Origin of the sequence: Sphingomonas sp. CFBP 13733, assembly GCF_014841795.1 — a bacterium.
Classification (GTDB): domain Bacteria; phylum Pseudomonadota; class Alphaproteobacteria; order Sphingomonadales; family Sphingomonadaceae; genus Sphingomonas; species Sphingomonas aerolata.
The window spans coordinates 1-56,662 of sequence record NZ_JACYUP010000002.1 but is presented as its reverse complement, the minus strand read 5'-3'; the positions used below and the strand labels follow the sequence as shown (position 1 = coordinate 56,662).

Sequence of the window (56,662 nt, the reverse complement as noted above, 5' to 3'; positions counted from 1 at the left end):
TCTCCAGCACCTGCTCGACAATGCGGCCGAGCGTGTCGAGATCGCTGCGCAGCGTCGCCCGCAACGTAGCATCCTCGACCTCCTCGACCCGAAGCCTGGCCACCGCGATCGGCGTGCGCAGTTCGTGCGCCGCATCGGCGATGAAGTCGCGCTGCATGCGGTAGCTCGACGTCAGGCGCTCCAGCAGCGCATTGACCGCGCGCGCGAGCGGACGCACCTCGGCCGGAAGCCGGTCGTCATGCAGACGCAGATCGAGCGGCAGCGCATCGTCCGTCCGCAGCGATGCGGAGGCTCGCCGTACCGGCGAGACCGCACGCCGGATGATCAGCACGTCGATCGCCAGCAGAACCAGCAGGACCGGCGTCACGATCGCCAGACCGTAGAGCAGGAACTGCGCGAGCAGGTCGTCGAGGATATAGTCCGGGTGGGTCAGATTCTGCAGGACGACGATCCAGACACGTGCGCTTCCGACGCGCGCCGGACTGCTGGCGCCGGCATAGAAGGCGTGCCGCGACTGCCGGCGGAAGAAGCGCTCCTCGTCCCTCAGCGGGATAGCCGCGAGCGGCACCAGGATCGGCGAGTCCGACCGGAACAGCACCGTTCCACGCGGATCAACGATGCGGAATGCAAAGCCCGCACCCGGCGCGAACACCGCGGCGCTGGTCCCGTCCTGGGTCAGGTGCAACCTTCCGGTCGCGTCCTGCGACAGCGCCTGGCGCAGGGCCTGGGCATGGACGTGGACCGTCTGATGCTGGATCCGCGCCGCCGTCGTGTCGAGAAACAGATAGACCCCGCCGGCCACCGCCACGGCGGTGATCAGCACCGCGATCGCGTGCCAGCGCAGGATCTGCGCCATCAGCGACCGTGGCGGCCGCGTCACGCGTCCCGCTCCAGCATCATGTAGCCGACTCCTCGGACCGTAACGATATCCGCGGTCGCCTGCGACTCCGCCAGGCGACGCCGCAGCCGGTGGACATAGACCTCGACCGCATTCGACCCGAGATCGTCGGCGAGCCCGAACAGCAATTGTTCGAGATGCTGCTTAGTCACCACCCGGCTCGTGCGGCGGATCAGCCCGGCGAGCACCTCCAGTTCGCGCGCGGACAAAACGGTCGGCCGGCTGGCAACGGTGACCTCGCGCGTTGCCGGATCGAACCGGACATTGCCGCAATCGATCGTCCGGTCGACAATCGTGCCGCTGCGCCGGAGCAGCGCCTGGATGCGCGCGAGCAGTTCCTCGGGCGCGAACGGCTTGGCGAGATAGTCGTCGGCCCCCGCCTCAAGCCCGGTCACGCGGTGTGCGACGCTCGCCCGCGCGGTCAGCGCGATGACCGGCGTGGGATCGTCGCGGTCACGCAATTCGCGCACGACCGACAGGCCATCGCCGTCCGGCAGCCCGAGATCGAGGATGACCGCGGCATAGCGCGTATAGGACAGGATCAGCCGTGCATCGGCGGCCGTCGCGGTCGCGTCCGCGGCATAGCCCGCCTCGCCGAGCAGCCGGATCAGCATCGTGACCAGATCGGCATGGTCCTCGACGATCAGGATCCGCATCGACGCTCCCCGGTCGGGCTGCCCGGAGCGCACCGCCCGCGCCGATGGCCGCCTGTAAGGCTGGCGTAAGCCGGACGGGATAGGCCGACCGATCCTCGATCCCGATCGATGTCGCGCGATGCGCCGTCAGCAAAAATCAGAGTGTCTCCATGTCCGATATCCTTGGCCCGTTCGAACGGCTTGCAGCGACCCGCGCCGCCGTGTCCCGCGTCCGTGCGGCGCCCGACCAGCCGCGCCGGGTCGCCCTGTTCTCGGGCAACTACAACTATCTGCGCGACGGCGCCAACCAGGCGCTCAACCGCCTTGTTGGGTATCTTGAGCGCGACGGCGTCGACGTCCGGGTCTATTCACCGACATCGCCCCGCCCCGCCTTTGCTCCCAGAGGCACATTGGTGTCGGTCCCGTCGGTCCGGATTCCAGGTCGCGGCGAGTATCGGCTGGGGCTCGGATTGCCGGCGAGCGTGCGGCGCGATGTCGAACGCTTCCGCCCCGACATCGTCCACCTGTCCGCCCCCGACTGGACCGGCGTTGCCGCGCAGCGGCTGGCGCGGACGATGGGCGTCCCGGTCGTCGCCAGCTTGCACACGCGGTTCGAGACCTATGCGCAATTCTATGGTGCGGGATTGATCCGGCCAATGGTGGAACGGCATCTCGACCGGTTCTACACCGGCAGCGACGCGATCCTCGTGCCCACCCCTCCCATCGCCGCCGAGTTTTCCGCCAAGGGGCTTGGCGAGCGAACACGTCTCTGGGGTCGCGGAGTCGATCGCGACGCCTTCTCCCCGCGCCACCGCGATCTGGCCTGGCGTCGGCACATGGGCATCGCCGACACCGACATCGTCCTGCTCTTCTTCGGCCGGCTGGTCCGCGAGAAGGGACCGGCGCTGTTCGCCGACATCGTCGACGCGGTTCGCAAGGGTACCGAAGAATCGTGCGGAACTGCCGCCACGATCCGGGCGGTGGTCGTCGGCGACGGGCCCGAACGGGACTGGCTAACGCAGCGCCTGCCGGACGCGATCCTCCTCGGCAGCCTGTCGGGCGACAGGCTGGCCCGCGCAGTCGCCAGCGCGGATATTTTCGTCAATCCGAGCATTACCGAAGCCTTTGGCAACGTAACGTTGGAAGCGATGGCATCGGGATTGCCGAGCGTGTGCGTCGACATCCCCAGTGGACGCAACCTGCTGCGCAAGGAAACGGGCATGTTCTTCGCCGCGAACGATCTCGATGCGGCGGTCGCCGCGGTTCGCCGTCTCGCACTGTTCTCGGATTTGCGTGCGTCGATGGGCCGGGCAGCACGCGCGGCAAGCGCGGCCTATGACTGGGACACGGCGTCGGCGATGGTCCTCGACGCCTATCGTGCGCTGTCGGGCACGGATACGGCGTCGGCAACCGCCGATCCGGGTGCCGCGCCGGCACTCCGGCGGAACCGGTTGGCCGCGGGCTGAGCGACGTGACAGAACAGTGCAGCGCCCGGACGCCGTCAGGGTGGCGACGTCTCCTGTCATCGTCGTCGGTGCGAACGGCAGCCGCTGCTGCCGCGATGCTCGCCGTCGTCGCGATCGCCCTGTCGGCACTCGCAAGCCTGCTCGACGGGGTCGACTGGTCCGACGTCCGCGACGCGCTGACGCGGATCGGCTGGGTCCGGCTGCTGCTCGCGGCCGGGATCACCGCAACCAGCTACGGCGTGCTGACCGGCTATGACGTGATAGCGCTGCGGGTCATCGGGCGACGGGTGGCCTATCCCCGTGCGGCGCTCGCCTCGTTCACCAGCTATGTCTTCAGTCACAATTTCGGGTTCGCGCTGCTGACTGGCGGAACCGCACGGTTGCGGATCTACCGGCCCGCAGGGCTGACGATCGGCGAAGTCGGCCATGTCATGGTGCTGACCGGACTGACCTTCTGGTCCGGGGTGCTCCTGCTGCTCGGGATCGGGCTTGTCACCAGTCCCGACAAGCTGGCGATTGCCGGCCTTGCGATGTCCTACCCGGTCCACGCCGCGATCGGCGCGGCGAGCCTTGCCCTGCTGGGCGTGGTGCTGATCCTGCTCCACCGGCGTGGCGGTCGGATGATCGTCGCGTTCGGCCGCTCGATCCCCGTGCCTCGCACGCGGCAGGCGCTGATCCAGATGATGCTGGCGAGCATCGACCTCGTCCTTGCGGCGCTGGTGCTGGTCGTCCTGCTGCCCGGCGCGTCGCTTGCCCTGCTTCCCGGCCTGTTGCTCGGGTACCTAGTGGCGATCACGACGGGACTGATTACCCATGCCCCGGGCGGCGTGGGCGTGTTCGAAGCGGTGATGCTGGCGAGCCTTCCCGAGATCGACCGCGCGACGCTGTTCGCGGCCTTGCTCGCCTATCGGATGGTCTATTTCCTGATCCCGCTCGCCATCGGGATGGTGCTGTTCGCGCTTCATGAAGTCGACCTGCGGGCCCGCGTAAGGTCGGCGTAAGTCGGCGCGGCGATGAGCGCATGTCCTCATGCTCCAGCCACCGGAACCCGTCACCATGATCATCCGCGCGCGGCCCTGCGCCCCGTTCTCCCTCGCAGCGTTCTGCGCCCCCGCCCTCCTCGCCGCCAGCACCGGCGCTGCCGCGCAGACGCGATCGGCAGAGGCCCAGCCGGTACCGGGCGCGACCGCGATCGCGGGGGCGACATCCGCAGCGATCCCCGCCATCCCCGAACCGATGATCTTCGACATGGTCCGGCCACTCGGCGCGCGGCGCGGCGAGCTCGAGACCAACACGCTCGCCCAGGTCAATCTCAGCGGACCGTCGCGCCATGTCGAATGGGCGCCCGAGGTCGAATATGCGGTCGCCGACGGCTTTGCAGTCGAACTCGAGCTGCCGTTCACCAATGGCCGGCTGACCGATCTTAAGATGGGGCTGCAGGGGACGTTCGGCACGTTTCGCGGCGGACGCAGCATCCACGGCGTCCAGTATCTCGGGCTCCACAATCGCCGCGACGGGGGGTGGTCGAGCAGCCTGGTCTATCTGCTCGGCAACCGCTTCGGCGAACGGTTGAGCACGATGACAATGATCGGCGCGGGCGACGTGACGCTCAGGAGCACGAAGGGCACCGGGCTGATCGTCAATCACTCGACATTCTGGGATGTCGATGACGGCACCGTGCTCGGGTTCGAGGTGAACCGGCAGACGGGGGCGAGCGGCCATTGGCTCTTGATGCCACAGCTGCACCGCGCGATCGGGCGGAAGGTCTCGGCGCAGATCGGTGCGGGCGCCGAACGGGCCGTGTCGGGTCCATTTCGACCGCGCATCGGCCTGCGCATCATCCGCGAATTCTGAGGTCCCAGCTGCCACGCAGGCCGGGCCCGCTGGTGCCGGCACGCCCGACATGCCACACCCCTGACATATCAGAACAAGGGGTTATGAATGCGCGCCAGTGCCTGTTTGATCGCTCTCCTCCTCGTCACGACCAGCGAGGTCGTCTCCGGCGCCAGCGCGCAGACGCCGGGCACGCCCTATCACCGAGCGCCCGATGGGATCGCACGGGCATTGGAGACGCCGCCCACCCCAGGCGTTTCGGTCAGCCCCGACCACCGGACGCTCGCGATCCTCGGTCGCGAGAATCTTCCGTCGATCGCCAATCTGTCCAAACCGATCCTGCGGCTTGGTGGCTATCGCATCGATCCCGCGACCAATGGTCAGGCCGAGGTCCGCGTGCAGTGGTTGAACGCGCTGCAGTTCAAGGATCTGGCGAGCGGCAAGACCATTAATGTCGCGCTGCCTGCCGGACTGCGCTTTGCCGCACCCGACTGGTCGCCCGACGGCACCCGCCTCGCCTTCTATGCACAGCAGCCCGACGGCCTCTCGCTGTGGATCGCCGAGCGTGACGGCAACGCGCGCATGGTGGCCAAGGGCCTGAACGGCACGTTCGGCACGCCGTTCACCTGGATGCCCGACAGCACGGCGCTGATCGCCTACACCGTCCCCGCGAACCGCGGCCCCGCGCCCGTCGCCGGCGACACGCCGAAGGGGCCCGTCGTCCAGGAAAGCGCGGGCCGATCGTCGGCGGCGCGAACCTATGAAGATTTGCTCGGCGATGCGCAGGACGAGGCCCTGTTCGATCATTATTTCACGGGCCAGCTCGTCCGGATCGCGCTGTCGGGCGCCACCCGGCCGATCGGGGCGCCCGGGCTCATCACCGAGTTCAGCGTCTCGCCCGACGGCCGGTATCTGCTGACCGAACGGCTCAAGCGCCCCTATTCCTATCTGCTGCCCGCGCGCTATTTCCCGACCGAGATCGCCGTCGCGACGATCGATGGCCAGCCGGTACGGACGCTGGTCGATCGCCCGCTTGCCGACGATCTTCCGGTCGACTTTGACGCCACCGTCAAGGGTCCGCGCGAGGCGATGTGGCGATCCGACGCCCCCGCCACGCTCGTCTGGGCCGAGGCGCTCGACGGCGGCAATCCGCGTGCGAAGGTCGCCTTCCACGACGTGGTCAAGATGCAGGCGGCACCGTTCGAAGCGGTGCCGGTCGATCTGGCGATGACCCCGGCGCGCTATGCGACGACCTTCTGGGGCGATGACGGCTTCGCGCTGGTCGTCGACCGTAAATGGCGGTCGCGGACCGAACACCGGCTTGCGGTCGCACCGGCGCGACCGGGCCAAGCGCGGACGCTGCTGACCCGCAATTACCAGGACCAATATGGCGACCCGGGTCGGCCGGTCGTCGAATCGAACGCCGCGGGCAAACCGGTGATGCGCTTCACCCCGGACCATAAGGCCGTCTACGTCACCGGCGACGGTGCTTCCAAGGCGGGCGCCTTCCCCTTCCTTGCGACGCTGCCGCTTACAGGCGGCGAACAGACGCGGCTATGGTCCGCCAAGCCGCCCTATTACGAAACCGTCGTCGCGATGCTCGACGATACCGGGCAGCGCATCCTCACGCGCCGCGAAAGCGCAAAGCTCGCCCCCAATTACGTCGTGCGCAGCGTCAGGGGCGGCAGCGCCAAGCCGGTCACCGCGTTCGCGGATCCTGCCCCGGTGTTCGCCGGCGTGACGCAGCGCACGATCACCTATCCCCGCGCCGACGGGCTTGCACTGTCCGGGTCGCTCTACCTGCCCGCGGGCTATGATGCGAAGCGCGACGGGCCGCTGCCGACCTTGCTCTGGGCGTACCCCGCCGAATTCACCGATGCGAAGGTCGCCGGGCAGACCGTCGATCAGGGCAATCGCTTCGTGCGCCCACGCGGCATCAGCCATCTGTTCCTGCTGACCCAGGGCTATGCGATCCTCGACAATCCGGCGATGCCGATCATAGGCGAAGGCGGCACGGAGGCGAACGACACCTACGTCAAGCAGCTCCAGCAGGATGCGCAGGCGGCGGTCGATGCCGTCGTCAAGCTCGGGGTCGCCGACCGGACCCGCATGGCGGTCGGCGGGCACAGCTATGGCGCGTTCATGACCGCCAATCTGCTGGCGCATACCGATCTCTTCCGCGCAGGCATCGCCCGGTCGGGCGCGTATAACCGCACGCTGACGCCGTTCGGGTTCCAGGCGGAACAGCGGACCTATTGGCAGGCGACGCCGACCTATACCGAGATGAGCCCGTTCACCTATGCCGACCGGATCAAGGCGCCGATCCTGCTGATCCACGGCGGCGCGGACGACAATAGCGGGACCTTCCCGATCCAGTCCGAACGCATGTACGCTGCGCTCAAGGGCAATGGTGCGACCGTGCGCTACGTCGTCCTGCCGAACGAGCCGCACGGCTATCGCGCGCTGGAGTCGACCGAAGAGACGCTGTGGCAGATGACGGACTGGCTGGACCGCTACGTGAAGCCGAAGCCAGCGCCGGAGACGGCGGAGCGCCGGCCATGACCGGCCGTTGCTCCTTTCCGCGGGCTTGCGCGACGGCCGGTCCCATCGCATCGGCACCCCATGTGTAATCGCGCGCGGTTCGAGGGCGAGCCCGAAACCCTGACCCAAGTCTTTGGCGCGGGCTGGCTGACGCCAAGGCCGATGGATAACCGGTTCAATCCGACCGAGCTCTATCCCAAAAGCCGCGCCTATGTGATCCGCGAACAGGACGGGGCCCGCGGGCTCGATGTCATGCAGTGGGACGTGACCGCCGGGCAGGCGCCATGGCCGATGACCAACGTCCGCAACCTCGCGCTGCCGCAGTGGAAAGCGCTTGCGGCGAACCCCGAAAACCGGTGCCTGATCCCGCTCACCGAATTCTGCGAATGGACGCCCGACCCCGTTGATCGCGGCGACGGGAAAAAGCCGATCAAGGGCGAGATGTGGTTCGACGTCATCGACCAGGACGTGTTTGCGATCGCCGGATTCTGGCGCCAGATCGGCGAGCAGCGCTATTTCGCGATGGTCACCTGCGACGCGAACGAACTGGTCGCGCCGATCCACCCCAAGGCGATGATCACCATCCTGCATCCGGACGATCACGCGCTCTGGCTCGCCGGTCGCTACGACGACGTCGTCGCACTGCAGCGCCCCTATCCGGCCAGCCGGATGACGGTGCGCGGCCCCGTCTTTCCGACCCGCACCGCCGCACCTACGGGCCGCACCCTGCTATAAGCGTCGAACCACCCAGCGCGGCATCGGGCCGCGCGCCGAGGCCAAACGGTAATCACCCCCAACCATGGTCAGGCGGGCGGCGTGCCGCCCGCCTGACCGATCGTCACTTGGGGGCGGACGGCGCGGCGGGCGCGACCGTGGTGGCGACAGGCGTCGCGGCGATCGGCGCACCCGGCGACGCCACCGTCGCGGCCGGGGATTTCATCGTCTGGCGGATGAACACGGTCTGGTTGATCTGCTCGAACGCCGTCTGATAAACGGACACGTCGTAGATCGGCTCTTCGTCCTGCGCCCCCGAGCCATAGACGGTCGATTTGACTTTCCCCATGACGAAGCTCAGCCGCACATGCGTCGTCGACGGGCTGGTCTGCTCGATAAAGGCCGAGACGATCGGCGTCTTCTTCGATTTACCGAAACCGGTCCACAAGCTGTACGACATCTTGCCCTTGGTCGACGCGATACCGGTGATCAGTCCGGTGTCCTTGTCGGCGGCCTGGATACGATATCCCGAATCCTGCAGCACCGACATGACGGCGCCGAACACCTGATCCTTGCTCGCCTCGATATCCCGACCCTGCAGTTGCTGGAGTTCGAGCGACGACATGACGACCGGCTTTTTTGCAAGGACGACAGACGCGTCGAGGCATGCACCCGCCATGGCGAGCGCTACGAAAAACTTCTTCATTGATATTCCCCCTTAGAACGAACTGCTGCGACTTTGAAAATCGCTGACGACCTTGTTCGCGTCGAACTTGATCACGAGTGTCATGGCGCGCGACGACTGGCTCGACCGCGACTTCTTGTTGCTGAACCCCAGCCCGCCAAGCCCCGCGGCGCCGCCGCCACCACCGCCGCCGAACAGGCCGATCGAAAACCCCGATGTCTTGTCGTAAGACACCGTGGCATGGCGGTCATAGACCCACATTTCCTGTCCGGAACCATCGATGGTGGTAATATTGGGCCCGCCAAACGCCTCGATGATCTGTGCCTGCGTCGTGGTGCCGACCTTCAGGTTCATCTGCACCATGCCGTGCGTCAGCGTGTTCGGATCATCCTTCGCCGAAGCCCCTGCTGGAACCGTCGCCGCAAATGCCGCAGCCAGAATGATTGCTCGAATCATAGATCCCCCCGTAATATCCCGCGCTTATCACTGTTGTTAGTGCGCGAGAAGGTGGAGCCGGAGGCAATAGATCGATATCTGATGTATTGTGACGAAGCGAAGTATTAGAATAGCCAGATCTAGTCGGAGATCGTGCCGTCAGCGGAGGCGTGGCGGCCGCCGCTGACGGCGATCCGGCGTCAGGCGTGCGCCGGCCTGGCGTGAACGATCGCGGTCGCCGCGGACATCAGGATCGCGTCCTCGACGAACCCGGTGCTCGTCTGCCCCCAGCGTTCCATCGCCCATTTGCGGGCGGCGAGGCCACCATAGGACGACAGGATCGCCGCACCGATCCCGAGCGCTGCGCCCGTCAGCTGACGCCTTGGCGGGGCGAGCGCCGCACCGGCGAAGCCGCCCGTGATCGTGCGCGCGAGCAGGCCGAGGAATACCGTACGATCGGGCGCGGTCTTCATCTTGTCACCGGCCATTTCGGCCGCAGCCATCGCCACGCCCCCGGCGGTGATCAGCGGCACCGCCATCAGACGCGCCCCGGCGGTGTCCTCGGGGAGTGTGCCGCGCTGTGCGGCGCCGGCCAGTGCAGCAAGCGGCGTCATCGCACGCTGGCCGGCCACCAGGCCTATCAGAAGGGAACGAAGCATAAGGGATCCTGTCGGTTGGAGCGATCGTCTGATCGGCTTCGTCAACGGATGACACCGTCAATGCGCTCCATTCCTGCGCGCCGCTCGATCCTGCACCGACCCGGGCATCACCCCGTTACGCAGAGCGGCGCCCGCAAACGCGCTTGAACGCCCCCGATTTGCGCATATGCCGGAAAGCATTGGAGCGAACGATGAATGATCCGGCGAATACCAAAAGCGCGGCGTGGGACGGGACCCTGGTCAAAACCTGGCTCGAGCGACGGCTTGCCGCGGCGAAGCTTGACCAGGCAATGGCGGACCGGCGCGGCTACGAGGCGCAGGACGATTATGACAAGGCGGCTGCCGAGGAATGGGCCTGCCGGGCGCTGCAGTTGCCGGACTGCACCGCGGATCAGACCGGTTTTGCAAAACGGCTCAAGGACCTGATCGCGCAGGACGATTATACCGCGACCGGCATCTATGACGATATCCGGTTCCAGCGCCATGTCCGTAGCCAGCTGCGCAAGATCGCCAAGATGGCCAAGACCAATGAAGGGTTCGAAAGGACGCTCCGCTATCAGTAAAGCCGGGCTGCGAGCGCAGCGCAGCGCCCGGATCTCGCGGTACCGCCGGTACTAGGCCGGCCGCATCCTCACGAGGCCCGTGCCATCCCGCCGCTGCCGACACGCCGCGCCTCGCGCTGCCCGTGCATCGCCAGGAGCGCGGTCGTCGCATCCCGGTCGACCGCCGGGGAGAATACGAATCCCTGGCCAAGCACGCAGCCGATCGCGCGAAGCTGCGCGATCTGCTGATCCGACTCGATCCCCTCCGCGACGATCCGGATGCCCATTTTCTTGGCGACGCGGATCAGCCCTTCGACGATCGTCGCGCTGACACTGTCGGGTTCGAGATGGTCGACGAACGTCTTGTCGATCTTGATCACGTCGACGGGCACCGTCAGGAGATGCGTGAGCGACGCAAAACCGGTGCCGAAATCGTCGAGCGCGACGCGGATGCCGCGGTCGCGGAGTGCGCGGATCGCCTCTTGGATCGCCTGGTCGCCTCGGCCCATATACACGGTCTCGGTGACCTCCAGGATGACATGCTCTAGCGAGACGTCATGGCGTTCGAACGCCGATGCGAGGACGCGCGCAATGGCCCCGCCGCTCAAATCCTCCGACGAGACGTTGATCCCGACATGCTGGACCGCGAGACCCAGATCGAGCCAGGTCCGGATGTCGGCGGCGACAAGCCCCATCATCCGCTCGGTCAGCGCGGTCGAAACCCGCGCATCGCTGGTGGCTTCGTGAAACGCAGCGGCGGAAATGATCCGGTCGCCGATGCGCATCCGGCACAGCGCTTCCAGACCGACGATCTCACGCGTGTCGAGCCGGAAGATCGGCTGGTAATAGGCCTCGATCCGTCCGTCGCAGAGTGCTGCGCTGACATCGCGGATCGCGTGCAGGCGCCGCGTCATGCTCGAACCCAGCGCGGCCGAATACATCACGAAGCTGCCGCGCGCGGTGTCCTTTGCATGGTACAGCGCGAAATCGGCGTTCTGGCGCACAGGGTCGGTCACGGGATCACCCGCGATATAGACCGCGCCGCCGATGGTCGCGCGCGGCACGACGATCTGTCCGCCGCAATCGGCGGGTCGGCCCAGCGCATCGAGAATCCGCTGCGCGATCGCATCGGGTTCGGCCAGGTCGTCCGCCGACTCCAGGATCAGCGCGAATTCGTCACCCCCGACCCGAAAGGTCCGCCCGGGCTCCCCCGCCGCCGCGATCCGCTGACCGACGATCCGCAGGACAGCATCGCCGGCCGGATGCCCGAACGTGTCGTTGATCACCTTCAGATTGTCGAGATCGAGCACGAACAGCGCCCAGCGCTCGACCGCCCGTTCCCGGATATCGGCCAATGCCGCATTGAAGGCGGCCCGGTTGGGCAGCTCGGTCAGTGTGTCGGTAAAGGCGCGCCGCTCATGTTCGACGACGCGATTATGGCGGTCGATGGCGATCAGGCAGAGATGCAGGCAATGTTCGACGAGCACGCGTTCGAACGCCGTCGGCCCCCGCGCTTCGCGGTAGTAGAAAGCAAAGGTCGCCACGATAACGCCGTCCGGATTCGATATCGGACTCGACCAGCAGCCGCGCAGACCGAGCGGCGCCACCAGATGCTTGAAATCGGCCCAGCGCGGATCGGTCGCGATATCCGCGACGCTGATGTCGATACCGAGATACGCGGCGGTGCCGCACGACCCCGCCAGCGGCCCGATCGCGGCGCCATCGATCGCCTGCGAATACGACTCCGGAAGACTGGGGCCGGCCAGCGGATGCATCCTGCCTGCGCGGTCGACCGTCAGGACCGAACAGATCACGCCGGGCACCAGCTGCTCGACCTGCTCGCATAACGACCGACAGGTGGCGTCCAGACTCTCGCCCCGTGCAATCCTCTTGAGTATCGCGTTCTGGAGTTGCAGCACCACACGCTGGGTATCATCACCGACTGGATAGGATAGATCGGTCATGGAGAAATCATAAGCCATGGATGCATCTGAGAACAATTTCTATTTACTTTTCATGAACATCCCAAACGGCTATAGTTCAGCCCGATTTGGCATGTATCCATTCGTCAACGGACGCGCACCCAGAACTGTACTGCACGAGCCCTCCGGAGTCCGACCGACACATACGGGCTTCGCCACGGATTGAGGGTCCTTAGCCAAAGAACATATGGCGAACAATAGGTCTTGTCGCGATCCAGTCGCGCGCCTAGGACGCGGCATGGCTGGCAATCGCCGGCGGCGGAACACACGCGGGCGATGCTACGCGAGGGGCTTGACGATGACGGACGCAGATCGGTGTTATTTCGAACGGCGAGCCGAGCAGGAAATTGCAATGGCCGCCGCCACCGAAGATCCAAGTGCCTGCGCCCGTCATTATGAACTCGCGAACCTGTATCTGTCGCTCATTTCGGAAACGCCCGTCAGCACGGCCGCCTGACGAGGACACCGGCATCGGTCAGGCATCCAAGTCGCGGTGCCCGTCGATGCTATGTCAATCGAGACATCCGCAAGGACCTCTCTACGCGTCGGCACGCAGGCGGTAGCCGACGCCCAGTTCGTTGGCGATCACGCTGCCGACTGGTCCCGGGTGCTCCAGCTTCTGCCGCAGGTTGCGGATGACGATGCGGAGATATTCCACGCGCGGATCCTCCTCCCCGCCCCATGCCGCGGCGAGCACGCGCTGATGCGTGACCACTCGGCCGATGTGCCGGGCGAGCACCGCGAGCACGTCGTGCTCCTTGCGAGTGAGATGCAGTTCCTCCGCGCCGCGGAACACGACCCGACGATCGAGATCGATACTGACGTCACCGGTGCGCACGATCTTGGGCGTGGTTTCGGACAGTCCATGATGACGCAACGCCACCCGCAGGCGGGCGAGCAGTTCCTCGCTGTCGAACGGTTTGGTGATGAAATCATCCGCCCCCAGGTCGAGTGCCGTGACCTTCTCGTCGACCGCATCGCGCGCCGACACGACCAGAATCACCGCATCGCCATGCGTCCGCAGCAGCGGGATTAGGCTCAACCCATCGCGGTCGGGCAGGCCGAGGTCGAGCAGAACTGCGCTCGGATGCTCGACCGCCGCCTGCTGCAGCGCCTGCCGCCCGTCCTCGGCCTCGACCACGGCATAGCCCGCGCGAGTGAGCGTGTTGCGCAGCAGGCGGCGGATCGCGGCTTCGTCGTCCACCACGAGAATCTTTGCGGGCATTCAGGCGATGCTTTCGGGTTTGAGATCGCGGACGATGAGCGCGCGGGGGAAGATCAGCGCGAAGGCGGCTCCGCTACCATCGTCGCGGTTCCCGGCCTCGACCGTCATGTCCATCGCCTCGGCGAACGCCTTGACGATCGCGAGGCCGAGCCCCGTTCCACCCACCGCGCGATCGGACCCTTCGAGGCGGCGGAACGTCTCGAACACTTCGGTTTCCTTGCCCGGCGGCAGGCCGGGTCCGTGATCCATGACGGCTAGGCGAAGTTCACCGAACCGGTGCCGCCCCTCGATCACGATCTCGGTCCCGGGATCGCCGTAGCGCCCGGCATTGTCGAGCAGGTTGAGCAGGCAATGATGGAGCAGCTGCGGGTCGGTGTAGACCAAAGGCAGGTCGGGCGGGACATCGAGCCGGACCGCATGGCCCTCCAGCGCGCGCCGTGCATCGTGCGCCGCGCCCGTCACCGCATCGCTGAGGTCGGTCGGTTCCACGTTGAGCTTCAATGCGCCCGCCTCGACCCGTGCCATGTCGAGCAGATTGGCGACGAAGCGGTTGAGCCGCGCCGCCTCGGCCTTGATCGTCGCGATCAGGTCGGGCGTCGCGCCATGCTCGAGCTGGTCCGCCGCGGCAATGACCGCGGTAAGCGGCGTGCGCAGGTCATGGCTCACCGAGGACAGCAGCGCCGCGCGCAACCGGTCGCGCGTCCGCACCGTCTCGACATCGCGCATCTCGACCTCGAGCCGCAACCGCTCGAGTACCAACGCGGACTGATCGAGCAGGCTGCTGAGCAGCGGCAGCTGGTCGGCGCGGACCGGGTCGGCCGCGCTATCCTTGGCCACGCCGAGCACGCCGAGCACGCGGCCCCCGGCCTTCAGCGGCTGGAACAGCCACTCCGATGCCGCAAGCGTGCCCGATCCTTTCCCGGCCGCCATGCCCGTGTCGAGCGCCCAGGTCGCCGCGGCGGTATCCATCGTGCCGAGATGATAGCCGGCATCGCTGGCCGCCAGGATCTCCAGGTTCTTGCCGATCCCGGGCACCAGCAGGACCACCTGTACGTCGAGCAGTCCGCGGACGTCGTCGCAGATCATCTGCGCCGCGACGTCGATGTCGTTGACGCTCGTGATCTGGCGCAGGAACCCGGCAAGAGTCGCGTTGGTCCGCGCACTCGCCGCGGCCAGATCCGCCTGCGCCCGGACACGTGAGGTCAGCTGGCTCGTCGCGACCGCGATGGCGAGCAGGACGACGACAGAGACCAGATTTTCGGGATTGCTGATGCTCAGCGTACCGACCGGCGGCAGGAAGAAGAAATTGTAGGCAAGGCTGGAGGCGATCCCCGCATAAAGCCCGGTGCGCAGGCCATAGAGGCTGGCCGCAGCCATGACCGGCAACAGGTACAACAGCGCGACGTTGCCGAGATCGAGGATGTGGAACAGGGCGCTGGCGACGCCCGTGACGCTCGCGACGAGTGCGGTCGTAACCACATAGCCGGCGGGCGTACCCCACCGCGCCGGCCGGCGGCGACCACGGTCCCGACCGCGTGGGTCTGCAGCCACGGGCAGCACATGGACGGTGACGCCCGGGGTATCGCGGATCACCCGGTCGACGACCGAACCGTGCAGAAACTCGAACCACCGCGACCGGTGCGACTTTCCCATGACCAGCTGCGTCGCGCGGGCATCGGCGAGAAAGCCCTGAATACCCGCCACGACATCGGTCGCGGGCACCGTCGCGACGGCTGCACCGAGCTGCGTCGCCAGCGTCATCGCCGCGGCAACGCGCTGATGCTGGGCATCGGAGAAATTCGCGACGCGCGGGGTTTCGATGAAGAGCGCGGTCCAGGGGCCCCGAAGCCCGTCGGCGACGCGCTTGGCGGCGCGCACGAGCGTGTCGGCACCGGGCAATTCGTTGATCGCGACGACGATCCGGTCGCTGCCCGCCCAGGTGCCGCCGAGACCCAATGCGCGGACGTCGTCGAGCATCCGCGCGTCGACCGCCTGTGCCGCGCGCCGCAGCGCGAGTTCGCGCAAAGCGGAAAGGTTGGATTTGGAGAAGAAGTGCGACAGCGCCCGCGTCGCCTCGTGCGGCAGATACACCTTGCCGGCGCGCAGTCGCTCGATCAGCTCGTCGGGCGGGATGTCGACGACCTCGATCTCGGCCATTTCCAGCACGCTGTCGGGCACCGTCTCGCGCACGCGGACGCGGGTGAAACTGGCGACGATGTCGTTCAGGCTCTCGACGTGCTGGATGTTGACGGTCGAATAGACGTCGATCCCCGCGACCAGCAGTTCCTCGACGTCCTGATAGCGTTTGGGGTGTCGACTGCCCGGCGCGTTGGTGTGTGCGAGCTCGTCGACGAGGACGAGGCGCGGCGCGCGCGCGAGGATCGCATCCAGATCCATCTCCTCCAGCGTGCGGCCTTCATAGGCGACCGCCCGCCTCGGAATGATCTCGTGCCCGCGGGTCAGCGCCTGGGTTTCCGCCCGGCCGTGCGTTTCCACCACGCCGACGACGACGTCGACGCAGTCGCGCCGGCGCGCCGCGCCCTCGGACAGCATCTCGAACGTCTTACCGACTCCGGGCGCGGCGCCGAGGAACACCTTGAAACGCCCCCTGCCCTCCTGCGCGGCGGCGCGCAGGAGGGCGTCGGGATCAGGTCTGCCGTCGCCCGATACCGGCATCAGCGCGCGGGCGCGCCCGAGGCCGACAGGCCGTCGAGCGCGCGGTTGAGCGCCAGCACGTTGACGTGCGGCTCGCCGAGGATGGACGCATCCGTCGCATCCGTGACCAACGCGCGAACCCGCTCGACCGGCACGCCGCGAACACGCGCGATGCGTGGCGCCTGCGCCAGCGCGGCGGCGGGCGACAGGTCGGGGTCGAGCCCCGAACCGCTGGCGGTGACCAGATCCGCGGGCATCGGACCCGACACGCCCTCGGCTCGGCGTTTCGCGATGTCGGGTTTCACGCGATCGACCAGCGCCTGGCTCGCCGGGCCGAGGTTCGACCCCGACGACGCCAGACCGTCATAGCCCTTGCCGGCCGCCGATGGCCGCGTCTGGAAATAGCGGTCGGTCGTGAACGCCTGTCCCACCACGGTAGAGCCGATGACGATGCCGCGGGCGTCCCGCACCAGGCTGCCGTTCGACTGGTTCGGGAAGATCGCCTGCCCGATTCCGGTCATGGCGAGCGGGTAGACGAGCCCGAGAAGGAGCGCGAACAGGATCGTCATGACGATCGCCGGCCGCAGCGCGGAGGTGAAATCCTTGCCCATGTCTGTCTTTCCTTATGCGAGACCGAGGCCACCGACCACAAGGTCGATGAGCTTGATGCCGATGAACGGTGCGACCAGGCCACCCAGGCCGTACACCGCGAGGTTGCGCGCGAGCAGCGGTCCGGCTGCCATCGGCCTGTAGGCGACGCCGCGCAGCGCCAGCGGGACGAGGCACGGGATGATGACCGCGTTGAAGATGATCGCCGACAGGATCGCGCTTTCGGGACTGCCCAGCCGCATCACGTTGAGCACGCCAAGCCCCGGATAGAGCACGACGAACATCGCCGGGATGATCGCGAAATATTTCGCGACGTCGTTGGCGACCGAGAAGGTCGTCAGCGCCCCGCGCGTCATCAGCAACTGCTTGCCGAGGCCGACGACCTCGATCAGCTTGGTCGGATCGCTGTCGAGATCGACCATGTTGCCCGCCTCGCGCGCCGCCTGCGTGCCGGTGTTCATCGCGACGCCAACATCGGCCTGCGCGAGCGCGGGCGCGTCATTGGTGCCGTCGCCGCACATCGCGACCAGCCTGCCGCCGGTCTGTTCCTTGCGGATCAGCTCGAGCTTGTCCTCGGGCGTCGCCTGGGCGAGGAAATCGTCCACGCCCGCTTCGGCCGCGATCGCTGCGGCGGTGAGCGGATTGTCGCCGGTGATCATCACCGTGCGGATCCCCATCGCGCGCAGCTCCCCGAACCGTTCGCGGATGCCGGCCTTGACCACGTCCTTGAGGAAGATCGCGCCGAGCAGGCGCCCGTCCTGCGCCACCGCCAGCGGCGTGCCACCGGCGCGGGCGATCTCGTCGGTGATCCGGCGGAGTTCGGTTGCGGCTGCGGTTTCGCCCGATCCGGCATTGGCGCGCAGGATCGAATCCACCGCGCCCTTCTGGATCAAGGTGTCGGCCATCTTCACCCCCGAAATGCGGGTCTGCGCGGTGAACGGGATGATCTCGGCCCCGGTAGGGAGCGTGGTAGTCGCAACGTTGAACGTCTGCCGCGCGAGCAGCACGATCGATCGGCCTTCCGGCGTTTCGTCGGCAAGGCTGGCGATCAGCGCGGCCTCGGCGAGCTGCTGCGGACTGGTGCCCGACACCGCGCGAAACTCGCTCGCCTGCCGGTCGCCGATCGTGATCGTACCGGTCTTGTCGAGCAATAGGACGTCGATGTCGCCTGCCGCCTCGACCGCGCGTCCCGACTTGGCGAGCACGTTGAAGCGCACCAGCCGGTCCATCCCCGCAATGCCGATCGCCGACAGCAACGCCGCGATCGTCGTCGGGATCAGCGTGATCAGCAACGCCGCCAGCATCGCCACCGGGATCGACCCGCGGGCATAGGACGCGAAGCCCGGGACGGTGCCGACCGCGATCAGGAAGATGATCGTCAGCCCGACGAGCAGCAGCGTCAGTGCGATCTCGTTCGGCGTCTTCTGCCGCTCGGCGCCTTCGACCAGCGCGATCATCCGGTCGAGGAAACCCTTGCCGGGTTCGACCGTCACCTTGACGCGGATCTCGTCCGAGATGACGCGCGTGCCCGCGGTCACCGCCGAGCGGTCGCCGCCGGCCTCGCGGATCACCGGCGCGCTTTCGCCGGTGATCGCCGCCTCGTTGACCGAGGCGACCCCCGAAACGACGTCACCGTCGGACGGGATCAGGTCGTTGGTCTCGACCAGCACGATGTCGCCGACCTTGAGCTGGCTGGCGGGCACCGCGTCGAACTCGCGCCCGTCCCCTTTCAGCCGCTTGGCGGTCAGTTCCGCCTTGGTCGCGCGCAACGACGCCGCCTGCGCCTTGCCGCGCCCCTCGGCGAGCGCTTCGGCAAACGTGCCGAACAACACGGTCAGCCACAGCCAGATGACGAGCTGGAGCTTGAAGCCAATCGACAGGCTATCCTGCCCGACCACGAGCAGGACGGTCATCAACGCCGCGACCACGGCGGTGACGAACATCACCGGATTGCGGATCAGCTCCCTGGGGTTGAGCTTGAAGAACGAGGCCTTGATCGCGGGGACGACGAGGTCGGCCGTGAACAGGCTTTTTGTCTGGGTCTTTGCCATGGTGGCCCCCGATCAGGACAATGTGCCGCTGATCATCGCAAGATGATCGGCGATGGGACCGAGCGCGAGGCCCGGCAGGAAGGTGAGACCACCCAGGATCAGGATGATGCCGACCAGCAGCCCCACCCACAGCCCGCCCGTCGTCGGGAACGAACCCGCGCTTTCGGGCGTGTACTTCTTCGCGGCCAGGCTCCCGGCGATGGCGAGCATCGGCACGATGATGAAGAACCGCCCGACCCACATCGCGACGCCCAGCAGCCCGTTGTAATAGGGCGTGTTGGCGGTCAGACCCGCAAAGGCGGAGCCGTTGTTGGCGACCGCGCTGGTGAAGGCGTAGAGAATCTCCGAGAAGCCATGCGGCCCCTTGTTGAGCGGCCCCGCCAGCCCCTGCTGCAACACCGATGACAGCGCGGTCAGCCCGAGGATCATCAACGGCAGCACCGCGATCGCCAGCACCGCCAATTTCACTTCGCGGCTTTCGATCTTCTTGCCGACATATTCGGGTGTGCGCCCGACCATCAGCCCAGCGACGAACACCGCGAGGATCGCGAACAGCAGGAAGCCGTAAATCCCTGCGCCGACGCCGCCGATCACGACCTCGCCAAGCTGCATGTTGAACAGCGGGATCATCCCACCGAGCGCGGTGAAGCTGTCGTGCATGCTGTTGACCGCGCCGCACGATGCCGCGGTGGTCACGACCGAGAACAAGGCCGACGCGGCGATCCCGAAGCGGACTTCCTTGCCCTCCATGTTGCCGCCCGCAACGCCGAGATGCTGGAGCACCGGGTTGCCCGCGGCTTCCTGCCAATAGGTAACGGTGACGCCCGCGAGGAACAGGATCACCATCGCCGACAGGATCGCCCAGCCCTGCTTGGTGTTGCCGACCGCCTTGCCGAACGTCCAGGTCAGCCCGAAGCCGATCAGGAAGATCGACAGCATCTGGACGAGGTTGGTCAGCGCGGTCGGGTTCTCGAACGGATGCGCGGAGTTCGCGTTGAAGAAACCGCCACCATTGGTGCCGAGCATCTTGATCGCCTCCTGGCTCGCGACCGGGCCGAGCAGCAGCGACTGTTTCGCGCCCTCCAGCGTCTGCACGTCGACCACGCCCGCCATCGTCTGCGGCACGCCGCTCGCAATCAGGAACAGCGCGTAGACGATCGAGATCGGCAGCAGGATATAGAGCGTGACGCGCGTCATATCCGCCCAGAAATTGCCGATCGCCTTGGACTCGCGCCGCGCGAAGCCGCGGAACAGCGCGAACGCCAGCGCGATCCCGGTCGCCGCGCTCAGGAAATTGTGGATCGTCAGCCCCAGCATCTGGCTGAGGTTCGACATCGTCGATTCCCCGCCATAGCTCTGCCAGTTGGTGTTGGTGGTGAAGCTGATCGCGGTGTTGAACGCGAGATGCGGCGACAGCCCCGCCAGCCCCTGCGGGTTGCCCGGCAGCACGCCCTGCAAGCGCAGCACGGCATAGGTAAACGCCATCAACATAACGTTGAACAGCAGCATGTGCAGCGCATACCGCCGCCACCCCTGCTCGGCATGCGGGTCGATGCCCGCGAGCGCATAGAAGCCGCGCTCGACCGGACCGAGCACGACGTGAAGCGGCGTGCGCCGCCCCTCGTACAGGGTGAAAAGCCACGCGCCGATCGGTTTGGTCAGCGCGAGCAGGATGGCGACGAAGCCGAGGATCAGGATCCAGCCCTGGAATGTCATGGTGTCCGCCTCCTTCAGAAGCGTTCGGGGCGGATCAGGACCGCCACCAGGTAGACGAGAAGGCCAAGCGCGGTCAGCGCCGCGAGCCAGAGGTCGAGCGTCATGCGTGCGTCCTCATGCGTTGTCGCAGAGCCGGGCATAAGCGAGCGTCGCCGCCACCAGCCCGACCATGACGAGGATCCAGAGCAGGTCGTCCATCACCATCTCTCCTCAAAAGGCCGCGGTCAGCGACGCGACGATGGTGCCGCCGGCGATATTGCCGCTGCCGTCCTGTCCCTTGCTGAAACTGGGGCGCAGATAGATCGCCTCGGCGCCCGAAATGTCGGTGTCGATGTACGACACGTTGAAGGTGAGGTTGTGCCAGGTCGCATCCGCGCCGAGCGACCAGTCCCAATATTCGCCGGTCGGCGCGACCGCGGTCGCGTTGGGGCCTAGCCCGTCCTGCCCCCAGCTATGCCCGACATGCGCCTTGGCGGTGATCGGCGTACCGGCCAGCGCAAGCGCGCCGTCGCCCCACAGGTACAGATTGTCGTCCTTGTCGCCCGGACTCGTATAGAGGCCCGCCGCGGCATCGGCGCCGGTCGCATACCATTTGCCGATCGCCTGCTGTTTGGGCGCATAGGCGACGCCCGCGGTCAGCGTTGCGGGGCCGGCGGTGCCGCTGAGCTTGGCATAGGGCTCGGCAAAGTCGGTGTTGTCCGCGCCACCCGGATACATGTACCAGGTCAGCCCGGCGTCGAGCGTCGCATTGTCGGCCAGCTTCACCTTGTAGCCCCCGATCAGATCGAGCTCCATATTGGCGCCGCCGAACGTCCCCCAGCCGGCAAGGTTCGATCCCCAGACGCCGGCATAGAGACCGTTTGCGTGCGACACCGTGATGCCGCCCTGGACGGCCATTTCCCGGTCGGACTGGGACACGCCGCGAAACCGATAGTCGGAGGCGATCGCCGCCGAACCGCTGACCGTCAGCGTTGCCGGGGGAGCGGTGTCTGCAGCGGCCTCGGCCTTGTCGCCGGGTGTCGATTGCGCCTGCGCGGTGACGGGAAGAGCGAGGATCGCGACGACCATGGCCGCATGACGGAACTTCATTGATGCACCCCTTGAACGGCGCTCGTCACACGACGATGCCTTCAGGGATGTGCGATTAGGCGCATCGATCGTAGCAATTCGAGATCGATTCCGGGGAATGGCATATAGCGCGCATATAGCTGGCGCATTTTTCACGCTGGGGACCGAGATGTCCGGTGATAAACCTACGCCAAATTGGCGATGGCGTGCGCGGCCTCGCCGCGGGGGCGATGTGGATCGAGGCGCACCGGCAGCTTTGCGAGGCCCGCTTTGCCGCATTGGAGAATGTGATCGGTGACCTGAAGCAGGAGGAAAACGATGAACAGCCAGGGTAGCGATGCGGTCGAGCGCTGCGGCGATCGCGAACTCGTCGTAACGCGGATATTCGATGCACCGCGCAGCACCGTCTATGGGGCGTGGAGCCAGGCCGATCTCTTCCAGCGATGGTGGGTACCGAAGTCCGCCGCCGGGATTTCGCTGGTCTCTTGCGACCTCGACGTCCGCACCGGCGGCACATACCGGCTGGGGTTCAGCGCCGGCGGCTCCGATATCATGACCTTCTACGGCCGGTATATCGAGGTGGTACCGAACGACCGCATCGTCTGGACCAATGACGAAGGCGAAGAGGGCGCGATCACGACGGTGACCTTCGAGGACCGCGATACGCAGACGCTGCTGACGTTTCGCGAATTCTATCCGTCCCGGGAGGCGCTCGACGAGGCACTGCAGGGCTCGGCGGCAGGATTGCCGGAGCAATTGGAACAACTCGGCGAATTGCTCGCCGGCCAGGATCGATAGCGCGGGTCGGGAACCGCCGCTCTGGGAGTATATGCTCGCCGGAGTCATGGAGCGTTTGCCAGACCCGCCCGGCTGTCCGCTTCGGCATGGAATCCGTGCCCTGGCCAAAGACGAGAAAAGCGCCCCGCATGTCCGTGTGAAAGATCATGGCGGGGCGCTGAGGGTACTCGTCACTGGAGGCGAGAGCCTCGAGTGCTTGATTAGGATCAACTAGTTGATAATGTGTGAAGCATCCCGCCCGCTCCGTGTGACACCGTCGATGTCGCGGGCGGGATGCCGAGCTCTTACCGTCTTGGAGCAGTAAGCTCTGCGACGAGCGTCTCAAATATGGCCGCGGCGGACAAGCCTCATGTCGTCCGCGAATCCCGGATCGAGACAGACGGCGCCCCGTCACGCGCCCTGCCGTCCTTTTCCAACGGCAGCATCACGATCGCGCGATCGTCCAGCGGCCTTTATCGGGTCGCCGCCGTCGTCTTGTGACGCTTCTGCCATCACCGGGCACAGGCAATCGGCGGGCGGCCGTTCATAGGTCGGCAGGCCGCGCGCCTTGCGCAGGCCGATCAGCATATCGACGCTGAGCGGCATCCCGACCTGCCGGCAGATCGCGCTGAGATAGGTCCGGGCATAGGTCGCCCGCGTGTCCGGCGTCCGCGTGATCGCATTGGGTGCCGCGGTGACCACCCGCCAGAACTGGTCGAACGGCGACCGGTCGCCCTCACCCCAGAAATGCAGCAAGGCCAGCGCCAGCCGCAACCCCGGATTTGGCTTCACCGGGTGCGGACAGCAATCGTCGATCGTCTGGTCGAGCACGCACAGCGCGGTGTAGATCAGCCGCGCACGCGTGGGCGGTTTTGCAGGATCGGACATTGGTCACGCACGGCGCCCGATGCAGCGCCGCGTCACGTGCGTGGAACCCAGATGTCGCGAATCCCGAGCCCGAACTCCCCCGCGCCGAGATACGTGCAGAGCCGCTGGTGATTGTCGCTGGTCAGGGCCGCCGGACGCCCCTCGCTGATGAAGCGCGCCAGATAGCCGGGCGACCGGTCGATCATGCGCGACAAAGCGGAAAGGCTCTCTCCGCGCTCGTCGGCCAGCTGGCGCAACGCCTGCCGCGGATCTGCCGGCACCAGCGCCAGGCGAAGTCGCGCGCCCATTACTGCACCATCCAGTCCAGTTCGGCATCGTCGATCGCCGCGAACGCATGGCCATCCGCCGACATCTCGCGCAGGCGCTTGCGGACGGCTTCCGGGTCGCCGTCCTTCGGAAACTGACGATCGGCGCGTGCCGCATCCGCGACCGGATCGATCCAGTCGCCGCGATCGCGCTGTTTCAGCAGCCACCTGCCGAATGTTTCACGCGTCGTTTCAACCCCGTCATCGTCCCTGTCCATCACCTGATCCTCCTGCCGACTCGATGACGGCACTTCTATCCTGTTCCTGTTTCGTTCTCAATGGGCTTGGCCGTTCATGTGCGATCCGTCAGCTCCGGGGTGGAGGAATCGACGCGCTGACTAAGGGGTTTCCCTTAGGTCGCCGGCAACAGGCCGGAAACCAGTCCACCGGCACAAGCAGCGTTCACTGCCATTTCCGGGACGGCGCTCATGTGGTCGAAGCAAATCAACGCGAACAGCGAATCGGCGATGTTCCCAGCGGCCCCCGATCTGGTGATCGTGTTCGGCCCGACCGACCGCCTTGCCGATCGCACGCTCATCGACCGTCTCGCGCACCGCTACGACACCGCGATGATCGTTGGCTGCAGTTCGGGGACGATGGTCGAAGGTGATCGGCTCGACGACGACGGGGTCGTCATCCTGGGCATGGGATTCGACCGGACCGAGCTGCGGCTCGCGGTCCAGCCGCTGCCGTCGTCCGACCTGTCGTTTTCGGCCGGTGCCGCGCTTGGCAAGGAACTCGCGGGCGACGAACTGTCGGGGATATTCGTCCTGTCGAACGGCCTGAACGTCAATGGCAGCGCCCTCGTCGCCGGTCTGCGCACGGTGATCGGCGATCGCGTCGCGCTGAGCGGCGGGCTGGCAGGCGATGGCGCGCGGTTTGCGGACACGCGGATCCTGGCACGCGGCGAACACCACGCAGACGTCGTCGCCGCCATCGGCTTCTACGGCGACCATGTCCGGTTCGCGCATGGCAGCGCGGGCGGCTGGCAGCCGTTCGGCCCCGTACGCACGATCAACGATGCGGCGGGATCGACACTGCGCGGACTCGACCATGAGCCGGCTCTCGCGCTGTACGAGCGCTATCTCGGTGAGGAGGCGGTGGATCTGCCTGCATCGGGGCTGCTCTATCCGCTCGAGATCTGGGATCCCGCCCACCCCGATGTTCGCGTCGTGCGCACATTGCTCGCCATCGACCGTGACGCCGGGACGCTGACCTTTGCCGGCGACATGCCGCAGGGGTGGAAGGCACGGCTGATGCGCGGGATGTTCGACGAGCTGATCAACGGCGCGTCGACCGCGGCGCACCATGCGCTCGACCAGACCGCCGCATGGGGAACGTCACCCTCTGCGTGCCTCGCGATCAGTTGTGTCGGGCGGCGGCTGCTGATGGGCCAGCGTACCGAAGAGGAAATCGCCGCGGTCGCCGCCGCGCTCGGCCCGGACATCGCGCTGGCGGGCTTCTATTCCTATGGCGAGATCGCGCCGCAAAATCAGACCGCGGTGCCGTGCCTCCACAATCAGACGATGACGATCACGCTGATCGGGGAATGTGCGTGAAGCCCCCGCCCCCGATCACTACCGAGCCGCCGGTGCTCCACCGGATCGCGGCACGCCAGGCGGAACGCGCGCGACAGCCCGACGGCGGGATCGACACCGATCGCCTGCTCGCGCTGGTGTCGGCGACCTATGACGAAACCGATGTCGATCGGCGGCGATCGGATCGCGCGAACCGCCTGATGGCGCAGGAGCTGGAGGTCGCGCTGGCGGAAAGCGCACTTCAGAACCTGCGGTTCAAGGCCGCGCTCGACAACATGAACCAGGGGCTCGCGCTGTTCGATGCGTCCCGGCGGCTGGTGCTGACCAATCAGCGGTTCCTCGACATATACGGGCTCGATCATGCCGTTCCCGGCCTGTCGCTCGACCAGCTGCTGAGCAACAGTCCCTGCCTGTCGGTCAGCACGGCCGACGAGCATCGCCGACTGGTCGAGGAATATGACGGCGCGGCCTCCGCCTATGGCGCTAGGATCGAACAACGCTGGCCAGATGGACGGACCATCACGATCGAGCGCACCCGGCTGGTCGATGGCGGCTTTCTCGATACCGTTGCCGACGTCACCGAAGCGCGCAACGCGTCCGCGCGCCTCGCGCATCTGGCGCGGCACGATGCCCTGACCGATCTTCCCAACCGTACCATGCTGCGCGAACGGCTCGACGAGATGATGCGCAACGCCCGAAGCGGTGATCGCTGCGCGATGCTGTGTCTCGACCTCGACCGGTTCAAGCTCGTCAACGACACGCTCGGCCATCCGGTCGGCGACGCGCTGCTCGTCGCGGTGGCATCGCGACTGGTCACGCTGGTTCGCCATCATGACGTCGTGACCCGGCTGGGCGGCGACGAATTTTCGGTCCTCGTCCAGCATGTCACCTCGGACCATGCGATCGAGCAACTGTGCCGCCGGATCATCGAGGCACTGACGCAACCCTTCGAGATTGGTGGTCACCATATCCAGATCGGCGCGAGCATCGGCGTCACCATGGTCGAGGTCGACGCACTCGACCCCAACGTGATGCTCCGCAATGCCGATCTCGCGCTGTACAGCGCCAAGGCGGGCGGGCGCGGCAATTATTGTTTCTACACGCCCGACATGCACGTCTTCGCAACCCGCCGGCGCGAGCTCGAGATCGAACTGCGCCGTGCACTGAAGTCGGAAGAGTTCGAGGTTCACTACCAGCCGCAGGTCGCGATCGGCACGCATGCGGTGGTCGGCTTTGAGGCACTCGCACGCTGGTATCATCCCGAGCGCGGCATCATCCCCCCGAACGAATTCATCAGCGTGTGCGAGGAAATCGGGCTGATCGGCGCGGTCGGCGAATTCGTCCTGACCCGCGCCTGCCGGGATGCGGCATGCTGGCCGGACAGCGTCAAGATTGCGGTCAATCTCTCGGCGTTGCAGTTCAAGTCGGGGACGCTGCCGGCGGTCGTCGCACACGCGCTGCGTGTCAGCGGCCTCGATCCGCGCCGCCTCGAACTGGAAATCACCGAAAGCGCGATGCTCGACGACACGGCAAGCGTCCTCAGGCAGTTGCGTGACATCAAGCAACTCGGCGTACTCATCTCGCTCGACGATTTCGGCACGGGCTATTCGTCGCTCAGCCATATCCGCAATTTCCCGTTCGACCGGGTCAAGATCGATCAGTCGTTCGTCCGCGATCTCGGCACCAACAGCGACAGCCTGGCGATCGTGCGTGCGGTGACGGGGCTCTGCGGGAGCCTCGGGATCCTGTCGACCGCCGAGGGGGTCGAGACGCTCGATCAGCTGAATATCCTGGTCGCAGAGAAGTGCGACAGCGCGCAGGGCTATTATTTCAGTCGCCCCGTGCCGTTCGTCGAAACGCTTCCCTTCGTCTCTCGCATGCACGCGCTTCAGTCACAGGCCGCCTGAGCCGGGTGCGCGGATCGGACGCGGCTGGCCGTTGCTCACGGCAACGCCAGTCCCCGGGGATCCGCAGGAGCCGCGATGAGGCTGACCGTCAGCGACGTGAAAATTCGGCTATCAGCCGCAGCCCGACCACGAACGCCGACCTGCGCCGGCATAGGCGCGGCGAACATATTGCACGTCGGGCTGGACCGCGAGGAAGGGCGCCGCCCGATCCTGATAGGTGATCTCGATCCCCGTCTCCGCGGCGTCGGCGTGATCGCCGGCATCGCGCACCGTCTGACGCAGAGCCTGCGATAACAGGCCCTGCGCGACGCCGATCGAGAATTGCCCGTCGGGCCGTCCGGGAACGAGGCCGCGTGCGAGCAGCCCGGTTTGAAAACCGCCGCGAAACGGCGTCGTCTTCCCGTCCGATATGCCCGCGCGCAGGAACAGATCGATGCCCCGGCCGTCGTCACCGACCAGCCGCTGATCGACCAGCAAATAGGCGCCGTTAGCCGTCCGTTTGACCGGATTTCCGTTGCCGTCGCACGCTCGCATGTCGTCCTGCTGCCGTGTGTAGCGCCACGCACCGAACGCCAGCTTGCCGTTGGCGCGTGTCCCCGCCTCCGCGATCAGAAGCGCGCCATCGTGCATTCCGAGGTCGATCCCCGTCGTATCGCCCAACACCCCTGCCCGCGCATTCACGACGGCGGCATGGAAATAGCCGGATGTGCCGATCGACGTCTTCAGTCGCATCGTCAGCGCGGTCGAGGGGAAGATCGAGGGCCCGTTGGGCCCCGTCGCCGCCAGTTCCGAGCCGATGCCGAACGCCGGCGCGACCAGCATGCCCGCGGAGTCATTCTGGTAGAAGTCGACGTTCAGATCGGACAGCCCGACGAGCAGCGCGACGCGACCACCCGCAAGATCCTGCTCGACCCACGCCTCGTACAGCTTCACGCGGCCGTCAGCGACCTCGATATTGTCGACGCCCTGCACCGTCCCCGCCAGCGCATTGATCGATCCCCCCTGATTGCTCAGCACATGGAGATGCGCGCGCGCGCCGCGCCAGCCGGCCAGCCGGTCGAGGTCGCCATCGGCCGTGACCTCGAGATTGTCGAGCACCCGCGCGCCCCGCGCGTCGCCGCCAGCGACGTTGCCCATGAGATCGACGACATAGCGTCCCGTGATCGCGACGGCACGTGGCGGGGGGTCTTGCACGACTTCTGGCGGGCCGGACTGCCCCCAGGCAGGTAACGTCCAGGCCGCGGAGAGTAATAGGGCGGGTCCGACCAGTCGAGGCACCGTCATAATATCCACGCGCCACCTCCGAGCACTGCATTCCCGCCTATTATAGAAATCGAAACGTGTCCCAGTACGGAACAGGCCAGCAAAACATGATGATGACGAAGTCCCGGTCGCGTGATGCGATGTCGCTGACCCGTATGATCCGGATGGCGGGCGTGGTCCTGTTCGGACTGATGCTGCTCTGCGGTGCGACCGGCATCGGCGCGGCGTGGATGCAGAGCGCCGCGCTGCACCGTCTGACCGATGCGACGACGCTGCTTTCCAATCACCAGGGCGCGGACATGATGCACGACGCGATCCGCAGCGACGTGCTCGCGACATTCCAGGCAGCGGAGCCCGGCAGCGCGATCAAGCCGGATGATATCCAGAAGGATTTCCGCGAGCATCTCATCGCCCTGCGCGAGGGGATCGCAGCGGATTCGGCGTACACCGGCGATGCCGAAGTCGCCGCGGTAACGTCCAGGCTGGCGGCGCCGATGGAGGCCTATGTCCGCATCGCGACGCAGGTCATCGATCGCGTCGGCCGCGATCCGGTCGCCGCGCGTGCGATGCTGCCCGGGTTCTTCGATCAATTCCGCGTGCTGGAAGTGTCGATGGGCGCGGCGTCGGATGCGATCGAGACGAATTCGACACGGTCCGCCGAGAAAGCGGAGCAGCTCGGCACGATCGCGATGATCCTGCTCGCCATCACGCTGGCGGTCGGCATTGCCGGAACGCTCGCCTTCGTGATGGTCGCACAGCGCCGGGTCGTCCAGCCGATCGTGATCCTTGCCGGCACGATGCGCGCGCTCGGCGATGGCAATCTTGCGGCCGAGGTGACCGGCGCGGATCGTGGCGATGAACTGGGCGACATGGCGAAGGCGATGCTGGCGTTCCGCAACCAGCTCCAGGCCGCCGAGGCCGCGAAACAGGCACAGGCCGCGCTGATCGTCGACAGCCTGGGCACCGGCCTTACCGCGCTGGCGCAGGGCGATCTGACTGCCGAGGTGGTCGCGGATCTGCATGCGCCTTTCACCGGGCTCAAAAGCAACTTCAACAGCGCGCTCGCGAGCCTGCGCGGGCTGATCGGATCGGTCGCGCAAGGGGCGATGATGATCAGGACCGGATCACAGGAGATCGCGCAGGCCAGCGAGGATCTCGCCCGGCGCACCGAAAGCAACGCGGCCAGCCTCGAGCAGACCGCCGCCGCGATCGCGCAGATGGATCAGCGCCTCAGGGCTACCGCGGTCGCCGCGGGCCAGACCGTCGAGCGGGCGGACGGCGCGATCACCACCGTGGCGGACGGGCGCAGGATCGCGGACGAGGCGGTCCAGGCGATGACCCGGGTCAGCGAAAGCGCGACCGGGATCGACAGCGTGATCGAAGGGCTCGACAAGATCGCGTTCCAGACGCGCGTGCTGGCGATGAACGCCGCGGTTGAGGCAGGGCGTGCCGGCGAGGCGGGTCGCGGGTTTGCGGTCGTCGCCGACCTCGTGTCCGCGCTGGCGATGCGTGCCGAGGAGGAGGCCGGACGCGCGCGCGACCAGCTGACCGCGACGCAGGCCGATATCGGCACCGCGGTGGAACGCGTGCAGCGGGTTGATGGTGCGCTGTCGGCGATCTCGACGGATGTGCGCGGCGTGCACACGCTGCTCGCCGGGATCGCGGACGACAATCGTGCTCAGTCGAGCGCGATTACCGAGGTCAGCATGGCGGTCGGTGCGATGGACCAGGCAACGCAGCAGAATGCGGCGATGGTCGAACAGACCTCCGCGGCGGCGCGCAACCTGACCGCCGAAGTCGCAGCGCTGTCGGGCCAGGCGGCGAAATTCCGCATCGAGGGCACGCAGCGTGGCGCCAGGGCATTTCGGCAGATGATCGAACAACCGGACCTACAGGGCGGCACTCGCCTGCGCTCGTCTCGATCGGCGACCACCAGCCCCCCCGCCCCGGTTGGTATCGACGAAGACGCGGATTACGGGTTTGCCGCCTTTTGACGCGAGCGACGCGTGCTTAACGCGGCATTAGGGTTGATGGCCTAGATGTGGCGTATGAAGACCTACCGCCGCCTCGCCAGCGACATCAGCCACGATCTGCTCGATCGACGCAATTGCACGCGTCGTGCGATCAGCCTCCCCGTGACGATCGTCACCGGCTTCGGCGACGAGCATGCGGCGATCGTTCAGAATGTCTCGTCCCGGGGTTTCAATATCCAGTCCGAATATGGCGTCACGATCGGCCGGTTTCTCTCGCTCGACATACCCGGGCTCGCCCAATATCCCGGCTGGGTGGCGTGGTCCTATCTCGGGGGATTCGGGTTGGAGGTCGCCAACCCGATCCCCGAACAGGTGATCGAACATATCGTCGCGATGGCCGTCAGACACGCCGCCTGAGCTGCGGCATGCCCGTCGGGAGCCGCGTGATCGCGTCGTCACCGCGCCGATTCGGACCTGCCATCAGAAGAACCGCAGCCACGCAATATCCCGACGACGCTGCTTCAACCGTGAGAACCACATCGTCGGAAGCGCAAACGGTATGATCAGGGCGACGTACCAGATGAGCACCCAGGCATAGCCATCGACCATGAAGACCGCACCATCGGTCGGCCCCCACCACGCCAGCGCTGCGTGATAGAGGATGCGCAGCATGGTGAGATGAAACAGATAGAAGAACATCGGTGCGGCACCGAAGACGGCCAGACCGGACACGAGCCGTGAACTCGCCAGTCGCTCGCATTGCGCCAGCAGCAGCGCTCCGCCGCCCAGGGTCGGCAGCAGGAACAGGAGCGACGGTGGATATTTCGTCATCGACAGGAAGCTGATCACCGTCCGCAGCGGGCTGTTTTCCACCACGTGCCAGGGCGCGTCGCCATAGAGGTTGAACGCGCGCAGCGTGATGAAGCCGACGATCATCCCGATGCCGAGGCCCGTCAGATATCGCCTGCGCTGCGCGGATTCGGCCATGCGGTCAAACCACGGCCCGATCGCGTGACCGAGCAGCATGACCCCCAGCCACGGAAGGATCGGATAGGTCGTCCTGGCAAGGAACCCGAACGGCAGGGCGATCACGTCACGCTGGTGCAGCAACGCCCAGACCGGAAACAGCGTGTCCCCCTGGTGCAGCCGAACGGGATCGAGCAGATTGTGGCCACACACCAGCACCAGTCCCAGGGCGATCCGTGCCGGCCGGGGGAGCCGTATCAGCCCGGCGAGCAGGATCATGCACAGGCCGAGGCACCAGATCACCTGCAGCCAGAAGGTCGGCTGCGGCACCACCCCCCAATAAAGTGGTGAGAGGTACAGCACGTCGATCGCCATCAACAGCAACCCGCGCTTTGCCAGGAAGGCGGCGGTTTCGCGCGGCGTGTGGCTGACGCCGAAGAGATAGGCGGAAAGGCCGGTCAGCGCGACGAAGATCGGCGCGCAGAAGCTGGCGGCGAAGCGCGCGATCGCGAGTGCCGGCATGACCGTGTTCGCATCCACCGGATCGGGCATGGGAACAAGGACAAGCCATGTCTCGCGCAGATGGTCAAGCAGCATCAGGATCATCACGATCCCGCGCACCGCGTCGATGCTCTCCAGTCGCCTGCGCGGGATATCGCGATCGGGTGCGGCAGCGCGCGTCTGGTCCGTCATTATCGCCATTCAGAATTCCGCTCGCAGCGACGCGCGCACGGTGCGTGGCGCGCCTGGATAGATCCAGACCGAATTGTACGAGCTTTGCGCGTAGCGCTCGTCGAACAGGTTATCGACTTCGGCGCGGACCGTCAGCGCACCCGATAATGGAATGTCGGCGGAAGCCTTCACCTTCACATAGTCGGGCAGCATGAGCCCGCTGGCGTCGGTCGCGCCGGACCGCTTGCCGACATAGGCGACACCGCCGCTGATCTGCCAGTCCCGGCCGGTGCCGGGATCGAAGCGGTGCACGATGAAGGCCGTCGCCGAATGATCGGGGACGTTCAGCGCCAGCGGCGTGGCGAACGACCGATCGTCGGTGCGCGCCCGGGTCCAGGCATAGTTCACCACCGCCTGCCACCGCGCGGCAAGCCGCAGCGATGCATCGAATTCGACGCCGCGGCTCGTCAGCGATCCCACCGGCGCCAGGAAATTGGCGTCGTTCGGATCCGTCGTGAGGACGTTGCTCTTTTTGATATCGAACCAGGTCAGGCCGACATCGATACCGCGCCACCGTCCCGCCGCGCCGACCTCGTAGCCATGGCCCTGTTCGGGGGCGAACGCGACACCCCCCGCGCCACTGCCGGAATTCAGCTGGAACGACTCACCCCAGTTGGTGTGGACCGAGAGCGCGTCGGTGACGGCATAGCGCGCGCCGAGGCGGAAATTGACGGGGCGCCCCCTGGACACGGTCGTCGCCTTGACGAGATTGCGCGCGAGTTGCTGCCGGTACGCGTCGAGACGTATGCCCCCGACGAGATCGAGCCGATCGGTCACCGCCCAGGCGTCCTGCGCGTAGAGCGACACCACGCGCCGCGTTTCGCGCTGATCGATACTGGCCAGGAGCGGCAAGGCCTGTGTCTCGCCATAGACGGGGTTGAAGACGTCGATCGCATAGGGATTGTCTGCGGTCGGATTTCGCCGGTTCAGCAGTTCGAGATAGTCGAGCGTGTAGCCCTTGATGCCCAGGCTCGGACGATGGAGCCCGAGGGCTTGCACTTCGCCGCGCACTTCGAAACGTGCGGACAGATCCTCGACTTCGTAACCCCGTTCGCGGCGCTGTCGCCAGAGCGTGCGCCCGTCCACGAGGCGCGACGGATCCGCCGAAAAGCCCCGCAACGTGCCAGTCCGATAGGCGACGCCGCCGACGAGCGACCATGTCCCACCCAGCCGCGCTTCGCCGGTCAGCTGGTGGCGGGTGTCGCGTGCGCGCGTCGACCCGTTCGAGGGTTCGCCGAGGAACCGCGACGCCGGCAGCGCGAGCGGATCGCCATCGACCGCCGCCACACCGCGGTCGAACGGCGCGTCATAGACGATATGCTGGGCGAGATAGGTGAGCTGTACGGCGTCGCTCGGCCGGAAGGTCAGCGACGGGGACACGACGCGGCGCTTCACCGTTACGAAATTGCGGTAGCCGTCGCTGTCTTCGGTCGCGACCACGATCCGCGCGGCGAGCGTCCCGGTCAGCGGCCCCGTCGCGTCGAGTTCGATGCGGCGCGTGTCGAACGAACCATAGTTCAGCGAAGCCGACGCCTGTGATGCAAAACGCGGCGTCTTGCTGACCATATTGACCCGTCCGGCGGGATCGATATCGCCGAAGACGGCGCCGGCAGGGCCCTTGAGGATCTCGATGCGCTCGATCGTCGCGGGGTCCCGCGCGGGGGCGCTGCCGCGATTGGCGATGAAGCCATCGGTATAATATTCGCCGCCGCCATCGGCAGTGCTCAGGAAGCCGCGGATCGCGAAATTATCGGCAAAGCCCCCGCGATTATTCTGCTGGCTGCTGCCGCTCACCAATTCCAGCGCGTCGCTCAACCGGTACGTGCCCGCCGCACGCAGGATGTCCTGTTCGAGTGACCGGCTCGATTGCGACATGACTTCGGTCGCACGATCGGAGGAAAGCGTCGCGTCCCGCGATGTCCGGGTCCCGAGCACGACGATCTCGTTCCGCTCCGCCGGCTCCTCGACGGCCTGCGCAACCACTGGCGACCCTGCCATCATGCCGATCGCGCCAAGTGTGTGCCGCAGCCGAAGCGGCACAGCCCCGCCCGATAATCGTGTCACAGTCCGCATCGTCCAGCGTGCCAAGAGACTTCCTCATATGCGATGATATGTTGTCTCCTAACGTCACTACTCCGCGATGGCAACGCGGCCGACCGCAGTGGTGGCCAGGTGTACGAACGATCGACCTGAACCTGCAGGGCAGGACACAAAACAAGAAGCATCGAGCTTTGCTGCCCGTCCTCGCGACGCTCGATCGCTGGCTATGGGCCGAATACGCGACCTCACGTAAATCAAATTGAGGGACCGCGCCGGCCGCGGCTGGCTGGTCAATTCCCACGGGCGAGCGGTGCAGGATGTCGACCGGGCCTGGGACACCTTGCTTACGAAGCTTGGACTGCCGAAGGGCCGCGAGTTGCGCTTGTACCTAACGCGCCACAGCCTCACGACCTTCGCGCGCAACCGCGGCGCTACGAAGTGGGATTTAGAAGGTTTCATGGGTCACAGCGACGGCCGCTCAGCCCCTCGCGTCGCGCAACGCTTCCAATGTAGCCAGCTTGACCGGGTCGTCAACTGCAAGAGCCTCTTCAAGATAGTAGCCATAAGATATGTTGCGCACCACCTCTTGCGCCTCGCTACTATATTCTTCCGCTATGATCGGAAACGCATCCACGAGCTCACGGAGAAATCCCTTGTCCATCTCTTGAAGATGGCTAGCTAAGGCTTCCATCATCTTCACGGCGGTGTCAGGGTTAAGTTCCTCGTCGTCGGTCAGTTCGAGGAACACGGCATACTCCGCGATAATTTCTGCAACCTGCATAGCGATCATGGCTTCACAACCCTTACGTGGATGTTCGTGATGCTCATCTGCTTGAGCAGTTTCAGTGCCTTGGTCTTCTCGACAGGCGTAGGGACCTCCCACGTCCCGATCAGACGGTGTTGTGCTAATACCTCCGACTGCCGCAAAATCTGGGCCCGCGAACGAGGCCTGTTTACGACAGCCCATTTTCGGTCGACCATATAATCGCCCTGAATGCCGTCAAACTTCACCGGCCACTTAGAACCTTTGGGCATCGTCCGCATCAACGTTGACGCCTGACCGGCGCGCGCGCCGGGCGCCGAATCGTTATAGGGTTTCCAAGGCTTTTTTGACTTGGTCGTCTCCTTGACCCAGCCGATTTGCGGCGGGTCAAAGGTTATACGCGGCCTCGCGATAGCGAGTCGGCGCAATGCGGCAGCCTTGGAGAGCGCCGCCCCCGGCGCTACCGCCAGCGCGACGTTCCCAGCAACCTTTCCTGCGGCGCGACCGATGTCCCGCGCCGAGGCGTTGGCAACGGCGCTTGCCGCGCGGGAGGCCTGGATATGGGCCGGGGTATCCTCAGCAGTGATTGCGGTGTCGATCATGGCCGCGATGCCACGGCCGGCGTTGCGAACAGTCGTTACTGGATTTGGTGTTAGCGCAGCATGGACTCCCGCCACGGTTCCTTCCCCAACATCATAAAGTCCCTGACCGACGCCATCAAAGAATTCGGCGACGGAGTTCGGCTGACCACCGGGCCGCGCTCCCGGGATCCGCGTGGACTGCACCTTGGCCGACCTGCGTTCTACCGATTTCGGGTCGTCGCCGGTGAGCGATCGGGCGCGGGGCGTTTCAGCCTTTGGCGGGTTTGCGGTCCGCGATGTATGATTATCCCCTGGGCTTGGAGCGCGACCGCTCCCAGAACGCGCACGATCGTTTCTGGCGCTCGTCGTATCGGTTTGGGTCGGTCCATCATAGCGCCCCGCGCCTGCAAATGTAGACCGGCCGTCTGCCGGATCATGCCATGGATTGAATTTGAGTTCGAGACCGTCAGGACCTAGCGCCGATGGCACCATGCCCGTCCGTAGCCACCGTGAAAATGCGGTCCGCTTACTGGTGCCTGATGTCTGGACCATGCCATCCCCCGCCTATTGCTGCGGTGAGAACATCAGAGCAACATTATCCTACGAGTCAGCGCGCAACGCGAGCAAATCTTGAAATTCGCCCTGCTCAACCGCGCTTCTGTAGTATGGTGCCGCTTACAGGACTCGAACCTGTGACCCCCGCATTACGAACGAAGTCCTTCATTCGGATTTCCAACGTTCTTGCCCGGCGAACAAGAGAGCCCCTCCCCCGCTAGCCCGCAGGAACCCGTAACAAAAAGCGAGCTGCACCGGAAAATCACCGGAGCTGGAAACCCTCGACATCGAGCCTTCGGGCTCAACGCAACCGCACCCGCCGCCACGTCGCAAGTGACGGCCGAATGCCTGCCATCGACTTCCTTCGGGAGCCGACACGATGTCGAATTCACTGCCCGCCGCCACTTCCGCCCGCGCTCCTTCCGGCACGAGCAACATCGCCCGCTCGTTTAACGAAGTCACAACCGGCATCCGCGACCGCGCACGGTCAAACTCGCCAGTGCGCCGCAACAGCCACAATGCCGGTGGGTCCGAGGTGTCCCTCTGGCGCACGCACAACACGTTTCCGAAGACCGAACACAACGCGCGGATGCGCGCGGCCGAAGCGTTTGACCATGAGACAAAGCTACCGGGCAAGCGCAACGGCGCCCTGGGCTCGATCGGCCTCGAAGTGCTGCGCTGTCTGCTTCGCCTGCGCGGCCGTAAAGACGGCCGGCTTGATCCGACCTATCAGTGGATCGCGGACAAGATACACCGTTCGCGTAGCGCCGTTGGTGAGGCGCTCGATCGACTGAAGGCGTGCGGCTTCCTCGACTGGATCCGGCGATGCGTGCCGATCGAGGACGCCCTGCCTGACGAACAACAGAGCGAGCAGATCTCCAACGCCTTCATCCTGCTACAGCCGCCAACGGTGCGCGAGTGCGTTCGCCGCATGCTCCGCAAGCCGAGCGAGTTCGTCCGCGCTGTTGCCGAGAAGCTTGCGCGCCAAAAGAAGCTGGACACCGCGACGGTCGACGACGTGATCGCCGAGGTCCAGAGCCCCGAGTTGCGCGCCATCCTCGCGCGCGTCCGCGCCTTTGTTGATAGTGCAAATCCGCCGAGCGGTCACACAGAGGCCCTGTAAGATCTAAATATAGAAGGAACGCCTATGGCGTGCGCAGTTTGATGCTCCACCCAGCCCCTGAGGCCCCGAACCCAACGAGCCCAACATCCAGCGACCGCGGGTGAGCGTGCCGGCTTGCGCCGTCCCGTGCATCCTGGGGAGGATGCGCAAATCCGGTGCCATTCTGCTAATTCACGTCGCCCCCGTTGCGAGGCCGCGATCTGCACCAAACTGCACCGGCGTATGAGCCCCCCCGAAACCGCAACGCGGCCTAGGACCTGGGCCAGTTTCCGCAGGCCGTTTGATCGCACCTTTTGCGACACGAAAAGACCGCGGGCGAGGCGGGGGGAATAGCGTGTTTAATGGGGTCGCAGGATCGGCCCTCCCCGACCCCGTTCATCGCAATGCCAGCCGCTCGAATTGCGGGCGGACTACAGCCCCCCCCCCCCCCGGGGGGACGATGGTTGTAGGCGGGCCCGCCAATCTCTTAGATCCGGCCATGGTGGATGGCACGAAGATCGACGCGTTTATCGCGCAGCGGCGCGATACTAGCGGGTTAGAATGACCCAGAAGCGGACGTTTGCGGCAGTATTTGCGAACTCCAGATTCAGCCGTTCGTTCATTTTCCGTTCGCGACGCCGCTCCATTTAAGAGCAAATGGCGCAAGACAGGAATTGATAGCGGCTGTCGCGCTCACCGTCTTGAGTCTGCCTCTACTTGGGCAGTTAAAGTGACCAGCCGCCATCCACGGAAATTGCGGCACCGGTGACGAATCCGCCAAGATCCGCGCTCATCCACAGCACGGCGTCGGCGATCTCCTCGGGCTTTCCCAGACGACCGACCGGCTCGAGATCGATGGCTTTCTGGATGTCACCGTTGGTGAAGCGATCCATCATCGGCGTCTCGATGTTGCCCGGCAGGATCGCATTCACGCGGATATTCTGCTTCGCATAGTCGAGCGCGGCTGATTTCGTCAGGCCGATGATCGCGTGCTTGGAAGCGGCATAGGACGATCCGCCCGCCACCCCCCGGACACCAGCCCCCGACGACGTGTTGACGATCACGCCGCTACCCTGACGCACCATCTGCGCAAGCTCGTGCTTCATGCAGACGAACGTGCCACGCAGGTTGATGTCGAGAATCCGGTCCCATTCGGCGAGGTCGATCTCCGCGACCGGCGCCGCCTTGTTCTCGACTCCGGCATTGTTGAAGGCGATGTCGAGACTGCCGAAGGTCTCGATCACCCGCCCGATCGCCGCCTCGACCTGGTCCGGCTTCGACACGTCGCAGGCAAGGACCAGGACCTGTGCGCCGGCGTTCCTGACGGCGTCCGCGGTTTCGGACAGGGCATTTTCGGTCAGATCGAGGATCGCGACCTGCGCGCCCTCGGTTGCGAAGGCGACGGCGGTCGCGCGGCCGATGCCGCTGGCGGCGCCGGTGACGAAGGCGACCTTGCCGGAAAAGCGATGGGGATTGGTCATGGAAGATACTCGCGTTTGATGGGGGGGTGCGACTGTTCACTCGGTTCCGAGCGGCGCGAGATACTCGGCGTCCGTCACCTTGTTCATCCAGGTCACGGCCGAGCCGTCGACCGACTCCTGGATGGCGACATGCGTCATGCCCTGATGCGCCGTCGCGCCGTGCCAGTGCTTCCGGTCTGCCGGGCACCACAGGATGTCGCCCGCGGTGAACTCCAGCTTCGGGCCATCCGCGATTTGCGTCCAGCCTATGCCCTCGGTCACGATCAGCGTCTGGCCGGCGGGGTGCGTGTGCCAGGCACTCCGGGCGCCGGGCTCGAAATGGACGATCGCGCCAGAGACGCGCGACGGGTCGTCGCGTTGGAATCGCCCGGAGATCGTAACCTTGCCGGTAAAATTCGCCTCCGGCCCGTCGACGGTCTTCATCTCGGATTTGCGGGCGATGGTCATGTCGGGAGGTCCTCTTTGGGCTTGAGCGAAGCTGACGGGCAGCAGCAAGGCGACGATCGTGCCGAATTTCAGCAAGCGCATCACGTCAGCACCGGCAGCGCGTCGAGGTGCTTCTCGAGCGTGATCGGATACTCGCGCACGCGGACGCCTGTTGCGTTGTAGATCGCATTGGCGACCGCTGGCGCGACCCCGGTCAGACCCAGCTCGCCCACGCCCTTGGCCTTTACCGGCGAGATCGTTGGATCGACCTCGTCGATGAAAAAGGCGTCGAGATGCGGGATATCGGCATGCACGGGCACCTCGTAGCCAGCGAGATCGTGGTTCACGAAGAAACCGAAGCGCTTGTCGATCGCCATGTCCTCCATCAGCGCCGCACCGACGCCCATCACCATCCCACCGATCACCTGACTTCGTGCGGTCTTTGCGTTGAGGATTCGCCCCGCCGCGCACACCGCGAGCATACGCCGTACCCGGACCTCGCCAGTGTATGCGTCGACCGCGACCTCAGCGAAATGCGCCCCGAAGGTCTGCTGCTGGAACTGATCGGCGAGCTTGGCGAACTCCATCAGGTCCTCGACCACAATATCGCCGTCCTTCGCCGCGTCAGCGAGCTTTACCGACCGGTTACCGCTGCGGACTTGCCCCTCGGCAAAGTCGACGTTGGCGGTGTTGAAGCCGAGCCGCTGCGCGACCGTCTCGCGCAGCTTCATGCACGCCGCATAGACACCTGCTGTCACAGAAGGCGCGCCCTGCTGCCCGCCCGACCCTGGCGTTTCAGGGAAGGTGGAGTCTCCGAGTTTGACGACGATCCGGTCGGGCATGACGCCCATCATCTCGGCCGCGGTCTGCTGGACGACCGTGTAGCTGCCGGTGCCGATGTCCGTCATGTCGGTCTCGATCGTGACCACGCCGTGCCGGTCGAGCCGGGCCCGTGCGCCGGCCTTGGCGATCTTGCCGCCACGGATCGCGCCCGCCATGCCCATGCCGATCAGCCATCGTCCCTCGCGGACCGTGCCGGGCTTGCTCTGGCGCCTGTCCCAGCCGAAGCGCTCCGCGCCCTCGCGCAGGCAGCGGACAAAAGCTCGGGTCGAGAAAGGCTTGTTCGGATTCTCCGGATCGACCTGCGTATCGTTCACGACGCGAAGCTCGATCGGATCCATCTTCAGCTCTTCCGCCAACTCGTCCATCGCGACCTCGAGCGCCATCAGCCCAGGCGCTTCGCCCGGCGCACGCATCGCATTGCCTTCGGCGAGATCAAGCGTCGCCAGCCGCATCCGCGTCAGCCGGTTCGCGCCCGCATACAGCGTCCGCGTCGAAGTGACGGTCGGCTCGGTCCGCCCACCGACGAGGTTGCCCGACAGGCTGTCGTGACCGATCGCCGTCAGCCGCCCGTCACGGCCCGCCCCCAGCTGCACTCGCTGGATCGTCTTGGGCCGATGGATCGTCGTGTTGAACATGATCGGACGTTGCAGCGCGATTTTTACCGGGCGCTTGACCACGCGCGCGGCGATCGCCGCTAGCGCGAGATCGATCTGGACGGTTCCCTTACCGCCGAAGCCGCCACCAATGTAGGGCGAGATCAAGTGAACGTTCTGCTTGGGGATACCGAGGATCAACCCGAGGTCGCGCGTTCCCCAGTTCATCTGCTGGATCGACGTCCAGCACGTCACACGGTCGCCGTCCCATTTGGCTATCGAGGCATGCGGCTCCATCATCGCGTGCGCCTGATCGGGCACGGTGTAGGTCTCGTCGACCTTAACCGGCGCCGCGGCGAACGCTTTGGCGAAGTCGCCGATCTGCTTCTCGTTGGGACCGCCATACTCGCCCTCCGGCGGGACCGGTGCGCTGCCGTTCTGCGCTGCCAGATCAAACTGTCCAGCCGTCCGTTGATAGTCGACACGGACCAGCGCCGCGGCAGCCCGAGCCTGTTCGAAGCTCTCGGCGACGACGACGGCGACCGGTTGATGGTAATGGTCGACTTCGGGCGCGGCGAGCATCTTCTGGACGTAGAACTTGCCGACCCCGGGTTTACCGGCATTCAGATAGGTGACGACCCCGACTACCCCGGGCGCGCGTTCAGCATCGCGCTTGTCGATCGTCATGATCCTGCCCTTGGCAATCGCGGCGCCGAGGATGTAGCCATAGGCAAAGCCGGGTGCGACATCCTGCCATTCATAGGCATAGGTCGCCGTACCGGTTGTCTTCAGATGCCCCTCGTAGCGATCGAGTGGCTTGCCGAGCACCTTCATCCGATCGGTCGGATTGGCGCCTGCGGGTTTGTCGAAGATCATGGCTTCACCTCTGCAAGGACTGCCGCGAGCGTGCGCGTAGCGAGCGGAATCTTGAACGCGTTGTCAGTGGTCGGCCGCGCATCGGCGAACACCGCCTTGGCCATCTCGACCGCGCCCCGCGACATCGCTGCCTCCGCTGCCTCCACCCGCCATGGACGATGGGCGACACCGCCGAACGCAGCGCGCCCGCTGCCGTCACGCTGGACAATGGCGGCGACCGACACGAGCGCAAACGCGTAGGACGCCCGGTCGCGGACCTTACGGTAGACGTGCGTACCGCCGACCGGACGCGGCAACGTTACCGCGGTGATCAGTTCGCCATGATCGAGCACATTGTCGCGCTCGGGTGCGTTTCCCGGCAGGGTATAGAAGCTCGCGATCGGGATGGATCGTGTCTTCCCGTCCGCATGCATGGTCTCGACGGTGGCATCAAGCACGCGCATAGCAACCGCCATGTCGCCTGGATAAGTAGCGATACACGCCTCGCTCGATCCGATGACGGCCAACTGGCGCGAATAACCACCGATCGCGGCACAGCCCGACCCGGGCTTGCGCTTGTTGCATGGTTGGTTGGTGTCGTAGAAATACGGGCACCGCGTCCGCTGAAGCAAATTTCCGGCGGTCGTCGCCTTGTTCCGCAACTGACCTGACGCGCCAGCGACGATCGCGCGGCTGAGGACTCCATAGTCGCGTCGCACCCGCTCGTCGCTCGCCAACGCCGTGTTGCTGACGAACGCACCAACCCGCAGCCCACCGTTGTCTGTCGGTTCAATCCGGTCGAGCTTCAGGTCCTGCACGTCGACCAGATGGTTGGGCGTCTCGATTTCGAGCTTCATCAGGTCGAGCAGGTTTGTTCCGCCCGCCAGGAACCGCGCACCGGGCGTGCTCGCAACCATTTTAGCCGCCTCGGCAGGCGTCGTGGCGCGCTCGTAAGTGAAGCTTCTCACGTGCGCACTCCTGCAATTTCGGCCATTGCGTCGGCAATGTTGGAATAGGCGCCGCAGCGACAGATGTTGCCACTCATCCGTTCGCGCAGCTCGACGCCGGTCGGCTGCGGCGCTGCCATCAGATCGGCCTGTGCATGGCTTGGAATGCCACGCTTGATTTCCTCCAGCACAGAGACCGCAGAACAGATCTGCCCCGGCGTGCAGTAGCCGCATTGGTACCCGTCGTGCTTCACGAAGGCGGCCTGCATCGGATGCATACGCTCCGGGGTGCCAAGGCCCTCGATCGTGGTCACAACATCGCCTTCATGCTGGACGGCGAGACTGAGGCAGGCGTTGATCCGCTCCCCATTGACGATGACCGTGCAGGCACCGCACTGCCCGTGATCGCAGCCCTTCTTGGTGCCTGTCAGGTGCAGATGTTCGCGCAGGGCATCGAGCAGGGTCGTACGCGGATCGAGCGTCAGTCGGTGAGGCTTGCCGTTCACCGTCATGGCGACCTTGTACGTCGGCACAGCTTTCATAGGCGGCGCGGCGTCGGCCGTTTCGCTCACGATGGTGGATACTGCAGCAGTCGTGGCGCTGCTCATCAGCATCTCCCTTCGTGACAATTGGAAAGTCTTACTGGCCATCGGCGATCCTCCTTGGGCGCGCCAACGAGCGCCGCTCAGGATCATTAAACGCTTTCAAACGTGGCAAGTTACCCATGCGCTACTTGATGCAACGATGAATCAAGTTCAGCATGGCATATGCTTGTTACCCGTACCAACCTGACGGACCTTGCCTATTTTTTGGCGATCGCGCGTCACCGAAATTTCCGACTGGCCGGTTTGGAGCTTGGCGTATCAGCCTCCGCGGTCAGCCACGCCCTTAAAGGTTTTGAAGAGCGCGCGGGCGTCCGTCTGATCAACCGGACCAACCGCTCCGTTACCCTGACGTCGGCTGGTAAGGCGCTTGAGCAGTCGGTCTCCGGCTCATTTGCTGACATCGGGTCCGCACTCGAAAGCCTCGATCAGCTTCGTGCCACTCCTGGCGGCAAGATCCGCATCAACGCCGTCGTCGATGCGGTAACGCTAGTTCTCGGTCCCGTGCTTGCCGAGCTGTCTCGCCGCCACCCCGATATCGAGGTCGACCTTGTCTCTAGCAACCGTATCGTCGATGTCGTCGGTGAAGGGTTCGACGCAGGCGTGCGCTATGGTGGCACCGTTCCTGAAGACATGATCGCGCAGCGTCTTTCCGCCGACCTTAGATGGGTCGTCGCGGCATCCCCGTGCTATCTGGACGAACATGGCACGCCAACCCATCCGGAGGAGTTGAAGCACCACCGTTGCCTCGGGGTTCGGCTCGGTGACGACAGTATCTACCGTTGGGAGTTCGAGGGGCCGGAGGGTGACTTTGACGTGCCCATCAAAAGCGCGATGACAGCCGATGACAGCCGATCGACGCTAGCGATGGCGTTGAACGGTGCAGGTCTGACGTTCGGGCTTGAGCAACTGTTTGCCAAGCATGTCACCGATGGAACTTTGCGTCTGCTGCTAACCGATTGGGCAACGACGGGGCCCGGCTTCTACCTCTACTATTCCGGACGACGGCAGCTACCCGCAGGGTTGCGCGCTTTGCTGGCCATAGCGGGTGAACTAAAGCCGCTTGGCTGACGCATACGCATGGGTTCCAGCTATTCAGCTCCGCCCCGTCCTAAATATCACCCTTGGTCAGGTGACAGGCAAGACCCAGTTGCGGACGTTCGCGGCCGCTTTCGACCTTCCGAACTTCGGACATTCATTCATGTCCATCCGAAGTCCGGCGTATTTGAGTGATCTGCCACTATCTCAGCAGGCGAGCAGGATTTCCCGCCACGGTCGCACCAGCGCGAACATCGCGCGTCACGACACTGCCTGCGCCGACGATCGCATTGTCGCCGACGGTGATGCCGGGCAGGATCAGCGCACCACCGCCTATCCAGACATTGCGTCCGATGATGACCGGCCGACCGAACTCAAGCATCCGGTCACGCTGGACCGGATCGCGCGGATGATCGGCCGTTAGAATTTGCACACCCGGACCGACTTGCGTGCCCGCACCGATCCGCACTGACACGACATCGAGTACCGTGCATCCGAAATTGAGGAACGCGCCCTCGCCCAGATCGATGTTGAAGCCATAGTCGCAGTGGAAGGGCGGCCGGATCGTCGCACCGCATCCGGCGTGCCCGAGACCTTCTACCAAAAGTGCATGGCGCTCCTGCGCGGTGGCGGTCGCGGCGCGGTTGTAGCGATCGCACCACGCAGCGGCGCGCGCCGCATCCTCGACGAGTTCCGGGTCGTCGGCGATGTAGAGCTCGCCCGCCAGCATCCGTTCCTTCTGGGTCATCATGATCAACTCAAGTCGTGAAGGTCCTTACCGAGCGGCGCGGTGATGCTGAGGTCGGAGAACAGTACTTCCAGTCCCGCGCGTTCGGGCGTGCAGGCCATCGGCCCGACCTGATAGGAGGACGCGATCGGAAAAGGCGCGAGCCTGACCAGCGGCCAGGTCTTGCCGTCCGCCGAGACCTGCAAACGCAGGACGCCCTTGGCGACGGTCGCGCGCATCCAGAAATCCTGCGCGTCATGCTCGTAGGGGCCGGTTGCCCAATCGGACTTTCCATCGGTCAGCACGCTGCTCAGCATGGCGCGCCCGTCGGACAATTCGATCCCCGCCTTGACCCAGCGTCGTTCGTCGACCCGCACCATTATGCCGGCCTGATCGTAGAGTTTCTGATACTGGCCGCGAATGCGCAGCTGGGCGGTAAACGCGGCAGGCGCGGTGAAGCCGAGGAAATGACCGCTGTCCCGGGTGAAGCCGTAATGCGTCTCGCGCCAGAAATCGCTGCCCTTGTCGGTGACGAGCGTCAGGTCTCCGCCGGGTGCGGCTTTCCAGGCCTTGGGCGCATTCAGCCAGCGACCGTCACGGCGCCCAAGCGCCGAGATTGCCGGGCGCTGCGCGGTCGCGACGCCGGCATTTCCCGCGATCGCAAGCGCCGCAGCACCACCGATCACCGCCCGCCTGCTCACCCGATCGTGCGTCATAGCCGCTGCCTTCCAATTACCTTCGATGTTGTGTACATATGTACACATGCCAAGATCGAGGTAAAGAGGCGATGACTCAACAGACCCGGCGCAACGATCCGGCACGGCGGCAACGCATCATCGATGCGACACTGGCGGTCATTGCCGATCACGGAACCGCGGCAACGACCCACCGCCGCATCGCCGAGGCGGCGCACGTGCCGCTCGGTTCGGTCACCTATTATTTCGCGACCCTGGAGGACCTGCTGACGGCAGCCTTCCTGCAACTCGCCGCCAAATCCTCCGCGGCCTTCCGCGCCCGCCTGGACGCTGCGACCGACAGGGCAGCGGCGTGTTCGGCGGTCGTCGACATCATCGCGAACCAGGTCTGGGCGGAACCCCGCACCCTGTTGTTGAGCTACGAACTCTACGCCTTCGCGGCCCGGCACCCACCGGTCGGCGCGGTTATGCAGCGCTGGATGGACAGCAGCAGAGAGTCCTTGGGGCGCTTCTTTGACCCGCTCACGGCGCGCGCACTCGACGCGCTGATCGAGGGTATCGGCATTCACAATTCGATCGATCGCGCCCCCCTCGACCGCGATGCGATCAAGACCATCGTCGAGCGGATTGCCGCGTGTTAGCCGGTCCGATCCATCAGGCTGCCCCAGCGCAAATGCCGCCACCGTCAGGATCAAGCCCAAGCGTATGGGGTCACCGCCGCATGACCGCAATCGATGCCCCTTTCATGCGCGCGCCGCTTCGAGCTAAGGCGCGGCGCGCAGGAGATTATTCATGAAGACAGCGCCGGTTGCCCTTCTCTACCAAGCGCTTCCACCACCGTTGATCGGCGGACTGCGAAAGGACGCAAAACCGGGCGGATATTCAGATGGCGGCGCGGACATTGCTTTCGCCTTGCAGACGGCTGGGGTGAATATGGTCACGCCCACCTCCTCGCCAGACCCTGCCAGGGCACTCGACTGGGTCTTCCCGGACACGGCCGAGGGCATTCGTAGCGCGGGCGCAGCCGGCGCATCGGTCCTGTGGGCGAACACGGTCTTGTTTGAAGGGCATCCGCTTGAGGCTGCAATGGTAGACTTCGACATCGTCGGGCAGCTTCCCACGGCAATGCAGGCGTTCGACGACAAGTTCCAGACCAACGTTCTCCTTGCCGAGGCTGGTCTGCCGGTAGCGCAATCGTTTCTCTTGTCCGGCACGGCAAAGGAGAACGTCTGCGCGCTGGCCGACCTCGAGCACGCATGCGCGTCGCGCGGCATGTCCTTTCCGATGATCGTCAAACCGGTGCGCGGACGTGGCAGCCAAGGCGTCACCCTGGTGGAAAGCCTCGGCGACCTGCGCGACGCCGCGACTGCCTTGATCGCAGCCGCCACCTTCGGCGACATGCTGATGGTAGAGGAGTTTCTCGGCGGTGACGAGATGACCGTCACCCTCATGCCGCCCGCGTCCCCGCGCCCGGACGGTTCGCGGGCACCGACGCACTGGGCCTTGCCGCCCGTGTACCGCTTCGATCAGCGCGCCGGAATAGCTCCGTATAACGGCGACGTTCCGGTCACCGCCAACAGCATCGCAATCGCTCCCGAGCGACTACACGATCCGGCCATCGTGGCGATGATCGGCAGCTGTATCTCAGCAGCCGCGCTCGTTGACGCGCGCACCGCGATCCGGATCGATTGCCGGGCCGATCGTCATGGTTTGTACAAATTGTTCGACCTTAACATGAAACCCAACATGACGGGGCCGGGCCGCCCGGGGCGCGAAGATCAGGATTGCCTCTCAGCGATCGCCGCCCGCGCCGAGGGCTGGAACTACGTCGATCTCTTGTTGGCGATGCTTGCTGCCAAATGGAGGGTCCAGCCGCTGTAGGGAGCTTAGCTAAGAACGTCAGCTACGGGGCGGGAGTACCTGCCCATGCTTCCGGTCAGACCCACAAGCGGCCACTCAGTGCATTCGGTCGGCTCCCCAACTTCTACCATTCGTTCAGGCTGGCTGATGCCCCCCTTTCGCAGGCGGGTAAGTTAGCTGGACTTCGTGAGGTGGAGGTGGATTTCGCACCAGCCTCGTCGGATCGTACCACCAGCGTACCATTTCTGTTCACAGGTCCTCGCCTGCCATACAGCCTCGCCGCTCGAAGGTCATCGACACCGAACGAGACGTCAGAACATCAACAAGGGAATCTCTTCCATGAATATGAAGCGGCCCGTAATCAGACATCCATGAGCGAACCTTCGATGTCCGACAGTGTGCGCTTTTATAGACCGCGGCTGATGCCCGGGGTCGAGTTGGTCTCAGTCTGCTACCGCGAGCGCAGCTTCCCGGAACACAGCCATAGCGAGTATGTCGTCGGAGCCGTCGTCGCGGGCGCAGAAACGCTTACCGTGGCTGGACCATCAAACCGGGTCGATACCGGCAACGTTCTGCGACTGCACCCTGACGAGGCGCACGCCAACGCGACGATCGGCCCCGACATCTTGCGGTACGACGTTCTCTACCTTCGCGAGGACACGATCCGCCCCTATCTCGATCGCGGTCGCCACGGTGGGGCCCTCCGGTTTCAGATGCCCGTGTCCGACGATCCCGCCTTACTCGCGGCCGTCTCTGCCGCCCACGCTGCCTTAGGCTGCGATCTGTCAGGACGAATGGAACAGGAGAGCGCGCTTGCTGTCTTAGTGCAGGCGCTCGCCGTTGAAAGTTGCGGCGTTCCGGACACTAACGAATCGCAGCCCGTCCACGCGGCTCGCATCATCGATGCGAAGGCGTACATCGACGCGAACTATGCAGACGGCTTTGGCCTGCACGATCTCGCCAGGCTGAGCGGCCTCAGCGTCTTCCACTTCACGCGCAGCTTCAAGAAGGCGGTCGGGCTCAGCCCGCTCGCTTACCGCAACCAGCGACGAGTCACGGAAGCGAGGATGCGACTGCTCGATGGGCAACCGATCGCGCAGGTGGCGCTGGACATGGGCTATGCGGACCAGAGCCACCTGACCCGTCAATTCCAGCGCATCGTCGGCGCGTCGCCGCGTCGCTACGCACAGCAATAACGTTCAATCCGGCCGCACCCGCGACGGCTAGCATTGGCTCCACTCAAAGGAGGTCTGACCGATGCACACTGCTCCAACCCGCCGCTCGCTGCTCAAGGCCAGCGCCGGCCTCCTTGCCGCCCAGACCTGGCCGTTCGGCGTCGGGGCAGCCGAACCGCCGCATGATGTCACCTATGCTGAGGACTTTGATGAACTGTGGCGGACGCTTGGTGAGCGGTATTGCTACTTCGGCGAGAAGCAGACCGACTGGGCTGCCGTGCGCGCGCTGTACCGTCCACAGGCGCTCGCCGCTGGCTCGCGCGATGACTTCGCCACCATCGTCGACCGCGTGCTCGGCGAATTGTACGATGCGCATACGCATCGGGGCGACGCGGCCGACGGCACCGCCCGCCTGCCCTACTACGACCTCTGGGTAGAGCCCCGCAACGGGAACGCGCTCGTGACCAGCGTTCGGGACGGGTCGGCTTCGGCAGACGCAGGAATCGTGGCCGGTGATACGATTACCGGCGTTGATGGCATACCTGTCGCTGCGCGAGCCGAAGCGTCCATGCCGCGTTGTCTGAGCCACCCTGATCCCGCCGCCACTGCCTTTGCGTTCAATATCGCGGTCGCCGGAAGACGCGGCCAACCACGTCGGATCACGCTGCGCAGCGCCAAAAGCGGCGAACGAGCAGTATTTCTGCCATTGAAGAACATGCCCAGGCTGCCGGACGTTGAAAACCGGCTGCTTCCGGACGGTTATGGCTACATCGTCATTCGCAGCTTCTCCGACCAAGCGGTGATCGACGCATTCGACGCTGCGCTGCTTCGATACCGTGAGGCGCCGGGATTAATCATCGACGTGCGCCAGAATGGCGGAGGCGATACCGCAGTTGCGCGGCCGATTATGGGACGCTTCATCGCGATGGAAAAGCCGTACGCCCGAATGCGCCGACGCGACGGCGACCATTTGAGCGATCCATGGACCGAGGTCGTCGACCCCCGCGGTCCCTTCACCTACACCGCGCCCGTCGTCGTTCTCACGACCCGCTGGAGTGCCAGCATGGCTGAGGGCTTTCCGATGGGTATGCGTGGGATCAGGCGCGCCTCCATTGTTGGCACGCCGATGATGCGCCTTGGTGCCGGAGTATTCCCGCTACACCTGGACCGTACAGGCATTCAACTGCAATACTCAGCAGAGCCGGTTTACGACGTGCATGATCGCGCACGCTCGCTCCTTGTGCCCGATGTCCTTGTCTCTCCTACCGACGATGCTCTCGCCGCCGGCATAAGAACGCTGGATATGAAGCGGAAAGCATCTTCGTAGGCCGTTGGCTGGCGAGGCCGACCCACAAGTCGAAATTCAGCCACCCCTTCCCGCTCCCCAACTTTGGACGTTCGTTCATCGTCGCGAATAATCAGCCTGATACCCCGGCCATCCACTGACGAATGTCGTGCTCTGGACAAAGTCGACCACTATGGCATCTTTGGTTCGCCGTATTGATCCGGTACGCGCAGTGCAAAGAAAACGGTTTCCGCCTCACTTCTCGTTAGGCGATGATGGTGGTGAGATTAACGTCATCATCAAAGACATTGGTTGGGCAGGAACGGAAAATGAGGCTTATTGGTCAACGCTGGGAATTCCAGATCGGTAACACCATGGTCGAGGTGGATAACGCGTACAGCTGGACACTGTGGGGACAAGAACGCCTGCTAGTGAACGGAGAGCAAGTTCACGCCAGCAACGGCAGGATGCGGTTTTCACAGAAATACCGCGAGCCTTGGCTCACGCCATTCGGCGATGGTGAATTAAAGGTCTGGCTAAGAAGCACCGCCACCCAAATACGGTGCAGCGCGTCTCTAGACGGTGAGGAAGTACCGGCGACTGCCATGTATGCCACCAACTGGCAGGGACCGGCAGGTAGCTGGCCGACAGAAGACAAGTGGGAGAAGCAGCTGCCGGGGGTCGGTTTGGCAGCGAACTAAAGCGATCGGAATGAAAAGTCGCTTTTATGGAATGGCTTCGCAGTCGTACCTCTAACGTTCGGATGTGGGCGCAATCAGACGTCAATTTGAGCTGAGTTCGTGCTTTCAACTATCACATCTCCGGCATGACTGTGGCTCCCACGACCCACATCCGGCCATTCAACGCGCCCGAGGCGCTGCCCCAAACCGGACGTTCGTTCAGCCTTCCGATTTTGGCGTTACCTGGCTGGCTGCTGATTGACTGATTCCGGGAAACCGACGGCTCTGGGTTGCCCTTCGTTTCTATGACGGTCGAGGGGTATAATGCTGGCAACCGGTCACCCGCCTCGGTCGATCGCCGACTGCTTGTCCACGGTTGGAAAACAGCTCAACCGACGCTCGTTGCCGGTCCACTCGCGCTAAAGCGCAGCCTTTTTCTTAGCTACTCGGCGCCGCCGGCTAACTGCGACGTTCACAGTCTTGGGCCTCTGACGATCCATCACGCCACTAGCGCCAAGACGGACTTAACTACTTCCGTTAAGTTGCGTTGACAGATCGCGGCGCACGACTATGGTGCCTATCAGATGGACATCGATTTCGAAGATAACCGCCTTGCGATGATCGAAACGGCAGCCGCAGCTGATACGCGGTTGCCGGTTGCTGTCATCCAATCCGCGCGCCATCGCCTGTGCGTTCTGCGAGCAGCGCCGGATTTGGAAACCGTGAAAGCCTGGAAGAGCCTTGAGTTGCAACATCGCTCGGAAACGGCGGAGCACCTGGTGATGCTGTCGCCCCAGTGGGCGATGGTCGTGACATTCATAGAAAAGAATAGTGCCATGACTGCGATCGTGAAGAAAATGGAAGAGCGACTGCGGGGGGCGGCGTGATGGCGAGCGGTAATCAGGTGGCAATTGATCCGCCGGGCATGTTCATAAAGTTGGAGCTTGAGGCACGCGGCTGGTCGCAACGCGACTTGGCCTTCATCCTCGGGCAGACCGAGCAACAACTTAATCCATTGCTGTCCGGCAAGCGCGGGATTACACCCGATATGGCGCGGCTTCTCGGTGATGCGTTCGGCACGGCGCCTCAATTCTTTCTGAACCTGCAAGGGCGCTACGACCTTCAGAACGCCAAGGAGCCGGATCCGGCGGTCCGCACCCGCGCGGACCTGCAGACGCACTTCCCCGTGCGTGACATGATTAGACGTGGCTGGATTCAGGACGGCGAGGCGTCACTCCTTCAACTCCAGATGGACCGCTTCTTCGAGGTCGCAAACGATCCCGATGCGGGACCGGGCGACATCGCCTTCGCCGCCAAACGGACCCATTATGACGAGACGCCGCCTCACCAGCTGGCCTGGGTGTTCCGCGCGCGCCAGCTTGCCCGACAGACCACGGTCGAGGCCTATGCGGCGGACAAGCTCGAAGAACTTCTCCCCAAGCTCAGGTCTCTGATGGTTGATCCCGAAGCGGTCGCGGCAGTCCCTGGACTGCTGGCCAGCGCCGGAGTCCGTTTTGTGGTGGTCGAGGTTCTACCCAATGCGAAGATCGACGGTGTCTGCACATGGCTCGACGACGCGTCTCCGGTGATCGGCATGTCGACGCTCTATGACCGGCTCGACAATTTCTGGTTCGTACTGCGCCATGAGATCGAGCATGTGCTGCGCGGGCATGGCAAACAGTCAATTGGAATGGTCGACCATCTTGTTGGCGACAATATTGGCGACGGAAAGGGAGAAACGGACGAGGAGGCCATTGCCAATGCGCAAGCTGCCGAATTCTGCGTGCCGGTCACGAAGATGGCCTCCTTCTACGCCCGCAAGCACCCGTATTTTTCGGAGCGCGATGTACTCGGCTTTGCAGCACTCATGTCCGTCCATCCGGCAATCGTGGTCGGGCAACTGCAAAAGCGGATGAAGCGCTACGACTATCTGCGCAAATATCAGGTCCCGGTTCGCCGGCACCTGCTTAAGAACGCGGTCGCCGATGGCTGGGGCAATCCGGCCGAGGCCCATTTGTAGGACAATCCGAATGGCGAAATACAGCGAACAGATGCAGGCGATCTTCGAACGTTTTAGGGCGACGGTGAACCCTGACCCGGTATCTCTCGACGAGGTTGCGGCATGGGCGATCGACGAGGGCCTGTTCCGGCCCGGCCCGCGCGATGTCGCGAAACTTTGCCGCGACGCACTGGCAGATAGCCTGCGCCAGGAGAAGCGGATAGATGCCAAAGGGCGAAAATATCGCACGAAGCATTCGGTGCGGACGTGGATTGGAGGCCAGCAATTAAGTCTGTGGGCCGATATCGACACCGCGCCACGCGACTTTCTGGAGAAATCCTTCGCTCAGCGCCGCCAGTCGATCGTCGGCGACTGCTTCCAGATCAAACAGGACGTCGATCACTTCAACGACGAACGATCGGGCGAGAAACCGATTCAGATCATTCTCGACTTCACCGAGGACGTGGCCGAAATGGAAGCCGCCCAGCATCGGGATCTGGGCGACGAGGAGGCGGCTTGATCCGGCCGTCCCGCTGAGCGGAACAATCCTGAATAGCGCAAAGCACCGGTAGCAGTCGACTATAGCCCGTCGTTCGCCACTCAGTTTTTGCATGGCAGTTTCTGACGCAACTGACCATTCGCCAAGCGCGATAGCCCATTGAGTGCTGTTGAGAGTGACAGCAGGTCGAGCTTGGAACTTGCGGACTCGAGGAGTGAAGCGAATTGATGAAGTTCGACGAGGCGATCGCAGACAGTGAGCAGTTCAGCAAGCGGCACCTGCTGCTAGGCAACGGCTTCAGCATAGCGTGTCGGGCCGATATATTCCACTATGGGTCGCTATACGATCAAGCCGACTTCTCGGCCGTGCCCGAATTGGAGCAGGTTTTCGCGGCCTTGGGGACCAAGGATTTCGAGGCGGTGATCCGCACACTTGAAAGTTCGGCGACCATCTTGCCCGCCTATGTGGCCGATGGCGGGGCGGCGCCGCAGAAGATGCTCGATCACGCGGCGATGCTGAAGGAGATTCTGGTTCAAACCATTGCCGGCAACCACCCGCCCATTCCGTCCGAAATCCCCGACGAGAAGTTTGACGCCTGCCGCCGGTTCCTGTCCCACTTCCTGTCGGGTGAAAGGGCGGGCTGCGTCTTCACGCTGAACTACGACTTGCTCCTGTACTGGACCCTGATGCACGAGGACCCGTTCTTCGGCGCGGCCGTCAATCTCGCCAAGAACGACGGCTTCGGGAACGACGAAGACGAGCCGGCCGCGGAATATGTCGTCTGGCAGGGTGAGACGAACGCTCACAGTGCCAGCGTCATGTTCCTGCACGGGGCGCTACACCTGTTCGATTCTGGCAAGGACCTGCTCAAGTACACATGGGTGCGCAAGGGCGTGCCCCTGATTGACCAAGCCCGCGCTGCGCTGGTCGCAAACAAGTTCCCACTGTTCGTGGCTGAGGGTACCAGCGCCCAGAAGAAGGCTAAAATCCGGCACAACGCCTATCTCTATCAGGGTCTGAAGCAGTTCACCGCCAATGTGACCAAGGGACCGCATTGCTGGTTTATCTTCGGTCATTCGCTGGCGGCGAACGACGACCACATACTCACCCGCATTGGCCGTGGCAGGTTCAAGAAGCTGTATGTCGGCCTCTACGGCGATCAATTGGAGGTGTGGAACCAAGACATCATCGCGCGCGCAAACTGGTTGAAGGGTTTGCGCCAAGACAAGTGGGCGCTGGAGGTCGAGTTCTACGACGCCGAAACCGCGCAGGTATGGGGCTGATCAGGCAGCATCTGTGCCGGAAGGCGGCGACTGCCGTATCCGGGATCAGGTCCATTGCTAGCGCAGTTAGCTGTCCTAGCTGCCCGGCTGATTGATGCCGAAGAAGGCGACGGCGGATGCGTGATCGCGGGCCGCTTGGCAGGCCACACATATGCGCACGCTGGGCATCGCCGCGTGCCAGCGCGTCCGTATCGGCTCGCCGCATGCGTAGGATTCATCGGCGCTCTAGCCAATCGGCATACGGACACGGGCGACGGACATGGCGTCACCGAGCATGTCGTCGATCTGATCGAGCACCGCGCCGTCGGGCACCCAGCCGTTCGCGATTTGCGTTCCGAAGCAAATGCCCGGGGTCTGATATGGGGATCTTGGGGATGATCGCCAACATCGTCGCAACCCGAGATCACTGTTGGACCTGCATTGCGACGGCGTCTGCAGCCCGGGCAATCGCCTCGTCAAAACTAGTGTATTGGACCGTCTTGCGAATCGCCGGCAGGCCAAGCGCCATCAATGAGACGATGCCTCGTCCGATCTGGAGTTCGTGCTGGCTGTCATCCGGATTGCGGTACTGGACCTCCCTGACGCGGTTGATGCCGAGATCGCCGATGAGCATGACGACTGGAATTCCCGCAGCCTCCGCGATCTGCAGCTCGATGCCTAGGCCGGTGGACGGGAAGCTCGCGTCCGCCACGACAAGGTCAGCATCTTCGACCATCCTGCGATCCCAGTCATAGCAAAGTCCTGCCTGGTCACCCGCCGGCTTCAGGGCGAGTTGGGGGTCGCTGTCGACTAGGGCGTAGCGCACGCTCGTCACGCTCAAACTACTGCGCAGCTTGGCAGCCAGCCCGTGCAAGTATGAAGTATAGTCGGCGAAGACGTCACGCGGTACATGAGTCAAGCCGCAAGCGATGTATATCTTCATGATGAAACCTCTCAGTTCGGTACCCTGACGTTGGGGATCATGATCTGATGCCCCGTCATCTCACAGGCTATTTCGTCTAGAAACTGGGACGGCGACATGGCTATGAACTCGCTGAGCAGCCAATTCTTCGGTCCGTCAAGATACGATCTGAGCTGCGAAGGAGTGTAACGGCAAATTTCGCTCAATCGGTGCATGGCGATCAGCATCAACGTGATCGGGCTTCGATCGATTGTGCTCGCGCCGGTCGTCTTTAGGTACCACAGGGTGTGCGAACCGTTGATGTAGTGGATGACCCGGCGGATCTCCGCATTCAGATCACTCAGCGAGGCGAGTTCTGCGTCGGTCGGACGGCCGGCCGCAGCCCAGTGGATTGTGCGGGTCGACACGATGGCGGGCGGGCCTCCGACAACCTCCGCGACTTCTGGCGGCAGGCGCCTCCTGTAGATGCTCCAGTTGATGCCATCACCAATCTCGGCATGGAGCGAAACCTGTCCAGATGCCGTGTCCCGCTTGAAGATCGCCCGTCTGAGCGGGATGAACCGCTCTGGCTTGTTGGAATAGCTCAGACAGCAGGTGCGATGCACGCACACGACGTTGTACAGTATGTCCTCGAGGCTGTGGACGCGGGCAGCTTCGATTTCCGCGAAGTAGGAGGCCATCGCAGGCACGATGCCGTTCTGCTTAATCTTGATCCCCTCATTGCTGAGGACGGTTTTGCTGTTCGGCCCGCGCATCCTGTTGCCGGACACACCGTGATAAGGATTGAACGCGATCGACTTGGAGGCGAGAAGCGCCTTCGCGGCGTTCATAAAGCAGTAGTACAGGACCAGAGGCGATGACTCGATCGGCAACCCCTGCGCCGCGCAATGGAAGTTTCTCGCCTGCCTCCAGTAATGTTGCGCCTCTTCCTTCTTCTCTCTTCGGAGCCATAGATCGACATAGTCGAAGGGGTCCAAGGTGAGCACGGTCTTCATCCGGAAGTTAGATCCGATGACTGCCTTTGTCAGCGCAATTGACTTCGTCCCGATATTAATCTGTTCAGATGACACCGATCCCCCCGCCGCAAGCTATCCTGCGACGGAGTTCCTATTACGCAACCTCGCAATTGTCTCGGTGCATTTGCCGCTGCCACAAGCAACCGCTGAATGTCCGTTTCTGGCGAGAGCTGCCGCGCGAACCATCCGTCTGCAAAGGCAGCATCGTCCCAGCCGAAGCCATTCCAATTGAGTGGCGGCTGCCGAGATCCTCGCAAAGCTGACGGGCGGCAATCAGGAAGCGTCCGAAGCTGGTTCTACGACCGCCATGAGCCGCGGAACTGCCGACTATGTGCTCCTGAATGAAAGTCGGCTTACCTCGGCTCGTCGCTCCAAACCGGTCAGTCCGGTTTCCACCAAGTCGCGACGTTCGGAACGGCCGAAGCTGGTGGTGAGCGGACCGTCCGCTTTCGGGGGCTAATAGGAAAGTGACGCTGTTTTAGCTGCCTTCCTTCCGGCAACCAACAAGATCAAAAAATTGCCTATCGAGGAAGGCGGTGTCTTTGGAACCCGCCGCGTCCCGGAAAAGCATATGAGCCGGAGGAGGTTCTCCCCGCTTCGGAACGTGATTGATCAGATTATACATGATATCGGTTCCGATATATTGCCTGTTT

General features: G+C 64.6%; 54 protein-coding genes (1 of these 54 cut by a window edge). 24 read left to right on the top strand and 30 right to left on the bottom strand.

What is annotated here, in order from left to right; genetic code table 11:
- A protein-coding gene (locus IFT71_RS21830; RefSeq protein ID WP_192139358.1) for an ATP-binding protein crosses the window boundary here: on the bottom strand, positions 1–880 show its 5' portion. It extends 482 nt beyond the left edge of the window; the window shows 880 of its 1,362 coding nt (coding positions 1–880); the start codon lies at positions 878–880; its stop codon lies off the left edge, out of view.
- On the bottom strand, positions 877–1,554 hold the full coding sequence (locus IFT71_RS04470; protein ID WP_192098823.1) for a response regulator transcription factor: 678 nt from the start codon (positions 1,552–1,554) through the stop codon (positions 877–879). The genes IFT71_RS21830 and IFT71_RS04470 overlap by 4 nt, the downstream gene beginning before the upstream one ends.
- Before the next feature lie 149 nt (positions 1,555–1,703).
- Here IFT71_RS04470 and IFT71_RS04465 point away from each other — a divergent pair, with 149 nt between their 5' ends.
- The 5 genes from IFT71_RS04465 (at position 1,704) to IFT71_RS04445 (ending at position 8,108) form a co-directional block, all read left to right on the top strand.
- On the top strand, positions 1,704–2,999 hold the full coding sequence (locus tag IFT71_RS04465; protein WP_192139356.1) for a glycosyltransferase family 4 protein: 1,296 nt from the start codon (positions 1,704–1,706) through the stop codon (positions 2,997–2,999).
- A gap of 68 nt (positions 3,000–3,067) precedes the next feature.
- Positions 3,068–4,000, top strand: coding sequence for a lysylphosphatidylglycerol synthase domain-containing protein (locus IFT71_RS04460; protein WP_192139354.1), 933 nt, complete (start codon positions 3,068–3,070; stop codon positions 3,998–4,000).
- A gap of 28 nt (positions 4,001–4,028) precedes the next feature.
- Positions 4,029–4,853 carry a hypothetical protein gene (locus tag IFT71_RS04455; RefSeq protein ID WP_244654771.1) on the top strand — a complete coding sequence of 275 codons (825 nt, stop codon included), beginning with the start codon at positions 4,029–4,031 and terminating at the stop codon, positions 4,851–4,853.
- An 87-nt stretch (positions 4,854–4,940) separates the two neighbouring features.
- The gene (locus IFT71_RS04450; RefSeq protein WP_192139352.1) at positions 4,941–7,394 is read left to right on the top strand and encodes a S9 family peptidase; all 2,454 of its coding nucleotides are present in this window, start codon (positions 4,941–4,943) and stop codon (positions 7,392–7,394) included.
- A 60-nt stretch (positions 7,395–7,454) separates the two neighbouring features.
- Positions 7,455–8,108 (top strand): SOS response-associated peptidase family protein, encoded by a 654-nt coding sequence (locus IFT71_RS04445; RefSeq protein WP_192139350.1) that lies wholly within the window; start codon positions 7,455–7,457, stop codon positions 8,106–8,108.
- 103 nt (positions 8,109–8,211) lie between these two features.
- Here the strand turns inward: IFT71_RS04445 and IFT71_RS04440 are convergent, their stop codons facing one another.
- From IFT71_RS04440 to IFT71_RS04430, 3 genes are all read right to left on the bottom strand, one after another.
- Positions 8,212–8,793 (bottom strand): hypothetical protein, encoded by a 582-nt coding sequence (locus tag IFT71_RS04440; RefSeq protein ID WP_244654770.1) that lies wholly within the window; start codon positions 8,791–8,793, stop codon positions 8,212–8,214.
- 12 nt (positions 8,794–8,805) lie between these two features.
- Positions 8,806–9,228, bottom strand: coding sequence for a hypothetical protein (locus IFT71_RS04435; RefSeq protein ID WP_244180579.1), 423 nt, complete (start codon positions 9,226–9,228; stop codon positions 8,806–8,808).
- 179 nt (positions 9,229–9,407) lie between these two features.
- Positions 9,408–9,866: a DUF4126 domain-containing protein gene (locus IFT71_RS04430; protein WP_192139348.1), complete on the bottom strand. Its 459-nt coding sequence runs from the start codon at positions 9,864–9,866 to the stop codon at positions 9,408–9,410.
- 191 nt (positions 9,867–10,057) lie between these two features.
- Between IFT71_RS04430 and IFT71_RS04425 the strand changes: the two genes are divergently transcribed.
- Positions 10,058–10,429, top strand: a complete 372-nt coding sequence (locus IFT71_RS04425; RefSeq protein WP_192139346.1) for a hypothetical protein — start codon at positions 10,058–10,060, stop codon at positions 10,427–10,429.
- A 68-nt stretch (positions 10,430–10,497) separates the two neighbouring features.
- Here the strand turns inward: IFT71_RS04425 and IFT71_RS04420 are convergent, their stop codons facing one another.
- Entirely contained in the window at positions 10,498–12,372 is a 1,875-nt protein-coding gene (locus tag IFT71_RS04420) for a putative bifunctional diguanylate cyclase/phosphodiesterase (RefSeq protein WP_197976040.1), read from the bottom strand.
- A 316-nt stretch (positions 12,373–12,688) separates the two neighbouring features.
- On the opposite strand from IFT71_RS04420, the gene IFT71_RS04415 reads away from it, so the two are divergent.
- Positions 12,689–12,847, top strand: a complete 159-nt coding sequence (locus IFT71_RS04415; protein WP_156363512.1) for a hypothetical protein — start codon at positions 12,689–12,691, stop codon at positions 12,845–12,847.
- Positions 12,848–12,928: 81 nt separating this feature from the next.
- On the opposite strand, the gene IFT71_RS04410 is transcribed toward IFT71_RS04415, so the two are convergent.
- The 7 genes from IFT71_RS04410 to IFT71_RS04380 all read right to left on the bottom strand — a co-directional run bounded on the left by IFT71_RS04410 (position 12,929) and on the right by IFT71_RS04380 (position 21,735).
- A complete protein-coding gene (locus IFT71_RS04410; protein ID WP_056679288.1) occupies positions 12,929–13,615 on the bottom strand; it encodes a response regulator transcription factor in 687 nt (228 codons plus the stop codon).
- Positions 13,616–16,291 carry a sensor histidine kinase gene (locus IFT71_RS04405; protein WP_192139344.1) on the bottom strand — a complete coding sequence of 892 codons (2,676 nt, stop codon included), beginning with the start codon at positions 16,289–16,291 and terminating at the stop codon, positions 13,616–13,618.
- Positions 16,291–16,881, bottom strand: a complete 591-nt coding sequence (gene kdpC, locus IFT71_RS04400) for a potassium-transporting ATPase subunit KdpC (protein WP_192139342.1) — start codon at positions 16,879–16,881, stop codon at positions 16,291–16,293. The genes IFT71_RS04405 and kdpC overlap by 1 nt, the downstream gene beginning before the upstream one ends.
- 12 nt (positions 16,882–16,893) lie before the next feature.
- On the bottom strand, positions 16,894–18,930 hold the full coding sequence (gene kdpB / locus IFT71_RS04395) for a potassium-transporting ATPase subunit KdpB (RefSeq protein WP_192139340.1): 2,037 nt from the start codon (positions 18,928–18,930) through the stop codon (positions 16,894–16,896).
- 12 nt (positions 18,931–18,942) lie between these two features.
- Positions 18,943–20,646, bottom strand: a complete 1,704-nt coding sequence (kdpA, locus tag IFT71_RS04390; RefSeq protein WP_192139338.1) for a potassium-transporting ATPase subunit KdpA — start codon at positions 20,644–20,646, stop codon at positions 18,943–18,945.
- Positions 20,647–20,660: 14 nt separating this feature from the next.
- A complete protein-coding gene (gene kdpF, locus IFT71_RS04385; RefSeq protein ID WP_037531783.1) occupies positions 20,661–20,750 on the bottom strand; it encodes a K(+)-transporting ATPase subunit F in 90 nt (29 codons plus the stop codon).
- A gap of 106 nt (positions 20,751–20,856) precedes the next feature.
- Complete coding sequence (locus IFT71_RS04380) at positions 20,857–21,735, bottom strand: TorF family putative porin (RefSeq protein WP_192139336.1); 879 nt, start codon at positions 21,733–21,735, stop codon at positions 20,857–20,859.
- Between the two features lie 185 nt (positions 21,736–21,920).
- Between IFT71_RS04380 and IFT71_RS21680 the strand changes: the two genes are divergently transcribed.
- Complete coding sequence (locus IFT71_RS21680; protein WP_274602307.1) at positions 21,921–22,049, top strand: hypothetical protein; 129 nt, start codon at positions 21,921–21,923, stop codon at positions 22,047–22,049.
- On the top strand, positions 22,033–22,512 hold the full coding sequence (locus IFT71_RS04375; RefSeq protein WP_192139334.1) for an SRPBCC domain-containing protein: 480 nt from the start codon (positions 22,033–22,035) through the stop codon (positions 22,510–22,512). Before IFT71_RS21680 ends, IFT71_RS04375 begins: the two co-directional genes overlap by 17 nt.
- Before the next feature lie 390 nt (positions 22,513–22,902).
- On the opposite strand, the gene IFT71_RS04370 is transcribed toward IFT71_RS04375, so the two are convergent.
- The 3 genes from IFT71_RS04370 to IFT71_RS04360 are packed head-to-tail and all read right to left on the bottom strand — an operon-like array spanning position 22,903 to position 23,902.
- A complete protein-coding gene (locus tag IFT71_RS04370) occupies positions 22,903–23,379 on the bottom strand; it encodes a hypothetical protein (RefSeq protein WP_031395973.1) in 477 nt (158 codons plus the stop codon).
- Positions 23,380–23,411: 32 nt separating this feature from the next.
- Positions 23,412–23,666: a hypothetical protein gene (locus IFT71_RS04365; protein ID WP_051916617.1), complete on the bottom strand. Its 255-nt coding sequence runs from the start codon at positions 23,664–23,666 to the stop codon at positions 23,412–23,414.
- Positions 23,666–23,902, bottom strand: a complete 237-nt coding sequence (locus tag IFT71_RS04360; RefSeq protein WP_192139332.1) for a hypothetical protein — start codon at positions 23,900–23,902, stop codon at positions 23,666–23,668. Before IFT71_RS04360 ends, IFT71_RS04365 begins: the two co-directional genes overlap by 1 nt.
- A 210-nt stretch (positions 23,903–24,112) precedes the next feature.
- Here IFT71_RS04360 and IFT71_RS04355 point away from each other — a divergent pair, with 210 nt between their 5' ends.
- Positions 24,113–25,243: an FIST signal transduction protein gene (locus IFT71_RS04355; RefSeq protein WP_192139330.1), complete on the top strand. Its 1,131-nt coding sequence runs from the start codon at positions 24,113–24,115 to the stop codon at positions 25,241–25,243.
- Positions 25,240–27,129, top strand: a complete 1,890-nt coding sequence (locus tag IFT71_RS04350) for an EAL domain-containing protein (protein ID WP_192139328.1) — start codon at positions 25,240–25,242, stop codon at positions 27,127–27,129. The genes IFT71_RS04355 and IFT71_RS04350 overlap by 4 nt, the downstream gene beginning before the upstream one ends.
- A gap of 111 nt (positions 27,130–27,240) precedes the next feature.
- Here IFT71_RS04350 and IFT71_RS04345 read toward each other — a convergent pair whose 3' ends face one another.
- Positions 27,241–28,323, bottom strand: a complete 1,083-nt coding sequence (locus IFT71_RS04345) for a carbohydrate porin (protein WP_342212594.1) — start codon at positions 28,321–28,323, stop codon at positions 27,241–27,243.
- 179 nt (positions 28,324–28,502) lie between these two features.
- Here IFT71_RS04345 and IFT71_RS04340 point away from each other — a divergent pair, with 179 nt between their 5' ends.
- A complete protein-coding gene (locus IFT71_RS04340) occupies positions 28,503–30,386 on the top strand; it encodes a methyl-accepting chemotaxis protein (RefSeq protein WP_446740747.1) in 1,884 nt (627 codons plus the stop codon).
- 54 nt (positions 30,387–30,440) lie between these two features.
- The gene (locus IFT71_RS04335) at positions 30,441–30,782 is read left to right on the top strand and encodes a PilZ domain-containing protein (protein WP_192139326.1); all 342 of its coding nucleotides are present in this window, start codon (positions 30,441–30,443) and stop codon (positions 30,780–30,782) included.
- A gap of 63 nt (positions 30,783–30,845) precedes the next feature.
- Here the strand turns inward: IFT71_RS04335 and IFT71_RS04330 are convergent, their stop codons facing one another.
- The 4 genes from IFT71_RS04330 to IFT71_RS04315 form a co-directional block, all read right to left on the bottom strand.
- A complete protein-coding gene (locus IFT71_RS04330; RefSeq protein ID WP_197976039.1) occupies positions 30,846–32,033 on the bottom strand; it encodes a DUF1624 domain-containing protein in 1,188 nt (395 codons plus the stop codon).
- A complete protein-coding gene (locus tag IFT71_RS04325) occupies positions 32,034–34,127 on the bottom strand; it encodes a TonB-dependent siderophore receptor (protein ID WP_342212593.1) in 2,094 nt (697 codons plus the stop codon).
- 454 nt (positions 34,128–34,581) lie between these two features.
- A complete protein-coding gene (locus IFT71_RS04320) occupies positions 34,582–34,893 on the bottom strand; it encodes a hypothetical protein (RefSeq protein ID WP_192139324.1) in 312 nt (103 codons plus the stop codon).
- Positions 34,890–35,468, bottom strand: coding sequence for a hypothetical protein (locus IFT71_RS04315; RefSeq protein WP_192139322.1), 579 nt, complete (start codon positions 35,466–35,468; stop codon positions 34,890–34,892). Before IFT71_RS04315 ends, IFT71_RS04320 begins: the two co-directional genes overlap by 4 nt.
- A 913-nt stretch (positions 35,469–36,381) precedes the next feature.
- On the opposite strand from IFT71_RS04315, the gene IFT71_RS04310 reads away from it, so the two are divergent.
- Entirely contained in the window at positions 36,382–37,125 is a 744-nt protein-coding gene (locus IFT71_RS04310) for a replication protein A (RefSeq protein ID WP_192139321.1), read from the top strand.
- Positions 37,126–37,829: 704 nt separating this feature from the next.
- Here the strand turns inward: IFT71_RS04310 and IFT71_RS04305 are convergent.
- The 5 genes from IFT71_RS04305 to paoA all read right to left on the bottom strand — a co-directional run bounded on the left by IFT71_RS04305 (position 37,830) and on the right by paoA (position 42,899).
- A complete protein-coding gene (locus tag IFT71_RS04305; protein WP_192139319.1) occupies positions 37,830–38,585 on the bottom strand; it encodes an SDR family NAD(P)-dependent oxidoreductase in 756 nt (251 codons plus the stop codon).
- 36 nt (positions 38,586–38,621) lie between these two features.
- Positions 38,622–39,032, bottom strand: a complete 411-nt coding sequence (locus IFT71_RS04300; RefSeq protein ID WP_197976038.1) for a (R)-mandelonitrile lyase — start codon at positions 39,030–39,032, stop codon at positions 38,622–38,624.
- Between the two features lie 80 nt (positions 39,033–39,112).
- The gene (gene paoC, locus IFT71_RS04295; RefSeq protein ID WP_192139316.1) at positions 39,113–41,323 is read right to left on the bottom strand and encodes an aldehyde oxidoreductase molybdenum-binding subunit PaoC; all 2,211 of its coding nucleotides are present in this window, start codon (positions 41,321–41,323) and stop codon (positions 39,113–39,115) included.
- On the bottom strand, positions 41,320–42,270 hold the full coding sequence (locus IFT71_RS04290) for an FAD binding domain-containing protein (RefSeq protein ID WP_192139314.1): 951 nt from the start codon (positions 42,268–42,270) through the stop codon (positions 41,320–41,322). The genes paoC and IFT71_RS04290 overlap by 4 nt, the downstream gene beginning before the upstream one ends.
- Entirely contained in the window at positions 42,267–42,899 is a 633-nt protein-coding gene (gene paoA / locus IFT71_RS04285; protein ID WP_192139312.1) for an aldehyde dehydrogenase iron-sulfur subunit PaoA, read from the bottom strand. The genes IFT71_RS04290 and paoA overlap by 4 nt, the downstream gene beginning before the upstream one ends.
- 117 nt (positions 42,900–43,016) lie before the next feature.
- On the opposite strand from paoA, the gene IFT71_RS04280 reads away from it, so the two are divergent.
- Positions 43,017–43,922, top strand: a complete 906-nt coding sequence (locus IFT71_RS04280) for a LysR family transcriptional regulator (protein WP_192139311.1) — start codon at positions 43,017–43,019, stop codon at positions 43,920–43,922.
- 169 nt (positions 43,923–44,091) lie between these two features.
- Here IFT71_RS04280 and IFT71_RS04275 read toward each other — a convergent pair whose 3' ends face one another.
- A complete protein-coding gene (locus tag IFT71_RS04275; protein WP_056420915.1) occupies positions 44,092–44,640 on the bottom strand; it encodes a sugar O-acetyltransferase in 549 nt (182 codons plus the stop codon).
- Positions 44,641–44,642: 2 nt separating this feature from the next.
- Entirely contained in the window at positions 44,643–45,332 is a 690-nt protein-coding gene (locus tag IFT71_RS04270) for a DUF1349 domain-containing protein (RefSeq protein ID WP_192139309.1), read from the bottom strand.
- Positions 45,333–45,403: 71 nt separating this feature from the next.
- Between IFT71_RS04270 and IFT71_RS04265 the strand changes: the two genes are divergently transcribed.
- The 9 genes from IFT71_RS04265 (at position 45,404) to IFT71_RS04225 (ending at position 54,092) form a co-directional block, all read left to right on the top strand.
- On the top strand, positions 45,404–45,952 hold the full coding sequence (locus IFT71_RS04265; protein WP_192139307.1) for a TetR/AcrR family transcriptional regulator: 549 nt from the start codon (positions 45,404–45,406) through the stop codon (positions 45,950–45,952).
- A gap of 151 nt (positions 45,953–46,103) precedes the next feature.
- Positions 46,104–47,192: an ATP-binding protein gene (locus tag IFT71_RS04260; RefSeq protein WP_192139305.1), complete on the top strand. Its 1,089-nt coding sequence runs from the start codon at positions 46,104–46,106 to the stop codon at positions 47,190–47,192.
- Positions 47,193–47,542: 350 nt separating this feature from the next.
- Complete coding sequence (locus IFT71_RS04255; RefSeq protein ID WP_192139303.1) at positions 47,543–48,367, top strand: AraC family transcriptional regulator; 825 nt, start codon at positions 47,543–47,545, stop codon at positions 48,365–48,367.
- A 61-nt stretch (positions 48,368–48,428) separates the two neighbouring features.
- Positions 48,429–49,673, top strand: a complete 1,245-nt coding sequence (locus IFT71_RS04250) for a S41 family peptidase (protein WP_192139301.1) — start codon at positions 48,429–48,431, stop codon at positions 49,671–49,673.
- 287 nt (positions 49,674–49,960) lie between these two features.
- Entirely contained in the window at positions 49,961–50,332 is a 372-nt protein-coding gene (locus tag IFT71_RS04245; RefSeq protein WP_192139299.1) for a hypothetical protein, read from the top strand.
- Between the two features lie 563 nt (positions 50,333–50,895).
- Positions 50,896–51,198 carry a hypothetical protein gene (locus IFT71_RS04240; protein ID WP_192139297.1) on the top strand — a complete coding sequence of 101 codons (303 nt, stop codon included), beginning with the start codon at positions 50,896–50,898 and terminating at the stop codon, positions 51,196–51,198.
- Positions 51,198–52,331 (top strand): HigA family addiction module antitoxin, encoded by a 1,134-nt coding sequence (locus IFT71_RS04235; protein ID WP_192139295.1) that lies wholly within the window; start codon positions 51,198–51,200, stop codon positions 52,329–52,331. Before IFT71_RS04240 ends, IFT71_RS04235 begins: the two co-directional genes overlap by 1 nt.
- A gap of 10 nt (positions 52,332–52,341) precedes the next feature.
- A complete protein-coding gene (locus IFT71_RS04230; RefSeq protein ID WP_192139293.1) occupies positions 52,342–52,830 on the top strand; it encodes a hypothetical protein in 489 nt (162 codons plus the stop codon).
- A gap of 206 nt (positions 52,831–53,036) precedes the next feature.
- Complete coding sequence (locus tag IFT71_RS04225; RefSeq protein WP_192139291.1) at positions 53,037–54,092, top strand: DUF4917 family protein; 1,056 nt, start codon at positions 53,037–53,039, stop codon at positions 54,090–54,092.
- A 403-nt stretch (positions 54,093–54,495) separates the two neighbouring features.
- Here IFT71_RS04225 and IFT71_RS04220 read toward each other — a convergent pair whose 3' ends face one another.
- Both IFT71_RS04220 and IFT71_RS04215 read right to left on the bottom strand, forming a co-directional pair.
- Positions 54,496–55,014, bottom strand: coding sequence for a hypothetical protein (locus tag IFT71_RS04220; RefSeq protein WP_192139289.1), 519 nt, complete (start codon positions 55,012–55,014; stop codon positions 54,496–54,498).
- A gap of 11 nt (positions 55,015–55,025) precedes the next feature.
- The gene (locus IFT71_RS04215; protein ID WP_192139287.1) at positions 55,026–55,988 is read right to left on the bottom strand and encodes a YaaC family protein; all 963 of its coding nucleotides are present in this window, start codon (positions 55,986–55,988) and stop codon (positions 55,026–55,028) included.
- Positions 55,989–56,662 lie beyond the last annotated feature (674 nt).

What these genes read in the sequence shown, in the direction of transcription:
- IFT71_RS04470 (WP_192098823.1), bottom strand. Translation starts at nt 1,554, where the DNA reads ATGCGGATCCTGATCGTCGAGGACCATGCCGATCTGGTCACGATGCTG.
- IFT71_RS04465 (WP_192139356.1), top strand. Translation starts at nt 1,704, where the DNA reads ATGTCCGATATCCTTGGCCCGTTCGAACGGCTTGCAGCGACCCGCGCC.
- IFT71_RS04455 (WP_244654771.1), top strand. Translation starts at nt 4,029, where the DNA reads ATGCTCCAGCCACCGGAACCCGTCACCATGATCATCCGCGCGCGGCCC.
- IFT71_RS04450 (WP_192139352.1), top strand. Translation starts at nt 4,941, where the DNA reads ATGCGCGCCAGTGCCTGTTTGATCGCTCTCCTCCTCGTCACGACCAGC.
- IFT71_RS04445 (WP_192139350.1), top strand. Translation starts at nt 7,455, where the DNA reads ATGTGTAATCGCGCGCGGTTCGAGGGCGAGCCCGAAACCCTGACCCAA.
- IFT71_RS04440 (WP_244654770.1), bottom strand. Translation starts at nt 8,793, where the DNA reads ATGAAGAAGTTTTTCGTAGCGCTCGCCATGGCGGGTGCATGCCTCGAC.
- IFT71_RS04435 (WP_244180579.1), bottom strand. Translation starts at nt 9,228, where the DNA reads ATGATTCGAGCAATCATTCTGGCTGCGGCATTTGCGGCGACGGTTCCA.
- IFT71_RS04430 (WP_192139348.1), bottom strand. Translation starts at nt 9,866, where the DNA reads ATGCTTCGTTCCCTTCTGATAGGCCTGGTGGCCGGCCAGCGTGCGATG.
- IFT71_RS04425 (WP_192139346.1), top strand. Translation starts at nt 10,058, where the DNA reads ATGAATGATCCGGCGAATACCAAAAGCGCGGCGTGGGACGGGACCCTG.
- IFT71_RS04420 (WP_197976040.1), bottom strand. Translation starts at nt 12,372, where the DNA reads ATGACCGATCTATCCTATCCAGTCGGTGATGATACCCAGCGTGTGGTG.
- IFT71_RS04415 (WP_156363512.1), top strand. Translation starts at nt 12,689, where the DNA reads ATGACGGACGCAGATCGGTGTTATTTCGAACGGCGAGCCGAGCAGGAA.
- IFT71_RS04410 (WP_056679288.1), bottom strand. Translation starts at nt 13,615, where the DNA reads ATGCCCGCAAAGATTCTCGTGGTGGACGACGAAGCCGCGATCCGCCGC.
- IFT71_RS04405 (WP_192139344.1), bottom strand. Translation starts at nt 16,291, where the DNA reads ATGCCGGTATCGGGCGACGGCAGACCTGATCCCGACGCCCTCCTGCGC.
- kdpC (WP_192139342.1), bottom strand. Translation starts at nt 16,881, where the DNA reads ATGGGCAAGGATTTCACCTCCGCGCTGCGGCCGGCGATCGTCATGACG.
- kdpB (WP_192139340.1), bottom strand. Translation starts at nt 18,930, where the DNA reads ATGGCAAAGACCCAGACAAAAAGCCTGTTCACGGCCGACCTCGTCGTC.
- kdpA (WP_192139338.1), bottom strand. Translation starts at nt 20,646, where the DNA reads ATGACATTCCAGGGCTGGATCCTGATCCTCGGCTTCGTCGCCATCCTG.
- kdpF (WP_037531783.1), bottom strand. Translation starts at nt 20,750, where the DNA reads ATGACGCTCGACCTCTGGCTCGCGGCGCTGACCGCGCTTGGCCTTCTC.
- IFT71_RS04380 (WP_192139336.1), bottom strand. Translation starts at nt 21,735, where the DNA reads ATGAAGTTCCGTCATGCGGCCATGGTCGTCGCGATCCTCGCTCTTCCC.
- IFT71_RS04375 (WP_192139334.1), top strand. Translation starts at nt 22,033, where the DNA reads ATGAACAGCCAGGGTAGCGATGCGGTCGAGCGCTGCGGCGATCGCGAA.
- IFT71_RS04370 (WP_031395973.1), bottom strand. Translation starts at nt 23,379, where the DNA reads ATGTCCGATCCTGCAAAACCGCCCACGCGTGCGCGGCTGATCTACACC.
- IFT71_RS04365 (WP_051916617.1), bottom strand. Translation starts at nt 23,666, where the DNA reads ATGGGCGCGCGACTTCGCCTGGCGCTGGTGCCGGCAGATCCGCGGCAG.
- IFT71_RS04360 (WP_192139332.1), bottom strand. Translation starts at nt 23,902, where the DNA reads ATGGACAGGGACGATGACGGGGTTGAAACGACGCGTGAAACATTCGGC.
- IFT71_RS04355 (WP_192139330.1), top strand. Translation starts at nt 24,113, where the DNA reads ATGTGGTCGAAGCAAATCAACGCGAACAGCGAATCGGCGATGTTCCCA.
- IFT71_RS04340 (WP_446740747.1), top strand. Translation starts at nt 28,503, where the DNA reads ATGATGACGAAGTCCCGGTCGCGTGATGCGATGTCGCTGACCCGTATG.
- IFT71_RS04335 (WP_192139326.1), top strand. Translation starts at nt 30,441, where the DNA reads ATGAAGACCTACCGCCGCCTCGCCAGCGACATCAGCCACGATCTGCTC.
- IFT71_RS04330 (WP_197976039.1), bottom strand. Translation starts at nt 32,033, where the DNA reads ATGGCGATAATGACGGACCAGACGCGCGCTGCCGCACCCGATCGCGAT.
- IFT71_RS04320 (WP_192139324.1), bottom strand. Translation starts at nt 34,893, where the DNA reads ATGATCGCTATGCAGGTTGCAGAAATTATCGCGGAGTATGCCGTGTTC.
- IFT71_RS04315 (WP_192139322.1), bottom strand. Translation starts at nt 35,468, where the DNA reads ATGATCGACACCGCAATCACTGCTGAGGATACCCCGGCCCATATCCAG.
- IFT71_RS04310 (WP_192139321.1), top strand. Translation starts at nt 36,382, where the DNA reads ATGTCGAATTCACTGCCCGCCGCCACTTCCGCCCGCGCTCCTTCCGGC.
- IFT71_RS04305 (WP_192139319.1), bottom strand. Translation starts at nt 38,585, where the DNA reads ATGACCAATCCCCATCGCTTTTCCGGCAAGGTCGCCTTCGTCACCGGC.
- IFT71_RS04300 (WP_197976038.1), bottom strand. Translation starts at nt 39,032, where the DNA reads ATGACCATCGCCCGCAAATCCGAGATGAAGACCGTCGACGGGCCGGAG.
- paoC (WP_192139316.1), bottom strand. Translation starts at nt 41,323, where the DNA reads ATGATCTTCGACAAACCCGCAGGCGCCAATCCGACCGATCGGATGAAG.
- paoA (WP_192139312.1), bottom strand. Translation starts at nt 42,899, where the DNA reads ATGGCCAGTAAGACTTTCCAATTGTCACGAAGGGAGATGCTGATGAGC.
- IFT71_RS04280 (WP_192139311.1), top strand. Translation starts at nt 43,017, where the DNA reads ATGCTTGTTACCCGTACCAACCTGACGGACCTTGCCTATTTTTTGGCG.
- IFT71_RS04275 (WP_056420915.1), bottom strand. Translation starts at nt 44,640, where the DNA reads ATGATGACCCAGAAGGAACGGATGCTGGCGGGCGAGCTCTACATCGCC.
- IFT71_RS04270 (WP_192139309.1), bottom strand. Translation starts at nt 45,332, where the DNA reads ATGACGCACGATCGGGTGAGCAGGCGGGCGGTGATCGGTGGTGCTGCG.
- IFT71_RS04265 (WP_192139307.1), top strand. Translation starts at nt 45,404, where the DNA reads ATGACTCAACAGACCCGGCGCAACGATCCGGCACGGCGGCAACGCATC.
- IFT71_RS04260 (WP_192139305.1), top strand. Translation starts at nt 46,104, where the DNA reads ATGAAGACAGCGCCGGTTGCCCTTCTCTACCAAGCGCTTCCACCACCG.
- IFT71_RS04255 (WP_192139303.1), top strand. Translation starts at nt 47,543, where the DNA reads ATGAGCGAACCTTCGATGTCCGACAGTGTGCGCTTTTATAGACCGCGG.
- IFT71_RS04250 (WP_192139301.1), top strand. Translation starts at nt 48,429, where the DNA reads ATGCACACTGCTCCAACCCGCCGCTCGCTGCTCAAGGCCAGCGCCGGC.
- IFT71_RS04245 (WP_192139299.1), top strand. Translation starts at nt 49,961, where the DNA reads ATGAGGCTTATTGGTCAACGCTGGGAATTCCAGATCGGTAACACCATG.
- IFT71_RS04240 (WP_192139297.1), top strand. Translation starts at nt 50,896, where the DNA reads ATGGACATCGATTTCGAAGATAACCGCCTTGCGATGATCGAAACGGCA.
- IFT71_RS04235 (WP_192139295.1), top strand. Translation starts at nt 51,198, where the DNA reads ATGGCGAGCGGTAATCAGGTGGCAATTGATCCGCCGGGCATGTTCATA.
- IFT71_RS04230 (WP_192139293.1), top strand. Translation starts at nt 52,342, where the DNA reads ATGGCGAAATACAGCGAACAGATGCAGGCGATCTTCGAACGTTTTAGG.
- IFT71_RS04225 (WP_192139291.1), top strand. Translation starts at nt 53,037, where the DNA reads ATGAAGTTCGACGAGGCGATCGCAGACAGTGAGCAGTTCAGCAAGCGG.
- IFT71_RS04220 (WP_192139289.1), bottom strand. Translation starts at nt 55,014, where the DNA reads ATGAAGATATACATCGCTTGCGGCTTGACTCATGTACCGCGTGACGTC.
- IFT71_RS04215 (WP_192139287.1), bottom strand. Translation starts at nt 55,988, where the DNA reads ATGAAGACCGTGCTCACCTTGGACCCCTTCGACTATGTCGATCTATGG.